The organism is Limisphaerales bacterium (assembly GCA_014382585.1).
Classification (GTDB): Bacteria; Verrucomicrobiota; Verrucomicrobiia; order Limisphaerales; family UBA1100; genus JACNJL01.
On the sequence record JACNJL010000022.1, the window covers coordinates 20,177 to 77,847 of the forward strand.

Below are 57,671 nucleotides of genomic sequence, written 5' to 3' on the forward strand. Positions count from 1 at the left end.
GGGGGGGGGGGGGGGGGGGGGGTGGGGGGGGGGGTGGGGGGGGGGGGGGGTGGGGCGCCAAGGGTGGCCCATAATGCCCCCGCCGGTATTACTGACCCCTTTGTTGAGAAGGCGGTTCGTCAGAAACTCAACGAACCCACAGGCGAACTCACCAACGCGGATTTGGCAAAAGTCACCCGCCTTGACTTGAGCCGCACCCAAATCACCGACGCGGACCTCAAGGACGTGGCTAAGTTAAAGAAGCTCACCCGCCTTCACTTGAACGGCACCCAAATCACCGAAGCGGGTCTCAAGGATTTGGCCAAGGGGTCTCAAGGATTTGGCCAAGATGCAGAAGCTCACCTACTTTGACTTGCGCTCCACCAAAATCACCGACGAGGGCGTGGCTTGGTTAAGGAAGGCGTTGCCCGAGTGTAAAAGATTCTTCCACAGCTACAAGAAGGACTAACCCACTCCCTTATCCCTTCTGCCTCTTCTCCAGCCTACCCCAAAACAGGATGGCTTAAATCGAAAGCGGAGCAATGGTTTTACGTGAGAAAGCGTGAGATTTAATTAGGCAAATAGGTCTCCCTCAACAGCATTTACACCAGAGCCGGTGAGACGTAGGCTGGCGGGCATGAAGCAGATTTCCTTGGTGATTGCGTTGGTGGCGTTGGTTGGGTGTAACACACCTTGCCCCAAAGAGGTTCGCATCCCCGCCGACGTGGCAAAGATCGCTGCCATGGATCTTGGCCTTGAGGAAGGTCAGTTGACGTTGGAGCGGGCGAAGGTTGTTCAATCATTAAACTTGAGCGTGGCGGGCTTGACGACTGTTTGTTTTCTGGATCGGTTTCCATCTTTGAAGGAATTGCGACTGGATTCAAATTCCATAATCGATATTAGCCCACTGGCCAACTTGACGAATCTGGAGTCGCTGGAATTACAACTCAATAATGTGAAAAGCTTGGCCCCTTTATCAGATTTGAAAAAACTTAAATATCTTAGCCTGAGAAAAAACAAAATCCGAAGCCTAAAGCCACTCCATCAGTTACATTTTCTAGAGAGGCTGTATGTTTTCGGAAACCCCTTAGGAAAAGGTGAGATTTCGGCCCTCCGTAAAGCTCTTCCTAGCTGTAAAATCATAACAGAAGAGGAATGACATTTTCTCTGACAAAGCCATTAGGCAACCTCTATTTCGTTTTGTTAACAACTGGTGAATAGCCGGTGCACACGAAAGAATAACTCCGGCTTGGACGCCGGCGTTTCTGTGATAAATTTTTCTGCGTTGAGCGGATCTTCGGAGACGCTCGGTCGGTCAGCCGATCGCGGGAGCGGGATTCTTCGGAATCACCTCTGAAGGAAACGGCTTTGGGAGCGATCCCGGAGAGCAGTCCTTAAGAGGTCTGTTAAAGGCAGTTCCCACCCAGGCCGGTCGCCCTTCGGGGTGGCAGGTTGGCCTGTCTCCTTCGGGATGGCAGGCTGGGGGTCGGATTTGGCTGTTACTCTGAAAAGAGTAATTGCCCTGCCAAGGGCAACGACCTCGAGAGAACTCCCGCAAGGGAGCCCCCTTGAAAAGGATTGGTAACCGCCCGCGGCGAACTTCGGTTTACTGCGGGCGGTTTTTTTTGTGCAGATCATTTTGTGCAAATCTGTGCAAATCATTTTGGGTGGCAGCGCGATGGCGCGCAGCAACTTACGATCAATGGTTTCAAAAATTGATGCGTGAGCCGTAGCCCTTCATCAAGGGGGCGGGTCGAAGTTAGGGTATTTTCTCGTTTGAATTTTTACGCGAGCGCGCCTAGGCTCGGCGCGTGATGAAATCCATAAAACGCATTTCCCTTACTCTCACCGTGTTAGTCTTTTTCGGCTGCGTTAGTGCAGACGAAAAAGCGACCATCACCACCATCGAATCGCTGGGCGGCCGAGTGCTGTACATCGCCAAAGATGCCAAAGAATACAGCGTGACGATCACGAAAGATTCCTTCGGTAAATCGAAAGGCTTCACCGCGGCAAATGCCAAGTTGCTGGGGCAATTGGGCAATGCGGTGGAGATATCACTGCAACATCCCGATGCCAATGATGCGTGGGTCACCTCTTTGAAAGGGTTGAAGGGACTGAAGAAGCTTCACTTGGAAAAAACAAAAATCACCGATCAGGCATTGGGCACCGTCGGCGGGCTTGTTGGCCTGGAATATCTGAACCTTTACAACACCGGCGTGACCGATGCCGGGCTGGACAAGCTCAAAAACCTGAAGCGCCTCCGAAGCCTTTACCTGTGGGAGACCAAAGTGACCGAAGCCAAGGCCAAGGCGTTTCAAGCGGCAATGGCGAAGGCAGGCAACAAAGATCTCTCCATCAACCTTGGCGTGGGCAAAGATTTACGCAGCGTGAACACACTCGCTCGTTTAGCCAAAGTACGCGCCGCATCCGAGACCTCCGCGCGCGAGGCTGCCGCCAAAGCCGCCAAGGCGGAATCCGAACGCATCGCCGCGATCAAGACGCCATTGTTTGATAAAGACATTCTGCCCATCATCCAAAAAAGCTGCACTGAGTGCCACGGCAAAGAAAAACAAAAAGGCAAACTTCGGCTCGATAGTTATGCCGAGCTGATGAAGGGAGCCGATGGCGAGCCGGTTTTCGTGGCCGGCAAACCGGGCGAAAGTGAAATTCACGCGCGCATTTTATTGCCCGATAGTGATGATGACCGCATGCCACCGAAAGGTAACCGGATTTCAAAACCGGTGGCCGATCTCATCAAGCGATGGATCGAGCAGGGCGCAAAGCAAAAATAACCGAACACTGGCGGAAGCCAGGAAAAGTTTCATCCCGTACAGCATCCTGCGGTACGGGATTTTTTCTGGGTATAATTTTCATTCCAAATGCGCCATTTCCGCGCATCAATTTTATTTCACTAAACAGGCAGTCTGTTTTTCAATGGAAAAAGGCAATGCGAAGGGCCAAGAAAATTGGCACGGGGTTTGCTGTGTATAGATTAACAACAGGTTAGAACAGCCTCTAAAAAATAAACACAAGTTGCTGTAACACTAGAAGGATTGATTCGCCTGGAGAGCTGGGGCAGCTAAGCTGCCCCTTTTCTCTTTTTCACACTCGGTTCTCTGGTATCTGGATAAATAATCCGAAACCCAGATTCTTTTATTGCGTCTTATTTCATTGGGCGATTCCAAGAAATCATTGGACAACCTCCTTGAAATTCCGTTTAATGAGTCAGCGTTTGAGCAAATTGTATTGAAAGGCTAACGATGAGTACACCTCCCCCACCCCCACCTGGTGATGCCCCGCCACCTCCTGCAGGCAACGTTCCTCCAGCTGAACCCGCGCCACCAGCGGCGATGGCACCGGCCATGACACCCCACGCCCAATTTGGTGCACCTGTTGCTGCCAAGAGTGGTGGTGCCAAGAAAATCATTTTCATTCTCATCGGCGTGCTTGCCCTCGGCGGCATTGGCTTTGCCGGTTACAAGTATGGCCCCGGACTATGGGCCAAATACATGGGCGGCGGCGATCTCAGTACGCCTGATGGCGCCATCAAATATGTCCTAAACGGCTTGGCCGATAACAGACCCGAGGTGGTTTGGGAAATACTGCCAGCCAAGCATCAAAAAATGATTCATGAGGCGGTTAAAAAATCAGGAGCAAACGTCGACGCCGAAGTCCAAACGAAAACCGTTGCTGTATTGAAAAAAGCCACCGGAGTTTTGAAGAATAAAAAAGCGCTCATCCTTGAGACCGTGCGGACGATGAGCGGTGGGCAGGGTGGGGGGCTCCCACCCGAGATCATCGATAATTGGGATGATTTTGTATCCGTGCTAGAGATTGTTGTTAACAGCAAAGCCATGACGTCGGAATGGATCAAGGATCCGGACATCGGTGCGGTGCTCAAAGAAGATGGCGGCAAGTTAATGAGTTCGCCGTCGTTTGAGAAACTGGTCAACTGGGCTTTGAAGGAAGGAGCAGATCCAGATGCGCCGAAGGATTTGGCAGAATTTCGGAAATGGCTAAAGGGGATCGAAGTTGAGTTATTGGAATCGACTGAAACCACAGCCACTGTGAAGATAAGTTCCACCGACTTCGAGATGCCAGATGATGATACTCTTGAAATGGTCAAGGTGGAGGAGCGCTGGCTGCCTAAGGAGATGGCCGAAGGGTTAGATCAGTTGGAACAGATTATTCCCATGCTTCAGCAAACTATGCCCATGGGCCAAATCGGGGCTTCTCAAATGACAGGCCAACAGAAACGGCAATTGATGAGCTTACTCGGTTCTTTGGAAAATGCTTTGGACACAATCAACAATGCATCCAGTTCACAGGAAATGCTTGTCGCCGTTGGGCAGGTGATGGGCGGAGCGCTGGGGCAACAACTGGCCGGTTTCGGCCAGGCTTTTGGCAGCGGTGGCGGTGGCGTCACCCGACCGGGCGGAGGATTTCCCGGCTCGAATCCTGGTATTCAACCCGGAATACAGCCGGGCACCAATCCCGGCACCAATCCCGGCACAACCATTCCCGGTTTGGCCCCGACGGGGCCGCCCAAGCCCCCCGGCTACAAAACCGATTGGTCCGTGGGGGGAGGCCGATTCAAGATTGATGAGATTTACCCCGGCAAATCCGAGGCAATCATCACCCAGGTCTTCGGGCCACCCGCTCAAAAGCAGGGAGATTTCTGGACCTATCGCGGCCTGAAAGTCCGCAACATGAAAGTCGGCGGCACCTACTCCACCGTCGTATTCCAAATGCAAAACGGAAAAGTCCTCCGCGTTGTTGTTCAACCATGAAACACATATTCCCTCTCATCGCCCTATCATTTACCTTCGCCCTTGGTTGTGGCAAACCCACAGGCACACCCGCCGGCCCAAGCCCGAACGTCAAAGTGGACGCCAAAGTGGACGCCAACCGATCCACCGGTGAAAAGGTGGCGGACTCATTGGAGGATATCTCCCACGCCATCCGGAACGTTCAATCGCTCACTGAAAACGTTAAAAATATAAAAGGACTGCAACTCGTTCCCGAGCGCTTGGCGTGGGAATATAAAATAATCGATCCCGCTGATGCGGAAATCAGTCTTGAAACCCGCCTCAACAATCTTGGGAAAGCAGGCTGGGAACTCTCCGCTTCCACGCCCAAAGGAAACTTCATCCTCAAGCGCCGACAACAGAAAACCAAATAAGCCGGATTGCAAATCGCGGTTGGATGATATACCGTCCCGCCTCTGCGGGCGATTGGCGCAGTGGCTAGCGCAGCGGCTTTACACGCCGTTGGTCGGGGGTTCGAATCCCTCATCGCCTACCAACCCTCATTGCGCTCTCATTATCTATTTACTTGGCTGGGGCCTTGGGTAGTAACCGGGCGTCAATTTTAAATGAAATTCCTTATTGGGGAGGGCGCCCGTGCAAGTCTGTCTCTGGCCACACCGGTCAGCACAAACGAGAAGACTAGAGCCAGGGCCATGGATTGAAGGGCCAATCGTTTCAACCGTTTATTATTTTCCGTTCACCCCGTTACCGCCGATCACAGAAGCGGGCTGGAATGGTCGGCTGATGCTGGTTTGCGGTTTGCCGATAGTGGAGCCGCCGATTGATTTGAGGTGCGCATTGATCGCTGTTTCAAAATTCCCGGCGTCCACCTGATTCACGCTGCCATCGGCCAACGACATTTGGCCTTGGTCTTTGTTGAGCTGGGCCATGATATACGGTGAGAGCCGCGTCACCTCGGCCGCCGGCGTGGTTTCGCCAAGTTCATCCGCGCCCACAAATCGGGTGGAATTGCCCGGCGGATTCATAACCGTAACGCAGACAGCCTGATAATTATTCATAAACCAGCGGCTTCCAAAAGGTTTGAGGCAGGGATGTTCGGTATTGCGGGAGAGGCCCACGATGGTATTGGGCAGTAGCTGGTCGCCCCCGTGACACACAGAATAACTGAGGCCTTTGATATCCATTTGCCGCAGCGAACTAAAATTTGAGGCCATGTTTTCGTTGACGGATTCTGCCTGTGGATCGCACGGCGATAGCAGGGTTTTTGGTGTGCTCAGCGCGTTGCGAATGATGGGGATACAAAACAGTGTCGACACATCGCGCACCCGACGGTTGGCCGGAGCCTGATTAGGGAATGGCTGGGCACCCGTGAGTCCGGCGGAGACTTCCGTTTGTTCTTCCAAGGTTAACAGCCACGGAAGTCGGCTGTTATAATCATTGGCAAACCCGGTGAGGGCCATCGTGACTTGCCGGAGATTGCTGATGCAACGCAAGCGGTTCGCCTTGTTTTTTGCCCGCGCCAATACCGGCAAAAGGATCGATGCCAGTATGCCGATGATGGCGATCACCACCAGAAGCTCGATCAATGTAAACCCGCGACGGGCGTGGTTTGAGGTGCCAGCTTGCATGACTGTGCAAAACCTAACTAAATCAGTGATTCTTGCCAATGGAAAATCAACAGCCACGTTTGCGGTGGTTTTGCTTCTCCGAATTTTAAAAAGGAAAGCCCCGGCCGAAGCCAGGGCTTGCCCATCCCCATCCAATCATACGTTAGCGCCATTGCCACCAAGGGCGCTTGGGGGTTCGGCGGAAGGGTTTGCGTTTTTTGACGATCAATCGCCCTTCAATATTGCCTTCCGCGCCGCGCCAGCCGTCTACGGCGATGTGGTACGTTAGACCGCGCCGTACGTTAAACCGCACGCGGCTGGTGAGTCGCCCGCCGCTGTCATCATCGCGCGCCACGCGTCGCAAGCCATCGAGCGTGTTCCCGCGGTAAACCGCCATCACCGTGTCGAAGTCGCTGCCGCGGAGGGTGATATCACCCCGACCCGAGCGCGGAGCGGTCCAGGTGAACCAAACCGATTTCTGCGCCTTCAGCCAATAATGGCGAGGCTCGCCATCTTCCGCTGTGGCCGCCACATTCGTGAAGCCGGACAAGCTCGCCCGGCGTCCGCTCAAGTCGGCTGATTCCTCGAAGTCATCATTCGCCGGCGGGTGAACGACCGCCACCGTGAGGCTTGCGCTGGCCGGATCTTTATCCGGCGCACTGCCTTCGGCGGTGATGACCAATTCGGTGATCGCCGAGTCGTCCGGCACGTCCAACGTCGCCGAGTAGACGCCGTCGTTCGCGTTGACATCCGGAGCCACGCCATCATCGGCGAAGCTCAACGAATCGCCGCCGGCATCACCGGTCACCGTGGCACCGGTCACCGGCGTCACATCCGTTACGCTTGCGAACACCGCCGCCGTTCGTCCGCCGCGTAATGGGTCTTCCGAAACAGCGAGCGTCAGCTCCAGTGAACCATCGTCGCTGCCATCCACTGCATTGCCCGCGTTGGCGAGTCCGCCGCTGACGGTGCGACCGCGGAGTGAATCCAAAAACACGCTGGTGTTTAGCAACCGCGCCTTGGCCTGCGCTGCGCTCAACGAGCGGTCGTGAGCCAGCAGCAGTGCCATTACGCCTGCCACGTGCGGCGTGGCCATGCTGGTGCCGCTGTAGTAGGCGTAACTGTCGTCGGAGTCAGCCACCGTGGAAAAAATATCCACGCCCGGCGCGCCGAGGTCGACAGTGGTTTTGCCGAAATTAGACCAACTGGCGAGGTTGCCCGATCGGTCAATCGCGGCCACCGCGATGATGTTATCGAGATCATACGCACTGGGATAGTTGGGCGAGTTGTCGGTATCCAATCCGCTGTTGCCCGCCGCCGCGATGAACAGGACGCCGGCATCCTGCGCGCGTTGGATGGCGTCGTACAGGCTTTGGCTGAAGCCGCCGCCGCCCCAGCTGTTGCTGAGCACTTTGGCGCCTTTGCTCACCGCGAAGTCAATGCACGTCACTGCGCCGCTGGTGTAGCCGCTGCCTTGAGCGCTGAGGAATTTGCATCCCATCAGGCGCACGTCCCAAGCCACGCCCACGTGCGCGTAGCCATCATTGGCCGACGCGCCGATCGTGCCCGCGCAATGCGTGCCGTGCCCGTGATCATCCATCGGATCACCGTCGTTATTGATGACGTCAATGCCGTGCACATTATCGATGTAACCATCGCCGTCGTCATCAATGCCGTTACCGGCAATCTCGTCAGGATTTACCCACATTTGGTTTCGCAACTCCTGGTGCGTGTGGCGAATGCCTGTGTCGATGACCGCCACTAACACATCCGTGGAACCGGTTGTCACTTCCCACGCTTTCGCCGTGCCGATGTCGATGCCCGCGCGCCCGCCGTTTTGGCCCGTGTTGCGCAGGCCCCACAGCCAGCCGTTGGCGTAGCCTTCATCGGTGGGCTCGCCCGCGCGCGTGAGTACATAATCCGGCTCAGCTGATTGGAATGCATCCGTGCCTTGCAGCAACTTCAGCCCCGTCATCAACTGCATCTCGCCATCCAACGCCGCGCGCTCGCCCTCCGCCGCCGGCAAGTCGATTGCCACCCAGCCAAGCGCATTGGGTGGATTTACAATTTGCGCGCCGATGCCATCCAACGCCGATCGTAAATCCGCATTGGACGTCCCCAGTTTCACCCGTGCCATCACCCGCGAAGGATGCGCCGGTTGCCCGCGAAACATCACCGTGCCTTTCGGTAACTCCGCCGCTAACGGCTTGGCTTTCCGAACCGCGTGCGCGCGCCAATGTTTTTGACTCACCTCGCCTGTGGAAGATGAGGCATGGTTTAATACAAACGCACCCTGAATCGGTTCCGAATCGAGATTCGCCTGTCGAACGCTTGCCTGTTCACGCACCAAACGAGCGGCTGATAGCGCACGTTCTCGCATCCCCGCCAACCGCTCCGCCGCCCCAATGCGCTGCTGCGGCGAGGTTGCTCGAGAAGAAGCCGAGTTGTTTTGAGTTTTGGAAATTCCCCACCAAAGCAGAAGAGCGGTGAGGCTGAAAACCGCCGCCCACGCGGCCGGTTGGGTCGATTTATTATTCATAGATGTTACCTTTCTATTTCAGAAGGCCCATCCAGCCGGGAAGCTAATTCAACCTCCCACACCAAACCCAATCACGCAATGGACGACGCAACGATGGTTGTTACCCTTATACGTACTATTTGTGTGAGGAGGGAGAATTTAGGAGATGAAGGCAGAAGAAAATGTAGCCCGGGCCGGTGGCCCTCACTCCCATTCGATCGTTCCGGGCGGTTTGCTGGTGATGTCGTAGCAGACCCGGTTGACGCCGTCTACTTCGTTGATGATTCGGTTAGAGATTGTTTCGAGCAGGGCGGGGGGGAGTTTGACCCAGTCGGCGGTCATCCCGTCTTGGCTGTCTACAACGCGGACGGCGATGGTGAATTCGTAGGTGCGTTCGTCGCCCATCACGCCGACACTTTTTACGGGGAGCAGCACGGCGAAACTTTGCCACACTTTGTAGTACCAACCGGCGTCGCGGATGGAGGACATCACAATGCGATCGGCGTTGCGGAGGATTTCGAGGCGTTCTTCGGTGACTTCGCCGAGCAAGCGCACGGCGAGGCCGGGACCGGGGAAGGGTTGGCGCCAGACGACGTCTTTGGGCAGGCCAAGCTCAAGGCCGAGCAGGCGCACTTCGTCTTTAAACAAATTCCGCAGCGGCTCGACGAGTTTGAATTTCATGTTCTTGGGCAGGCCGCCGACGTTGTGGTGGCTCTTGATGAGCGAGGCGGGGTTGCCGTCGATGGGCACGGATTCAATGACGTCGGGATAGAGTGTGCCTTGCGCGAGGAATTTGGCTTTGCCGACTTTGCGGGTGGCTTTTTGGAACACGTCGATGAAAGTGTTGCCGATGATTATGCGTTTGCGTTCGGGTTCGGTGATGCCCTTGAGTTTGCGTAGAAACAATTTGGCGGTGTCCTCATACAGAAAGTTGCATTTGAAATTATCGCGAAAAAGTTTTTGCACCGCCTCGGCTTCGTTGGCGCGCAGTACGCCGTTGTTTACAAAAATGCAGGTGAGCTGTTTGCCAATGGCTTTGTGCAGCAGCGCAGCGGCCACGCTGGAATCCACGCCGCCGGAGAGGCCGAGGATGACGTGTTCATTGCCGACCTGCGCGCGGATGTCTTCCACGGCCTGATCGATGTAGCTGCGCATAGTCCACTTGCGTCCGCAGCCGCAAATTTTGTGCACGAAATTGCTGATGACCGTTTTGCCTTTGGGCGTGTGGACCACTTCGGGATGAAATTGCAGGCCAAAGAAGCGTCGCCTGCGATTTTCGATCGCCGCGTGCGGGGAATTCTCGGTGACGGCAACGGTCTTGAAGCCGGTCGGCAGTTTAGTGAGTTTGTCGCCGTGAGAATTCCATACCTGCAATTTCTTTGGCAGTTTGCCAAACAACTCGCACCGGTTGTCTTTCACCGTAAGATTGCCTTTACCGTACTCGCGTTTGGTGCCGCGCTCGACTTTGCCGCCTAGATATTTGGCCATCAGCTGCAGCCCGAAACAAATGCCCAACATGGGCACGCCGAGGTCGAAGATTTTTTTGTCCGGTAACGGCGCTTTGCGGCTGTAAACACTCTGAGGTCCGCCAGAAAGAATGATGCCCTTGGGGTTCAGCGCGGCGATCTCTGCTGCGGGCGTGTGATAGGGCAGGATTGTGGAAAGCACCTTGGCCTCACGAATGCGCCGCGCAATCACCTGCGTGTATTGCGACCCAAAATCAAGAATGACAATTTGCTCCCGCATCGGAAAAGCGGACACACTGCCGTTTCTGTTGATGAAGGCGAGTCAAAAATGTCCCCACTTTTGGCGAGTTGATGGGAAATACCATCAACTTCGCAAAGGCCGTTGACACCTTCTCGTGCGGGCCCTACGTTGAGCGGCTCTTTTACGGATTTACAAAACATGCTGGAGATTATTGAAACACTTTTGGTGCTGCAGGATCGCGACCGCACCATTGTGGGTGGGCGCGAGGAGATTGCGGGCTTGGAAATTGAGCGCACTTCGGTGAACGCCCGCTCCGCTGATGCTGAGGCCGCACAGGCCGCCGCGGAGCAACAGGCCAAGGAACTTGAGGTCAAGAAAAACGCCCTCGAGGTGGAAGCCGCCGGCGAGCAGCAAAAAATTATCACCTATTCCAAACAACAATTGGAAACGAAAGACAACACGCAATATCGCGCATTAGTGAAGCAGATTGAGAATTGCAAAAAGAACATCTCCAATTTCGAGACTGACGAACTGATGGTGCTGGAGGAGTTGGACACGAATGCCTATACACGAAAACAAACGCAAGCTGATCTCGATGCGGCCAATCAAGATAAGGCGAACGCGTTGTCGGAAATCGAAGAGCGCGAAGCTAATCTGCAAAAGCAAATCAGCGACACCGAAACCTTGCGGGCCGAGACCGCCGCGAAGATTGATGAGGATACGCTTGCCCGCTATGATCGGCTATTGCAAAAAGGTCGCGCCAACATCGTCGTCGGCGTGGAGCACAGCGCTTGCGGGGGGTGCCATATGAAACTTCCCACCGCCGACGTGGCTAACCTCAAGAGCAGTCAGGAAGTGAATTACTGTCCCAACTGCAGCTGTATTATTTATTACACGCGTGACATGAATCTGGCTGTCGAGAAAGATTAGTTCAGCCAAAGGTCGCTCATTTTTCTTCCCCAACCTGCCCAACCCGTTTATCCTTTTGCCACCTTGGAAGGGCGGAGGATCGCTTTCGTTTTTGACGGGAGAGGAAAGTCCGAACACCGCAGGACACGATGCCGCGTAACTCCGGTTCCGCTGGAGATACACTCGGGCAGTCCACTCGTGAGGGTGGGTTGACGGAAAGTGCCACAGAAAATATACCGCCACGGCTTCGGCCGGGGTAAGGGTGAAAAGGCGGGGTAAGAGCCCGCCGCGCCGAGCGCAAGCGAGGCGGCACGGCAAACCCCATCGGGTGCAAGGCCAAATAGAGGGCACGGGGCGGTCCGCCCCCGAACCGGAAACGGTTCAAGCCCCGGGTAAGGCTGCAACAGATAAATGATCCTCTCCGCCACATGCACTGCATGCGGCGCAGACAAAATTCGGCTTACAGCCCTTCCAAGGTTTTTTGAGGCGGGCACTTTTGGATGTTTGCCGTCAAACTTCGCAGGAATAGTGCTTATGAAACACATCGAAATATCAATCTTTCTCATGGGTGCGATGGCCATTACAGGGCTCGCGAAGCTTGGTCAACCGCCCGACGAAACCGGTCCAAAACCAGATCCGGAAAAAAATCTGGCTCAAATTAAATGTGATATTCGAAGTTGGGACGGCGTTTGGCAGACTAATTGGGGAGTGATGAACCTGAAGTTTGATGATGAATCGTTTAGCGGCATTTACGGCCCATCAAAACACGCGGTGCGTGGACGGTTTGATCCCAAATCGCCCTGCGTGTTACGCGGAGTTTGGCAGCATACCGGAACCCAATCAGCCGGGGGTCGGTTTACATTTCGAATCATCGCTCCGGGAGTCTTTAAAGGCAACTGGAGCTCGGGCGATACTGATCCGGATGTTGCCGGCAGCCCGTGGACAGGCACGCGACCGGGTGCCCATATGGTTGCTTTGCCAAAAAATATTTCGCTCGCTCAATTGAAACTGGAACAATTCAAACATCGCGCCAAGTTGAATTCTGAATATCGGAAAGCATGTCACGAGATGTTGAATGTACAGATCGCCCAAGTCATTGCGTTACGCAAACAATATTCGCAACGGCGAGACAACCAAAAAGAGGCGGAGGCAACACGAATGCTTGGGGAGTTGCAGCGGCTCTTAAATTCATTGCCCCCCATTGATAAGAGGATGCCGCCCGAGGAAGTTCCAGACGAGGGGTCCGCGCCGGATGGCCCCGGCCTTGAAACTCCAAGTGAGGAGCCAGTCCCTGATGTTTCCGAGCCGGGGCTTGTCAACGATTCCAAACTAGAAGCGGTTGTCCGCAAGACATTGGGCAAGCCGAAGGGAGCCATCACCTCGCGTGATCTTGCTTCATTAAAAAAACTGGAGGCATCATTTCTAGGCATTTCCGACATCAGCGGCTTGGAGCACGCGACCAACTTGACCAGCCTTAACTTGTCGCACAATCCCATCAGCGACATCACTCCGCTTGCGGGATTAACCCAACTGAAACGGTTGTTGCTGTACAAAGTCCGCATTACCGATCTGAAACCGCTGGCGGATTTGACTAAAGTGGAATTCGTCACCTTTTGGGAAACCAACGTGAGCGACCTCAGGCCATTGAAGAATTGGAAGAAACTGGAATCCATCGAACTGCGCCTCACCAAGGTGACTGACTACACGCCGCTACACGGCCTGTCTAATTTGAAATCAATCGCAACCAATCGCAGGCTCATCAACAACGAACAACTGGGCCGCCTCAAAAGAGCTCTCCCGAACTGCAAATTCGAAATTGAATCGCGGAATCTTCAACGCGAATAGCGCCGAAATCGCGACATTTTTTCTTACAAAAGATCCCGCATCTGTTATCCTCCGCGCGGAGGCAAGCAATGCTGAGGCGTGATTTTTTGAAAATGAGCTTGGGCGGGTTAGCCCTGCACGAGTTGCTCGCCCTGCGCGCCCGTGCCGGCGATGGCCCGGGCGGATTTGGCAAAGCCAAAAGCTGCATCGTGCTGTTCTGTTGGGGGGGCATCAGTCATCTGGATACCTTCGATCTCAAGCCCAACGCGCCCTCGAACATCCGTGGCACGTTTAAAGAAATCCCCACCGCCGTGCCCGGCATTCGCATAAGCGAACATCTACCCGGCTTCGCGCGCACCATGAACCATTGGGCCATCGTCCGCAGCGCGCATCACAATGCGCCCAGTCATCGCTCGGGCGCGTACTGGAATCTCACCGGTCATCAGCCGCAAAATCTCACTGGCAACTGGCCCGCATCGCGCGCGGATTGGCCCTCCATCGGCTCAATGATTTGGCAGGCAAACAAAGATAAAGGCGTTCCGCACAAAGCGTTGCCCGGCGCAGTGGCACTGCCGTATACGATTTATGATGGTGGCGTTTCAAATGGTCAGGATGCCGGTTTCCTTGGCATGGGGATGGATCCCGCCGTATTTCGGCCATCGGTCAAGGGCTTGAAAATTTACCAAGGCAAATCGCCGTCCTCCGGTCGGATTGAGCTCGGCTTGCCCGAGGGCGTGAGTCGGCGGCGACTCGGCCAACGACGGAAATTGATTCAAGGTTTTGGTCAAACGAAAGGCGCGGCGATCAAACTGGAAGCCGAGGCGTTGGCGCGTTCCCGCGAGATGGCGCTCGATATGTTGCTCAACCCCACCGTGCACGCGGCGTTTGATTTGGAAAAAGAACCGCGCGCGCTTCGCGAAAAATACGGGATGCACATCTGCGGCCAAAGCGTACTCACTGCGCGGCGATTGACCGAGGCCGGCGTGCCCGTGGCCACTGTTTATTGCGCCGCCGGCGATTTGAATGGCTCGGCCGGTTCCCATTTCGACACGCACTCGGATAATTTCAATAGACTAAAAAACAACATGCTGCCGCCATTCGACCAAGCCGCTTCGGCGTTGGTGGAAGATTTGCAGCAACGCGGTCGCCTTGATGAAACGCTCATCGTGATGCTGACTGATTTTGGCCGCACACCGCAAATCAACAAAGGAGCGGGCCGCGATCATTTTCCCGGCGCGTACTCCGTGGTCTTCGCCGGTGGTGGCATCCGTGGGGGGCAGGTTTACGGCAAGTCCAACTCCATCGGCTTTGAACCGGCCGAACAGGCGTGCGGCCCACCCGATTTACACGCGACTATTTTTCACGCAATGGGCATCGAGCCGGAACACATGATTTACGATGCCGCCAATCGCCCCTTGCCCCTTTGCGATGGCAAACCGCTTCCGCTGTTTTAGTCCACAACTCGCGCTTGCCAAATCGCCTCGCCGTGGCAAACTTGCGCGATGAAAACATTACTTGCCTTCGGCATTTTGTTTAACCTTATCACCGGAACCATCGGCCAAACCGCTCCCGGCTTTCCCAGTGTGCCCGGTGTCATCCCGGGCGGAATCCCTGTTCCGGCCGCGCCCAAGCCGCCCATTAAATTGATTCACAAACCCAAGGCAATGGTCGCCTATCGTTTGGAGTTTCAGGTGGCGGATCAGATTTTTTTTGTGAATTCCATTGGCGGAAACTTCGCGCTTAATACGTCGCACATCACTCCCAATGGCGAACGTGCCTTTACCATCCAAGGCGAATTTCTGCCCGGCGCGGGCGTGGCAGCGGGGATGTTCGAGTTCAAGGGAACGCTGTTGGAAAGCAATCTTGATAACGGTGCTGAAGGCAACTACACCTGCCAAGGCAGCACCCTCTTCAAAAAAGGCCAAGCCCAACAACTCGCCACGCTCGGCCATCACGTGCTGTCATTGACGGTGAAAGAAGTGCGGGAGAAAAAGTAATCAACGCTGCCCCAGCACTGTCGGTGGGCTGGCGTTTCCGCCACGGTCGATGGCGGTGAGGGCAATGTATTCGGGAAGACCCGTGCCGGCGCGAACCACTCCGGCCAGTTGGCTGGCGGGCAGCACTTGCGAATGCCACCGGCCTTTCACGCGAATTTGAAAGAGCCAGCGGCGAATGGGTTCGCCCGGCGCGGCGCGCCACGTGAGGATTATTTGTTGGCGGGCGGCATCCCACTTCGATCCTATTGAAGGCGCTTCGGGCGGGCGATTGTCCAGCCACGGCGAGGCGGGAGGCAGGGCGGGTTGGCTGTAAATGCCGCGTTGCAACATTGAGCCGAGATCCCCGTCATTGTTCGCCAATGCGCTGAGGTTCCAGTGGATGTTGCCGGTCACACCGGCGTGGCGGCGGGTGAGATTGATTTGTGAGAGGAACTCTTTTGCCTTCCAGGTTTTTACTTTCGCGGTGTTGATGCCCGGCCAAAGGTGGCGGCGCTTTGGGTTTTGTTCGTGCCACCATTGCATCAGCACGGGAAAGGCTTGCTCGGTATCGGCGATTTGCCAGTAGAGTTGCGGTGCGCAGTAATCGAGCCAACCCTCGCGCAGCCACAATCGCGCATCGGCGTACAACTCATCGTAAGCGTCGAGGCCCTTGATTTGTTTGGGATGGCCCGGTCGCCAAATGCCGAAGGGGCTAATGCCGAATTTCACCCACGGTTTCACGCGATGAACCTCGGTGTTGATTTCGCGAATGAACTGATTGATGTGCATTCGTCGCCAATCATTGCGTTTCATATCGCCCCGAAATTTTTTCCAACTCGCGTCATCGGGGAATTCGGTGCGCTTTGCATCGGGGTACGGATAAAAATAATCGTCAATGTGAATCCCATCCACATCATAGCGCCGCACCACATCGAGAATCACCCGCATCGAATGCGCCCGCGCGCCGGCCTCTGCAGGATCCAACCATTGGAAGCCGTTGTACGCTTTCACCAATGCCGGTTGTGTGCGGCTGATGTGGTTTGCCGCGACTGTGCTTTTGGCGCCCTTGTAGCGCGCGCGATACGGATTAAACCACGCGTGCAATTCCATCCCTTGCCGATGCGTCTCGCTAATGGCAAACGCCAGCGGATCCCACGCGGGCTTCGGCGCTTGGCCCATTTTGCCGGTTAGATATTCGCTCCACGGTTCGAGCTGTGAAACGTAAAGCGCATCGCACGCGGGGCGCACTTGGAAGATGACGCAGTTAAGCCTCAAAGCTGCCGCGCGTCCAATAAGCGTGCGCAGTTCCCGTTGCTGTTGGGTGGTCGTCAACCCCGGTTGCGAAGGCCAATCGATATTGTTCACCGTGGCAATCCATGCGCCGCGAAATTCGCGCTGAAGCGGGGTGACCTTTACGCCCGTGACGGGGTGAAATGAAATGTTCGCCGCCGAAACGGTTAACACGGTGAAAAGTAAAATGCCTCCAAAACGCAACACGGGGAAAGGGTAGAGGTGGGAGGATCGATTATCAATGATCAAAGATTGCTCGATTCTTAAGTTTTGGTCATCAGTCGGCCTCATTTTGGGCATTGAAAAATGATCATTTTCCCTTCACTCTCCGGCTTCCTTTGGACTGGTGGACAAACAAAACTTATTTCTGCTGCGCTGTGACGTTGTACGGCATTGCAATGCTGTACTCTGTTTTCCTGTGGCGAAAGGGGTTTCGTCGGGATGACTGGGTGGTTTACGGCGTCCTTGCTGCGGGGCTTGTGTTGCACACGATTGCGATGGTGAAACGCGGTTTTTCATTTGAGCGCTGCCCGATCAACAATCTCTATGAGGCGACGGCGTTTATTATGTGGACAATTATCGCGGGCTATCTGGTGGCCGGCTTGTGGCAACGGTTTCGGTTTATCGGCGCGTTTGCTTCGCCGTTGTTGTTTGTGCTCGGCGTGTTTGCGTTGTTTCCGGATATGGATCCCAAACTGCCGGCAGGCGAGTATGAATTTTCCGGCGCGCTGAGTAGTCTGCACAAGGCGCTGCTGCTCTTGGCCTTTGGCGGCTTCGGCCTTAGCGCGGTGGGCGCAGCAATGTATTTAACTCAAGAACACGATTTGAAACTGCATCGCTTCCGCGCGATTCTCTCCAAGCTGCCGCCTCTGCAACGTCTCGAATCCGCGATGGCCAAGCTGCTTTGGGTGGCCTTTGGGCTGCTCACGGCGGGGCTCATAGCGAGCAGCGCGTATTTGCATCAAGCCAAACAAATTTGGTTCAGCACCGATCCCGAAATGATTTGGACTCTGGGCGTTTGGGTTTTTTATCTTGGCCTACTCATCGTGCAAGCGCGTCACACGCAAGGCGGCAAACGCTTCGCGTGGGGCGCGCTCGGCAGTTTTCTGGTTGTGATGCTTACTTTTTGGGGCGTGTACCTGTTGTCGCCACTCCATCAACCCCCCGCCTCGTAATGTCGATCGTTTGCCTTGGCCTAAATCATCGCACCGCGTCGGTTGACGTGCGGGAACAGTTTGCGTTGACGGAGGGAAAGCTGCCGGAAATGTTGACAACGGTGCGCGCGGAAACCAGCGCGGAAGAAGCAGTGATTCTTTCCACGTGCAATCGTGTGGAAATTTATGCGGCTACTGATGATCCGTCCGGCCATTTGCTCAATGAATTGCGCGCGTTTCTCATCGGTGATCGCGAACTTGACAACGATGTGTTTTATGAATTCACCGATGCGGAGGCGGTGGAGCATCTTTTCAAAGTTGCCAGTGGATTGGATTCAATGGTGCTGGGCGAAACGGAAATCCTTGGCCAACTCAAGGCGTCGTATCAACTCGCGCTCGAGCAAAAAGCCACCGGCGGTCGCTTAAATAAATCCTTCCAAAAAGCCTTCAATGCCGCCAAGCAAATCCGCACGGAAACCAACATCCAACGCGGTAGTGTCTCCGTGGCCAACGTGGCAGTGGAATTGGCAGGCAAGATTTTTGATCGGCTCGATGACCGCACTGTGATGGTGATTGGCGCGGGTGATACGAGTGAAAAAACCGCGCGCGCATTATTGAGCCGCGGTGCCCAGAGCGTGATCGTTTCCAATCGCTCCCCCGAACGCGCCGAGGCGTTGGCCACTGAGTTGGGCGGAAAAGCCGTTGGGTTTGAAAACTGGGAAAACGAATTCGCCGCGATTGATATTATCATCAGCAGCACCAGCGCGCCGCATTATGTGCTCGATCGCAAAAAGATCGAGCCCCTGCAACGCCTCCGCCAGCATCGGCCGCTGTTGTTGGTGGACATCGCGGTGCCGCGCGACATCGAGCCGGAAGTGAATTTTTTGGAGGACGTTTATCTGTATAACATCGACGACCTCCAAGCCATTGCCGACGATTATCTCCGCCTGCGTGAAGAGGAAATCGCCAAGTGCGATGGGATCGTGAAGGCCAAAGCCAAAGAATTATTGGACACGCTCAAAGTTCTGCCGGCATCTTGCCAACAGAATCCAGCGCGCTCTTCTGCCAGCAAGTTGTCGGCAGCACAAAGTTAATGCCTGAAGAACCCATCATCATCGCCACGCGCGGCAGCGCGCTGGCTCTTGCTCAAGCGCGATTAATTTTTGATCAATGCCGTTTGGCCTTCCCGCGCTTGCCGTTTGAAATCAAAATCATTAAAACCACCGGCGACAAAAAACAATCCGCTTCGCTCGCGCAAGCGGGTAAGTCGCTGCCAAAGGGATTGTTTACCAAAGAACTCGAAGTCGCGCTTGTGAAACAAAAAGCCGATCTCGCCGTGCACAGCCTCAAAGATTTGCCCACGGAATTGCCGGGCGGACTCACTCTCGGCGCTGTCAGCAAACGGGAGGACGTCCGTGATGTGTTGATTTACAAAAACAACGCGGGGTTCGACGGTCCCATACCGGAATTGGCCGAAGGCGCAGTCGTGGCCACCAGCAGCCCGCGCCGCAAAGCGCAACTGCTAGCTGCACGGCCGGATTTGTGCGTGAAAGCAATTCGGGGCAATCTTCCCACGCGATTGGAAAAGCTGGCCGACACCGAAGCAATGGCCGGAACCGTGCTTGCCGCAGCGGGTTTGAACCGGCTGGATTTTTCCATCACCGCCGGGAGCGCGCTCGAGGGGGATGCCGTTCCCGATGGGATTCGCGCCGTAGCGCTGGACACCCAGCTAATGCTGCCCTGCGTGGGGCAGGGTGCGATTGGAATTGAAATTCGCGCGGACGATGGCCGCATTGAAAAAATTTGTGAGCGGCTCAATCATTTCTATTCACACACCGCCGTGGCCGCCGAGCGCGCTTTCCTGCGCGGGATGGGCGGTGGCTGCAGCTCGCCCGTGGGTGCGGCGGCGACAGTTGATGGCACGCAATTGAGATTGCGCGCGGTTTCGTTTTTGAATGACACCGTGCAGCGCGCCGAACAAACCGGCGATGTGCACGAGCCCGAGGCGTTGGGCGTGGCGGTGGCCGCAGAACTACGCGGATGAGCGAGCTGGGCAAATTGCTCGAGTATCCGTGGCTGCCCATCGGCACTTTTTTTAATGCGCTGTGCATTTTCATCGGCGGCGTGGTGGGCCTGCGTTTGAGCCGTCAACTGACCGATGCCACGCAACGGCGCATTCGGAAATTTCTCGCGGTACTTACCGTACTTGCCGGTGGCTATATGATTTGCAACGGCCTCTACGGAGGTTGGCAATCGGCGGGGAGTGTTTGGAAATTTCTGTTGCTTGGGCTGATCACGTTGCTGGCAATTTCGTTTGGAAATTTATTTGGCACGTGGCTGAAGTTGCAGGAGCAAATGGATAAAATTGGCCAAGCGGCCAAGGATCGATTCGCCAAAATGGGCAACGAAGAATCGGCGAGCTTCAGTGATGGCTTTGTGACGTGCACAATTTTGTTTACCGTGGGGCCGATGTCCCTGCTGGGCGCGGTGGAAGATGGGCTCGGGAAAGTGCCGGCGATTCTGATTGTGAAATCGTTAATGGACGGCATCGCCACGCTTTGCTTCGCGCCGCGCTTTGGGGCGGGCGTGTTGCTTTCGATTGTGCCGTTGCTCGCGTATCAAGGCGCAGTCACACTGTTGGCTTCGAATATGGGATTCATCACCGACGAACCAGCGCTGCTCGCCAGCTTTAATCTCGTGGGCGGACTTTTGGTGCTCACGATTATGTTAGTGATTTTGGAAGTGCAAAAGGTGCCGTTGGCGAATTATCTGCCGGCGTTGGTCATTGGGCCGCTGCTGACTTGGTGGTGGGTGGTTTAAGGTGCGCCCGGAGAGCGCGCCCTACCTCGACTCCAAATCATCTCGCAACATTCGCCGACCGAAGGCGTTGTACGGATGTATTTTGTTGCCGTGCGCCAAAGGCAATCCTTCGGAAGCCCAGGCAAAAATAGCGCCTTCGAGGTTGAATACCTTAGTGTGGCCGAGTGCCCGCAGCCGTTGCGCCATTTTTGCGCTGCGATAACCGACGGCGCAGTAAACCACGATGGGTTGCCCGTTTGCGGGCAGGAGTTTTTGCAGTTCAGCTTCGGCCGTTTCCGGTGGCACCCGTTGGGCGTTTGGAAGGTGGCTCACGGCGAATTCATCTGCGCGGCGGATGTCCCACAGCAGGGGCGTGGTGCGATTGGCATCAGCGATCCACGCCGTTAACTTGGCAGGTGTGATGTGCGGGATGTCATCAAAATGCCAGCGGATGAATTTACGAGCGGCGGCAATTCCGTTGTTCGGCAGCCAGAGCCAAAAGGCGAGGCCGGTGGCCAGCGTGACCCCGATGATGATCCATCTAATGCGGCGCCAATTTCGTTTCGGTTTTAGGGCGTCACTTGCCACGGGCTTCTTTCACGACCGTCTTTGCTCCTTCGGTCACAAGGTCTTCAACATTTTCTTTCCAGCGATCAGCGGGAAGGCCATAGACAGCCATGGAAGATTGCCCTTCGTAGCCGCCTTCGGTGAGCACGCGCAAACTGGGGATATAAGCCATCACGTCATTGGCATAACTGGTGACCCACGTGCGGGCGCCAAATTGTTTTTTGAATTTGATGGAATAATCGACGACGACTTCGCCCCCCATCGTGAGCCACAGCAAATCGCCGACGCGCCAGCATTGGATGGGGTAGGGATATGTTTTGGGGAGGTTGCCGGTGGATTGTAGTTTGAGCATGCGTCCTGCCCAGCGTCCGCGGTAATGGGTTGGGTTCTTGGCGGCGGCGGCGAGTGCGGCAGGTGCGGGCAAGGCGCCGTACTCGAGCGGAATGGTTTGAATTCGAGTGGTGAGCTTTGGTTTTAGCGTTTCCATGTTTTGCAGGAGCACCTCCTCGACGGCGGCGGCGAGCATGTTGCCGTAGCGCTCGGCCTGATAAACTTCGCGGCGGGGCAGGGGATTGATATCCGCACCGCAGCCGGCGCTGAAGAGGGCGAGCGCATTGGGATGGCTTTTCTCAAGCGCGATTTGGGTGAAGCCGGAGTAGTCACCCGAAAATTTATAAAAACTCAGCACCGTGCTGTGGCAGGCGTAGCCGAAGACGACGGCCTTGAGTTCGAGTCCTTTGTAAACGGCGAGCACGGGCACGTCGTGATCGATCGGGCCTTTTAATGCATTGGCGGCAATGAGTTTGGGCACCATGCTGTACGGTTTGTTTTCGCGGCGGTTGACGCCAAAGCGGGTGATGCCGATGCCGTGCTTGAGTGTGACGGGTTCCAGATTTTTCAGCGCCTCGCCGGTGATGCGTACGATTTCGTTTTCCACCCGCGCGGAAAATTCCTCGATGCGCTTGATGCGTTCGGTGTTGAGTGGATAAATATCGTAAAGCCCCCCGCGCAACACCGGCCCGGTGTGCGTGTGCGAGGCGTTGAGCATAATTTGCGCCGGCGCGAGTTTGTGTTCTTTGGCAAGGCGCGCCTTGAGGTTGGCGTAAATGCTGCCGGTCATGCCGAGCGTGTCCGTGCCGATGATGATCGCGCGCTGGCCGGATGCATCCTCCAGCGCGAGCGCCTTCACCCAAAGCGGATGCAGTGCGCCTTCGCTCTCCTTCGAGCGCCCGCCATAGCCGGCCATCCAGATGGGTGTCTTCGGCGTGATGTCCGCCTTGGCGGTGCCGGCTTTCCAAGTTTCCGATGGAAGGGCAGCGGAGAGGGGGAGGGAAAGGGCAAGGAAGAGCAGGAGCCGGAGTGTGGTCATCCGAGGAGGGTAAATTTCAATGTACAATTATCAAGTCTCAAGAATCGTCCAAGTTTTAAGGATTAGAAATTGCCGCGCATAAAGGCATCAATGGCTTGCTTAAATAACCATCGCACCGCCGGACCAGTTTTCGAGAATCCACATAAGAACGATGAACGCCAAATAAATAACACCGACCGCGGTGCCCACGATGACAAGCAATGTGGCGACGATGGCCGCGATGGAGCCGCCGCCCAAAAGCACGGCCAGCATTCCGCCACTTCTGCGGGTGGCGGGTGCGGATGCTGGGGCGATCGTTGGAGCGGCAGCGAGGGTGGGCGGCAAGTCGTTATGGGCGGGGCTTGGCGCGGGTTGCGTGGTCGCGGGTGTGCGTGCTGTTCTGACTAATCCGATGATGCAATCGATGATGCCCCATACACCGGCGATGATGCCCAATGTGATGCCTGCCACCACGCCGGCGACAAATGCGCCCCAGTGCCAAAATAAAATCCCCGCTACGATGCCGCCCACGCCCAAACCCAGCGAGGCGATACCGATGTAAATGGAGGTGCTCAAGCGTTTGTGTATCGGCGCGGCGGCTTGCATCGGTTGCATTAGGACTGGCGGTTTGTTTTCCATTAGAAAACGTTATCAAATTTTGGCAGGAATCCATAATCGAAAAATATGGGGTGGCATTGATTCAGTCGATGATCACTGCAATGTTCATTGAGTCTTGAATCTGGCGCATACTTGCGGGCATAGTCTGCCCACCGGATTTTTATAAAATGGAAAACGTACGCATTGGCATTATTGGGTTAGGAAACATCGGGCAGATTCACGTCAACAATCTGCTGGAGGGCAGGGTGCCGCGCGGGGTGTTGACGGCAGTGGGGGATGCATTTCCCGCTAAATTGCCGGAGTATGCCGCGAAAGGGCTTAAGACGTTTGAGAGTGGCGAGGCGTTGATTGCCTCGGGCGAGATCGATGCCTTGATGGTTGCCACGCCGCATTTTCAGCACACCACGTTGGGCATCGCCGCGCTGGAGGCGGGCCTGCACGTGATGGTGGAAAAACCCATCTCGGCTCACAAAGCCGATGCCGAGCGGCTCATCGCCGCGGCGGATAAGCGGCCGGAGTTGAAATTTTCCGGGATGTTCCAAATGCGCGTGGAGCCGCGTTACCAAAAAATCCGCGAGCTGGTGCAGGGCGGCGAGCTCGGCGATTTGATTCGGGTGATTTGGATTATGACCGATTGGTTCCGCGCCGAGGCCTATTATCAAAGCAGCGATTGGCGCGCCACCTGGAAGGGCGAAGGCGGTGGCGTGTTGCTCAATCAATGCCTTCATCAACTTGACGCGTTGCAGTGGATTACCGGGATGCCCTCCAAAGTGCGCAGCCACGTGGGCATCGGCCGCCATCACGATATCGAGGTGGAAGACGACGTGACGTGCTACCTCGAATACGCCAATGGCGCGAGTGGCACCTTCATCACCTCCACCGGCGAAACGCCCGGCAGTAACCGATTTGAAATCGCCGGTACCAAGGGCCGCGTGTTGTTGGAGAACGACAAACTGATCGTCACCCGTAACGCCGTGCCGTCGGATGAATGGAGCAAGACTTCGAAAGTCGGATTCCAACAGCCCGAATCCACCGTGGAAGAAATCGCCATTCCGCCCGCCGAGGAACCGCACGCGATGCTTATCAGCAATCTCGTCAACGCCATCCTCGATGGCGAAGAACTCATCGCGCCGGGTGCAAGCGGCATCGGCTCGGTGGAGCTCGCCAACGTGATGGTCTACTCCGGCCTGATCAATGAGACCATCGACTTGCCAATGGACAGCGCCGCGTGGGAAACCAAACTCAACGATCTCATCGCCAGCTCCACCCACAAAAAGAAAACAGTTGAAGTTAGTAAAGAAGATTTCACGGCGTCATTTCGGCGTTAAATGTCAGAAATTTTAGAAAAGGATTTTTATGGAATTAATGGGAATCGCCGATGAAGGCGCAGTGACAATTGAGGGCCAGATTGAGGTGACTCAGGCACTGGGGTGGCGGTGGATCGAATCGCGCTTTGTGGAGGTGGAGGGATTTGAGAAGGGGTCGATTCACGAGATCCCGGATGCGGCGTTTGATGTGGTTGTCCAAAAACTCGAGGAATCGGGCGTTGGAATTTATGCGTTCGGATCGACGATTTGCAACTGGCAGAAGACCGTGGCGACGCCCTTCGAGGTGACGCTCGCCGAGGTGGATCGTGCCATCCCGCGCATGAAACGGCTCGGCACAAAATACGTGCGGATTATGTCATTCAAGCCCGACGATGATGCGGAAACCACCCCGCCGGAAGTGTTCGAGCGCGTGGGCGAAGTTACAAAACGTTTTCTCGGCGAAGGCCTGCAGCCGGTGCACGAGAATTGCATGAACCACGGTGGTATGAGCTGGCAACACGCGGAGGAATTGCTCGAAAAAGTGCCGGGCCTAAAATGGGTGTTCGACACCGCCAACCCCATTTTTAACGCCGACCGCCGTGGCGATCAACCGTGGGGGATGCAGTGCCCATGGGAATTCTGGGAGCATATGCGCGAGCACACGGCGCATATTCACATCAAGGATGCCGTAAAAACTGACGACGGCGAAACGTATCATTTCCCCGGCGAAGGCGATGGCCGCGTGCGGGATATTTTGAAGGATGCTTTCGCCAACGGCTACGACGGCGGCATCTCCATCGAGCCGCATATGACGGTGGTCTTCCACGACACCGACAGCGCTGCGCCTGAAAAAGCGATGGCCGACAACTACATCGAGTACGGCCGGCGCTTGGAAAAGCTCATCGAAGAAGTGCGGTGAGTCAACAGCATCTACAACAACGCCGCCGAGTCCCCATCCAAATACATCACACACTGAGATTGCGTGCGTAAATGTGAGGCGGGGCAAGCCGTGCTGATTGGCCCTTGGAGGGCATCCTTCACCGCTTGCGCTTTGCGGGTTTCGGGGCAGAGACACACCATTTTTTTCGCCTGACACAACGCCGGCACCGTAAGTGTCAGCGCGTATTGTGGCACGGAATCGAACGTTGGGAAATGCCCTTCGCCGTGTTGTTGTTTTCGGCAGCCGTCATCGAGCTGCACAATTTTCACAACCTCCGGATCATTGAGATCGGCCACCGGCGGGTCATTAAAAGCGATGTGGCCGTTCTCGCCCACGCCGAGGCAGCAGAGATCAACGGGCTGCGCGGCGAGCAAATCCGCGTAGCGGCGGCATTCCTTGAGCGGCTCGGGCGCGTCGCCGCAAATGTAATGAAACGCGGCGGGCTGCACCTTCTCTTCCACGCGCTCGCGCATATAACGGCGGAAGCTCGCGCTGTGATCGCCATTGAGCCCGAGATATTCGTCCATATGAAACAGCGTCACCTTGCTCCAATCCACCTCGCCGATAGCCACGAGTTTTTCCAGAAACTGAATCTGCGAATTGCCCGTCGCCAAGATGGCCGCGGCACTGCCTTGCGCATCAATCACGCCACAAAGATACTCGTTCACCTCCGCTGCGGCGGCTTTGGCCATTGAGTTTTCGCTGGCAAAAACACGCACATTGAGGGAGTCAACTTCAAATGATCGGATGGGTTCAGTGCTCATAAATGGTTGAACGGCAAAGCCTAACGCGCAGCAAAATTGGGTCAATACCAAAGGCCCGCTTTTGACTTTTGCGTGCGCATCTGATTCACTGCGCCGCCGATGAACACGCTGCGCCATACCGATGCCGGCTACGCCCGCAAGCTTGACCGCCTTTGTGCGGCGTCGAGTTTGTTTGATCCTAAAATCGAGGCCAGTGCGCGTGCCATCGTGGATCACGTGGCGGCCAAGGGCGATGCGGCGTTGATTGCGTTTGCCAAAAAATTCGATGGCGCTACGCTCACCGCCAAAACCTTGCGCGTGAGCGATGCGGAATTAGCGACTGCATCCCAATCCGTCACCGGCAAATTACGCGCTGCCATTAGTTTGGCCCACCGCAACATCTCGCAATTCCACAAACGTGGCCTACGAAAAAATTGGAGCGGACGCAACGCGCAGGGCGCGCGCGTGGGAGAAAAGTACGATCCTTTCGGGCGCGTAGGCATTTACATTCCAGGCGGCACTGCGCCTTTGATGTCCACCGCGTTGATGACCGTGACGCTCGCGAAAGTGGCCGGTTGCAAAGAGATCGTCGTGTGCACGCCGTGCGGCAAAGATGGCACGGTGAATCCGGGGCTGTTGCACGCGGCACAATTGGCGGGAGCCACGGAGATTTATCGCATCGGCGGCGCCCACGCCATCGCGGCGATGGCGCACGGGACGAAGACCCTCGCACCAGTGCAGAAAATTTTTGGCCCCGGCAATGCGTACGTGGTTGCCGCCAAGCGCTTGCTGGTGGGCCGCGTCTCCATCGATCTATTACCCGGGCCGAGTGAAGTATTGGTGTTGGCCGATGGCACGGCGAATCCGGCCTTTGCGGCGGCGGATATTTTGGCGCAAGCGGAACACGGCTCGGGGCACGAACGGTGTTGGCTTCTCAGCACTTCGGCGAAAGTCATTGGCGCAGTCAAAAAAGAAATCGCAAAGCAACTGCCGCAACGATCGCGCCGGGATTACATTCGCAAGGCGCTTGCGAAAAACGGTTGGCTCATTCAAGTGCAATCGCGGGCGGAAGCCATTGCGCTTGCCAATCGATTGGCGCCGGAACATTGCGAGGTGATGCTCAAAGATGCGGCGGCCGTTGCAAAACAAATCACCACTGCGGGCGCGTTATTTCTCGGTAATTTTTCGCCCACAGTCACGGGCGATTACGTGGCGGGCCCAAGCCACACGCTGCCCACGGGTGGGGCGGGGGCTTCATTTCCCGGGCTCACGGTGGATATGTTCCAACGCCGCACGAGTGTGGTGCAATTTACCCCGGCAGCCTTGCAAAAATCCATCGCGGCTATTGAACAATTCGCCGCCGTGGAAGGGTTGGATGCCCACGGGCGCTCGGCGTCGATTCGGTTGGATTGAAGAGTTTTTTTGACACGGATTACACGGATTCATTGTTGAGAAAAATCCCTGTTCATCCGTGAAATCCGTGTCTCTTTTTTATCGTCGTTTGTACCGATTGGCTTCGCGGCGGTTGTGCGTCTTCACAAAATGATTTCGGTCATTCATTACTCGCTGGATATCTTTAATGAATTGTTCGCAGCTTTGAGCCATTCCACCGAGGGAGATGACCGTGTCGCGTTCGGCAAGATCGTTGGTGATGGCGAGAGCTTCGCCGTAGGGTTTGAGGCGGTGGGCGGTGCGTTCGATGAGGTCGTCGGCGGTTTTGCCTTTGGTGGAGTAGATTATTTCCAAGCCTTGGGGGGCGGTTGGCTTGGGGGTGCCGGCGGGGGCGCCGCTGCCGTCAAAGAAAAGGGTGACGGGCGTGTGCGTGCTGTCGGCGTATTGGGTGAGCTCGGCGATGAGCGCATCGCGGGCGCGCGCAGTGTGGCGCGGCTCGCCGGGGGCAAGGTCGCGCCAAGCGTGCAGGAGACTGTAGCCGTCCACCAAAATGCGCACAATGGCCATGGCTGATTATACTGAAGGGGTGAGGGGGTGACAAGCGGTGGTGGAACGGTTAAACTTTGGGCATGCCGCTTTATGAATATGAGTTGTGTGAGGGGGATTGCAAGGTGTGTGGGGGACGATTTGAATTGCAGCGCCCGATGAAAACACCGGCGCTCAAGGAGTGCCCCGTGTGTCATAAGGCGGTGCGGAAGGTGTTTGGCGCGGTGTATATGCCCAAGCATATGAAGAAGATCAATGTGCGTGAGGCCACGAACAACGGCTTCACGGTGCTGAAAAAAACCAGCAAGGGCGAGTATGAGGTGCACAAACCGGACAAGGGAATCTGATGCCGACGCGTTTGCAGGTTTTGTTTTCCGGCCGGGTGCAGGGGATTGGTTTTCGCTACACGGTGAAGCAAACGGCGCTGGGATTTGAGGTGACCGGCTGGGTAAAAAATCTGGATGACGGTCGGGTGGAGCTCTTGGTGGAAGGGGACCGAGGTGAATTAGAGGCTTTTCAAAAGGCGATTCCCGAGGCAGGATTGCGCCGCTTCATCCGCGAAACGCAATCGGAATGGAGCGAAGGCACGGGCGAATTTCGTGGATTCGAAATCGCCCGCTGATGTTTCCGTATGAAATACGCGATCATATCAGACATCCACGGGAACCTCGAAGCGCTGAACACAGTGCTGGAGGACGCGGAGAAGCGTGGCTGCGAAAGTTTTGTGTGCGGCGGCGATGTCGTCGGATACAACGCCAATCCCAAGGAATGTATGGATATCGTGCGCGGGCTGAAGATGCCCTGCGTGATGGGTAACCACGATGAATACATCGGCCAGGATTGCGATCTTTCCGCCTTCAACCCCGTCGCCGCCGAAGCTGTGCTGTGGACGCGCAATCAACTCAGCGCAGAAGACCGCCAGTGGCTGTGCGAATTGCGTTACGTGCGGTTGGTCGATCACTTTTCCATCGTGCATGGCACCATGGATAGTCCGCGTTACTGGGGTTACGTACAGGACGCCGGGGATGCAGCGGCGAGTTTCACTTATCAAAGCACCGTGCTTTGTTTCCACGGGCACACGCACGTACCGCTGGTGTTCATTGATGACGGCATTGAAGTGGATGGCGGCACCTTTGAGCATCTCAAACTCGAAGTGGGCAAACGCTATTTTATCAACGTAGGCAGCGTCGGTCAGCCGCGCGATGGTGATCCGCGCGCGTCGTACTGCGTGTACGATGCCAAAAATGAAACGGTGGAACTCATTCGCATCAACTACGACATCGAGACCACCCAGAAAAAAATTCTCGCCGCCGGCTTGCCCGAGCGATTGGCCGAGCGTCTCAATTACGGGAAATAACACCCGTCGCCCATTTGAGACCGGCGTGAAACTGCTCATCCTTAAACCCAGCTCCCTCGGTGACATCATTCACGCGTTGCCCGTGCTTCGCCTCATCAAGCGTCAACGTCCCAACTGGCAGGTGCATTGGTGGATCGCCCAAAGTTTCGCACCACTTTTGCAAAGCGACCCCGACCTTGCCGCGGTGCATCCCTTTCAGCGTCGCGGCTGGGGCACACCCGCCGGATTAGCGCGCGGCGCGCAACAGCTCGGCCAACTTCACCGCGAGCGGTTTGATGTGGTATTGGACTTGCAAGGGCTTGCCCGCAGTGCAGCGTTCGGCTGGATCTCCCGGGCGGGATTCACCATTGGCTTGCATCAACATCGTGAAGGTGCCGCCGCTGCGTACGATATTTCTGTGGAACGCCCGAGCCCCCATGCGCACGCGGTCGATTGGTGCCGTGCCGTGCTTCCGCATTTGGGTTTGGAAAACCACGATGACTTCGAGTGGATGCCGCCCCGTGACGAACCACTTCCTGAGGGCTGCGACCCCGGCCGGCGTTGGCTCGCACTTTGTCCCGGCGCCCGATGGGACAATAAACGATGGCCCACCAAATCTTTTGAAACCCTCACGCGAAATTTATTGATGGAGCAGGGCGACCTTCGCGTGGTCGTGCTGGGCGGCGAAGAGGACTCAGAAATTGGCGCGCGCCTCGGCGCGATTGGCGCGCGGTGCGTCGATAAAACCGGCCAAACCACTTTACCCGAAATGGTGGAATGGATTCGCAGCAGCGAAGCAATGGTGACCAACGACACCGGTCCGATGCACGTGGCCGCTGCGTTGGGTAAGCCGGTGGTTGCCCTCTTTGGCCCCACCGATCCACGCCGCACCGGCCCCTATCATGCTCGCGGCACCGTGCTTCAAGCCACGGGCATGAACTGTGTGCCCTGCCTTTCGCGCAACTGCACGGCCATTCGCGAACGCGATTGTTTGCGCGGAATTGGAGCGCTGGAAGTGTCTGCTGTAGTTCAGAAACTTTTGGCTCACGGTGAATAACTTGGGCCGGAGGCAACCTGATTGGCCTTGAAAAACAGGCGCGATGGCCACACAGTTCCAACATGTGGAGGGGGTACCTATTTCTATTGGTGGGATGTTTTCTGTCCCAGAACGCGCACGCGCAATTATTGCAGGTGATGATGACCACCGATCGCAATAATTTCCTGCCCAATCAGGCCGTCGTCGTCAAGCTGGCGATCCGCAATGTGTCAGGTCAAAAAGTGATGTTGGCGGACGGGGTAGATTGGATCAAATTTTCAGCTCATGATGGCCGGGGCATCCCTGTGCTTCGCAATGGCAATCCGCCGCAGGGAAAATCCGTTTTGGTGGATAACGGAAAGAGCCACCTTTGGACGTTTCAAATGGCACCGATTTTTGATTTCAGCAAGCCGGGCGTATTCACCATCCATGCCCGCATCAAAATACGGCAGTTTAACAATCATATTTTGGATGTGCGGCCGATGAAATTTCAAGTGGTGGCCGGGGTGAAAATCGCCGAAATGCGGCGGGGCGTGGCACCGCGACAAGTAGGCCAGCCGCCCGATCTGCGCACCTACACTCTGCGAAGTACCCGCGTGCACGGGCGCACCCATATTTTTCTGCGCGTGGAAGGCACGCGAGGCAATGAAATGCGCATTTACAATGTGCTCGATCTCGGCCGGAAAGTGCCATTTGGAAAACCGCAAATGGAGATGGACCCCAAGGGCATCACGCACGTGTTCTTCCAGTTCTATGCCAAGAATTTCCGCTATTTTCAGGTGGATCCCGAAGGGCAATTACTGGTACGCCAAACTTACTTTTTCCAACAATATCCGCCGGCGTTGGTTCGGGATGATGATGGCCGAGTGGGGATCACTGGCGCACGACGTGAAATGATGGAAGATGATTTCCCCAAGATGCCCGATCGAAAGCGAAGCTCCATCGGCCGAAAACCTCCGCCGGAATTGTTATTGAAAAAGTGATTTCGAATCCGGAATGCTGCCCTGAAATTGTTTGACCAGAGCCGTGGCGCGGGCGATGTCCAGCCGGTTTTCGGTTCCCACGGGGCTGCGTAAACTCACTCGTACTGCGCCAATGATCACTCCGTTCTTATCCCGCAGAGGGAGGGTCACGGTGGCCACATCATTTTTACGGCCGTGGAAATTTTTGTTTAGATCCATCGCCTTGGCACAATCGGCGTGGGCGGGTTGGCCCACTTCAGCGGCGTTGAGGCTGCCGAGAATTTGCGGCGCTTGTTTAGGTGCGGGGCGTGCGACCAGTTGGAGAGACAACACGCGCTCATCCCCGCGGACCGCGCGGCGCAGTACATCGCCGTGGCGTTTGGCCAGCATCTCGGCTGGGTTGAGCAATTTGAGATGGGCGAACTCCGCCTTCGTATCCGAGCGCAGCCAAAGCGCAAATTGACCTTTACGGAAATCCGGCGTTTTTTTGGGGTCGTACGTAATGAACTGATTCCGTCCATTAAGCGACCAGGTGAGCGCGTTGCCTTTAGCTGAAAATTTGAGGTCATGCCAGCCACCCGGCGCGGGCAGGATCGCGTTGTCGCGCAGACCCTGAACCGCTTTGCCCTTTTCAAATACGGTCCAATACAGACGCGTGTCGTTTGGTTTCACCGCGAGCAAATAATAATTTTTGGCGTCCTGCGCGCGGAAGGCAATTCCGGCCACGGGCATGACCTTGCCGCCGATGATGCGAAAGCGCACTGAGCCACTGAAATCGTTCGGTGCCAGCGCATCGAGCATCACCAGTGTGTAATGATTCGAATCCTTGTCGCCGCCGGTGACTTCGATGAACCGTCCTTTTACATTGCCCACGCCATTGGCCGCTGGAATTTTGCCTTCGCGCACGATTGCCTTGCCGGCATTGCCTACGCCGGCGGCTTTGGCAGTGAACCCTTTGGGGGCTTTGCCGAGTTGTTGTTTGGCCATATCCAGCGCCGGATTCGCCGCGAACAACGCGGGAGCCAGCGCGGCCAGAATCAGTGTGGCGGTTTTCATGGGGAGAATTAGTAAATCATATCGGCCACCGTGCCGCCTGCGGGGATGAAGGGCAGCACGTGTTCGGTGTGTGGGGTGATGATGTCCAGCACGTAGGGTTCTTTGGAGGCCAGCATCCGGCGCAGGGCGGGGCGGAGATCTTTCTCGTACAGCACGCGCTCGCATTTTACGCCGAAGCCGGCGCAGATCGTGGGGTAATCGGGGTAGATCGTCTTGGGATCATCGGGGTTGCCGAGGTACGTGTGGCCGCGGTTGCTTTTGTAAAAACGATCTTCCCATTGCACCACCATCCCGAGGTGTTGATTGTTCAGGATGATTGCTTTGGCGGCGATCTTTTCGATTTTGGCGGTGGCGAGTTCCTGCACGTTCATTAGGAACGACCCATCGCCGTCGATGTCGATGACTTCCTTTTTCGGGAACGCCACCTTCGCGCCCATCGCGGCGGGGTAGCCGAAGCCCATTGAGCCGAGGCCGGCGCTGGTAAGGAGCTGGCGCGGGCGGGTGTAAACATAATGTTGGCCGCTCCACATTTGGTGTTGGCCCACGCCGGTGGTGATGATGGCGTCGCCTTTGGTGAGCTCGTAAAGCTCGGCGATGGCGTGCTGCGGAAGGATGATTTGATCCTCCTTGCCTTTGAGGCGGTCCTTGATGTGGTCGGAGGACATTTCCTCGCCGGTGATTTTGTAGCGCAGCGGGGCGCGTTGTTTCCATTCAGCGATCTGTTGATGCCACCGTTTGTAGCGCGCTTTGAGCGGGCGGCTCTTGACCATCTTCACCAACTTGCCCAGTGCGTATTTCACATCGCTGTGGATAGGGAGCTGGACTTTGCGGTTTTTGTTGTGCTCGGAGCGGTCGAGATCCACGTGAACGATGGTGCCGTGCTCGCAAAATTTTTCCACTTTACCGGTCACGCGATCGTCGAAGCGTACGCCAAAGGCGAGCAGTAAATCCGCGCCCTCGGCGATTTTACGGGTGTTGCCTTTGGCGTCCTTGCGCAGCTCGCCGCTGACAGCCCAGTTCGCGTAAGCCGCGCCGTGCATTCCAAGCCAGCGTAGCGAGAGCTTGTGGGTTTCGGGAAACGCACCCACGCCCATAATTGTTGTGGTGACCGGGATTTTTGTGGCCTCGACAAAGGCGCGAAGTTCCTTTGTGGCATTGCCAGTGATGACACCACCGCCGCAATAGAGCACCGGTCGCTCGGCTTTTTCGATGAGGCCGATGATTTCGTTTAGTTCAATATCATCCGCTTTCGGGCAGGCTTCGTAGCCGGGGATGTCAATGGATTCCGGCCAAACCGGTTGCGCGGTTTGTTGCTGGATATTTTTTGGGAAATCAATGACCACCGGGCCCGGCCGGCCGGTCGTCGCAATGTGAAACGCCTCCTTCACCACGCGCGGGATTTCGCGGATGTCAGTGATGAGATAGCTGTGCTTCACGACGCCGAGCGTCATGCCGTAAAAATCAGTTTCCTGAAACGCGCCTTTGCCGATCATTGCCTGCGGCACTTGGCCGGTGAGGGCGATCAGCGGCACGCTATCCATCCATGCATCGGCGAGGCCGGTCACCAAATTGGTTGCGCCCGGGCCGCTGGTGGCCATGCACACGCCGGCCTTGCCGGTGGCGCGGCCGTAACCGCCTGCGGCAAATGAGCCGCCCTGTTCGTGCCGCGGCAGGTACGTGCGAATCTGGCTGGACTTCGTCAGCGCCTGATGCAGCTCCATACTCGCGCCGCCGGGGTATGCAAAAATACTGTCCACTCCCTCGCGCTCCAGCGCGGCCACGAGGATTTCGCACCCCTTCATCGGCTGGCCCAGCTCGCGGCGTGCGGGTTTGGTTTTGGCGGCTTTCGGTTTGGTTTTGGTTGTCTTCGTTTTGCTCATTAACAATGTGTGTTGGCGGCTGGCTTCGGCGCAAGAAAAAGACCCGCGACCGTCTCCAGCCGGGGGTCCTTGTCGAAATTCATCCTAATCCCGACACGACTCCACGGGTTCGGAAAGTACAAGTACCTCCCAAAGGACGCCAAGCTGTACGGATAGGTTCAACATATTCGGGAGTGTTTTAGCAGGAAGTGCCGATGCGGTCAATCTTCCACTGTCGATCAGACCGGCTCCTGCTGCGTGAGGCAGTGGAATGCGCCGAGGCCCCAGACGAGGTCGGTGGCGTCGATCGGGATCACGGTGCGTGTGGGGAAACATTCCTGCAAAATGGCTTGGGCGCGGGCATCGTTGGCGTGGCGGAAGGTGGGGAGGAGCACGGCTTGGTTGCCGATGTAAAAATTGGCGTAGCTGGCGGGGAGGCGTTGGTTCTGGAAAATGACCGCCGGCGGCATCGGCAGCTCGATGACGCGCAAATTGGTTTGGCGCAGGCGTTCGAGGTTTGCTTGCAATGGGGCGTGGTTTTCGTCTTCGGGATTTTCTTCCACGGCGGTGACGACGGTGTGCGCATCCACAAAGCGGGTGAGGTCGTCGATGTGGCCGTCGGTGTCATCGCCGGCAATGCCTTCGCCCAGCCAAATGATTTCTGTCACGCCAAGATGATCGCGCAGGCGTTGCTCGATTTGCTCGCGGGTGAGGTTCGGGTTGCGGTTGGGATTTAGCAGGCAACTCTCGGTGGTGAGCAGAGTCCCCGCGCCGTTGACCTCGATGGAGCCGCCTTCGAGGACCATCTCCGGCGTGAAAATTTCCAACCCCCGCACAGCCGCAATGTGCGCGGGGATTTGGTGATCCAAATCATACGGCGGATATTTTTGGCCCCACGCATTGTAATCCCAATTGATGACGGCGGCGCGCGAGGTTTCGTTTTTCACAAACACCGGCCCGTGATCGCGGCACCACGGTTCGTAGGCGGGATGATGAAAAAATTCGACGTTAGCGTTCAGCGCGTCGTGGGTGTTCAGAATCGCCCGCGCCTCCGCCTCCATCGCGGCATCCCACACATTGATGAAAACATTTTCTCCCTCGGCTCCATCCGACAAGGCGCGGACCATCGCGGCGAATATCGGCGGGATGCGGTCGTAAATATCCGGAAAACTAATGCCCTCGCGGCGGGGCCATGTGAGCCACGTGCCGGTGTGCGGTTCCCACTCGGCCGGCATGCGAAAGCCGAGCTGGGCCGGTGTGTTCAGGGAAGATCCTCCTTCAGTGCGCTCGTCAGCAGTGCATACCATTGCTTGCGGCTGAGCTGCAATTCGGTGGCCGTGACCAATTCTCGGATTCGCTCGGGCTGCGTGCTGCCGACAATCGGCACGATGCCCGCCGGATGCCGCAGCAACCACGCGAGTGCCACTGCGCCGCGGCTCACGCCAAAATCGCGCGCCATTAAATCCAACCGCCGCCGTACTTTGGCGGGTTTGTAATTTTCCTGAGTCGGCAGCACGGATTTTTTCCCGTTGCCAAGATGGCCTCCCGCGAGCGGGCTCCACGCAAGTGGTGTAATGCCGCGTTCAAGGCATTGATCGAGCGTGCCATTTTCAAATGGGTCGAGGTGCATCAGGCTCGCCTCGATTTGATTCACCACCAGCGAATCCTTGAGCGCGCTTTGCAAACAACTCACTTGGGAGGGGTTAAAATTACTCACGCCAAAGTACTTCACCTTGCCGGATTTTTTTAACTTCGCAAATGCTTTGGCCAGTTCGGCGGGGTCCATCAGCCAATCCGGACGGTGGAGTTGATAAATATCAATGCAATCGATTCCCATCCGTTGCAGGGAATTGTCGCATGACCGCACGATGTATTCGGCGGAGAGATCGTAACGAAACGGCTCGTTGCTTTCGGGCACACGCACGCCGCATTTGGTGGCGATGACGGCGGATTTTTTCAGCGCTTTTGATTGCTTCAGCGCGAGCCCCATCAATTCTTCTGAAACGCCATCACAATAAATATCCGCCAAATCGAACAGCGTGTAGCCCGCTTCCTGTGCGGCGAGCAGCGATTTCACGCCCGCCTCGCGCGCCTTGGCTGTTACCTTGCGTGCGTCGCAATCACCGGCGATGCGCCAGCAGCCGTAAGCTAATGGAGAAATCTTGAGGGTAGTTTTACCAATACGGATAGGTTTCATTGGGTTGGGTGAGGCGAAGGTACGGCAAAGGAAAATTGTCGCAAGAAAAAATCACACGTGAATAGGCCGCGCTTGAATTGGCCTTCGCTTTGGGCACACTGCGCGACGTGAATGGCGGGGAAAACAAATGGCGCGATGGGGCGCTGGCGGCAGGCGCGGGCTTGGCGTGGGCGTGCGCGTTTCCGCCGCTCACCTATCTTCCTGCGGCTTGGCTCGCACCCGCGTTGCTGTTGGCCGCCACGCGGGCCGCGCCGGGGCGGGCCTTTCGCTTGGGGTTTGTGGCAGGCATCGCACATTTTTTTACCACGCTCGCGTGGGTGCTTTATATCCCGGTTGCGCCGGGAAACATGGCGGGTTGGCTGGCGTTGAGCACGTATTGCTCGGTGTATCCGGCGGCGTGGGCGGCGTTGTGTTGGTATTTGTTTCCGGGCGATTTGGAAAAACCGATTACCGAAGCGGTAGCGGATTTGTCGTTTTGCAAACGATTGCGCTGGGGTGTTTCTTGCGCGTTGGGGTGGGTGGCGCTCGAGTGTTTGCGCGGTTGGGTGATCACGGGGTTCCCGTGGAATTATTTGGGCGCGTCGCAGTTGGAATTCACGCGGCTCGCGATGCTCGCGCAATTCACCGGCGTGCTCGGCGTGTCGCTAGTGGTGGCGTGGGGGTCGGTGGGTGGATTGCTTTTAATATGGCGTTGGCGGAATGAAAAAAAGTTTGAGCCAATGATGCTCAAAGAATTGGCGGGGCCAGTCGTATTGCTGCTGGTGGCGGTGGGTTTGGGTAGCTTTGCTTTGGCGCAGCCATTGGGAGAGAAGCGTGATGAACTGAAAATCGCGCTCATCCAACCGAGCATTCCACAGACGGTTTTGTGGAATGTGTACGATAAACCCTCGCAGCACAAACGCTTCGCGCAGTTGATGGATCTTTCGGACATCGCGGTGGAGAAAAATCCGGACTTGCTCGTGTGGCCGGAAGCCTCGGTGCCGCCCTTGCGTTTACTGGATCCGGAAGTGGTGAACCCGCGTTTGCAAACGCTCGATGCGGCGTTGCGTGAGAAAAAAATCTGGCGCGTCTGGGGCGCGGATCGTTTTGAAAACAACACGCCGCTCAATAGCTCGGTGCTGATCGATCCCGATGGAAACGAGATTGCTTATTACAGTAAACAACACCTTGTGATGTTTGGCGAGTACGTGCCGTTTGGGGAGCAATTGCCTTTTTTAAAAAAGCTCGCGCCGGTGGGAAATTTTGCGCGCGGCAAAGGGCCGGAGGTTTTCGATATGGGCCGCGCAAAGATGTCGGTTATTATTTGTTTCGAGGACGTCGTGCCGCACCTCGCGCGCCGTGCAGTCACGCCGGAGGTGGATTTTTTGCTGAACCTCACCAACGACGGATGGTTCGGCCAAAGCCATCAGCAATGGCAGCACGCACGCTCCGCTGCGTGGCGCGCCATCGAGACGCGGCGTCCGCTCGTGCGTTGCACGAATAACGGGATCACCTGTTGGGTGGACGAGTACGGACGGTTCCATGGCGTGAAGCCGCCAGTGCATTCGCCGCGCGTGAATGTCGTGACCATTCCACTTCGCAAAGGCCCGCGCGTACCGACGGTTTACCAGCGTACCGGCGACTACCTGCCATGGGGAGCGGTGCTCGCCTGTGCGGTGTTGGTTCTTCTTCGCCGTAAAAATGGCTCGGCAATGGGCGCTAATCCAGTTAATTGAACCGCACAATGTTCGACACCGTACAAGCCCGACTCACCGAAACCGAAGCCCGATTGGCCAAGCTGCGGAGGTTTCTTTGACCTCCCCCAATGCGAGGCGCAATTAAAAGCGCTTGAGGAAAAAATGGCGGTCGATAGTTTTTGGGATAACCGCGAGGCGGCCCAGAAAGTGGTGGAAGAATGCTCCAGCCTGCGCAAACGCATCGAGCCACTGCGGTCTGCTGAGAAACAACTTGGTGACCTGCAACTGATGGTGGAGCTCGGCGCGGAAGAAAACGAAGCCACCCAAGCCACGCTCGCCGCCGAGATGGCGACCGATACCGAAAAATTTATCATCGGCCTTGATGCGCTTGAGTTGGCCGCGTTGCTCAGTGACCCCGCCGATCGTTGCAACTGCATTCTCACCATTAATGCCGGCGCGGGCGGCACGGAGAGTTGTGATTGGGCGGATATGCTTTTGCGAATGTACAAACGCTGGGCCGAGCGCCGCGATTGGAAAGTAGAAATCACGGATGTGACCGCCGGCGAAGTGGCGGGCATCAAGAGCGTCACGATGATTATTTCCGGCGAGAATGCTTTCGGCTATTGCAAGGCCGAGCGCGGCGTGCATCGGCTCGTGCGCATTTCGCCTTTTGATTCCAACAAACGCCGGCACACCAGTTTTGCCAGTGTGGATGTGATCGCTGAGATTGAAGCCGAAGGCGATATTGAAATCGACCCGTCAGACTTGCGGATTGATACCTTTCGCAGTGGCGGCAAGGGCGGCCAAAACGTCAACAAAGTGGAAAGCGCCGTGCGCATCACGCACTTGCCGACCGGTGTGGTGGCCGCCAGCCAAAACCAGCGCAGCCAACACCAAAATAAACACACGGCAATGAAGCTGCTGAGCGCGAAACTTTACGCCAAACGCGAGGACGAAATGAAATCGGAAATGGATCGGTTTTACAGCGACAAAGGCGCGATCGGTTGGGGAAACCAAATTCGTAGTTACGTGTTTCAGCCGTACCAAATGGTGAAAGATTTGCGCACCGGCATCCAAACCGGCAATGTGCAGGCGGTCATGGATGGCGAGCTGGATGAATTTGTGAGCGGCTGGTTGCAAGCCGGTTGTCCGACTCAACGCATGGCGGGAGCCGATGAAGAATGAGCATCCTCGATGAAATCGTAGCGCACAAACGCACTGAACTCGCGGCCTTGCCCGAAGCGGAGGTGACTCTGGAATCGTTGCGCGTGCAAGTGGCCAGGCGTGGTGGCGTGCGGGATTTTGCCGGCGCACTGGTGCGGCCGCGCGTGGGTGATGTGGGGCTCATTGCCGAAGTGAAAAAGGCGTCGCCCTCGGCGGGCATCATCCGCGAGGACTTTGATCCCGTGACCATTGCGCGCGAATACGAAGCGGCGGGCGCGAGTTGCCTTTCGGTGTTAACGGATGAAAAGTTTTTCCAGGGCTCGCCGGAATTTTTGAAACAAATCCGCTCGGCGGTGAACCTGCCGTTGTTGCGAAAAGATTTTGTCATCGACGAACGCCAAATCGCCGAAGCGATCGAATGGGGCGCGGATGCGGTGCTATTGATCGCGGCGATCCTCGATGACGCGCAGCTTGGACACTTTCACGCACTCGCCACGGCGGCGGGTTTGTCGGCGTTGGTGGAGGTGCACGACGACGATGAACTCGCCCGCGCGATGGCACTTAAGGCGCTGCTCATTGGCGTGAACAATCGTAACCTCAAAACATTTGAAGTGAACCTCAACACAACCGAAGCGCTCGCTGCGCGGATGGATTTGCGGCAAACGCTGCTCGTGGCCGAAAGTGGTATTCGATCGCGCGCGGATGTGGAGCGGCTCACCGCGTGCGGGGCGCGGGCGGTGCTGGTGGGGGAATCGCTGATGCGCGAGGATGACATCGGCGCGAAGATGCGCGAATTGGGAGGGCAACAATGAGTCAACCGTTGCGCGTTTTGATTATTGAAGATTCCGCGTTGGACGCGAAGGTGCTCGTGGGGTTGTTGCAAAATGGCGGTTATGAAATCGACAGCGAACGCGTGGAGACGGGCCCGGATTTTTCAGACGCTATCCAACGCCGACCGTGGGACATTATTTTGGCCGACTACAATTTGCCGGAATTCAACGGGCCCGAGGCATTGCTGCTGTTGCAACAGAGCGAACGCGACATTCCGTTCATCGTCATTTCCGGCGGCATTGGCGAAGACTTGGCGGTGCAGATTATGAAATCCGGCGCGCATGATTACCTAATGAAAGGCAATCTCGCGCGGCTGGTGCCGGCGGTGGAACGCGAGGTGCGCGAGGCTCGCGACCGCACCCGTCATCGCCAGGCTGAGACAGCCCTGCACGCGGCCAATGAACAGATGCGCATAGCACGCGAGATTCAGCAGCGGCTGTTTCCCGAGGAAGCGCCTCAACTGGATGGACTGGAACTGGCCGGGTTGACCGAAAGCGCGGAGCAAACGGGCGGCGACTATTACGATTTTGTGCCCATGGCCAACGGCGATTATGGGTTGGTGGTGGGCGATGTGACCGGGCACGGCATCGGGCCGGCGTTGTTAATGGCCGAGACACGGGCGTACCTGCGCATCTTGGCGGCGGATATGGATGACGTCGGCGAGATCCTCACACGCGCCAATCGCGTGCTCACTGAGGACACCGGTTCGGAACGATTTGTCACACTGCTCTTCGTGCGGCTCAGTCCCAAAACAGGCACGGTGCGCTACGCGAGTGCGGGGCATCCACCGGCGTTGTGGCTGGACGGCAGCGGGCATTTGAAACGCGAGCTCAAACGCACCGGCATCCCGCTCGGCATTCGGCCGGATACCGAGTACACCGTGAGTGAGGATTTCCCTCTGGAACCCGGTGATCTGCTGGCGTTGATGACCGATGGCGTTGAGGAATCCACCTCTGAAGATGGCGAGATGTTTGGCAAAGAACGAATCGTGCAGACGCTGGGCACTCATCAGGTGGAAAGTGCCGCGGAGATCGTGGCGGGCCTGCATGAGGCCGGCCGATCGCATGAGGCGGCCGACCACCAGCCGGACGACTTCACCACCATTGTGTTGAAAGTGGCCCACTGAAAAGGGTTGTCATTCTCTCACCGACCGCTAGGATGCGGCTCCTTTCCGGACGGACCGTAGCGCAGCCTGGTTAGCGCGCCACACTGGGGGTGTGGAGGTCGGGAGTTCGAATCTCCCCGGTCCGACCATTTTTCTAGCTAGTTTTTTGATTTTTTTCGTTTTCAACCGTTACCGTTGCGTTCTTTCGGCTATATCCTTGCCAACTCGTAATCGCTGATTACGAAAAAACATGTCCCATAAGCGAACAGAACCACCCCTGAAATCAGCAAGCTTCTGAAATTAGAAAAATTGCAACCTTAGCCCAGAACAGAGGACACAGGAAACCAACTAAATACACAAAATGAACCAAGTATTGATTACCGCTGCCTTTATGTTCCTTTTTCACTTTCCATCTACGTTGATGGCAGAGTTTAAGGTCGAGTCAGACAAAGAAAATGTGGTCTCTAGCCGACTTGAGGGTCGATGGCAATTCAATGAGGCCATTAGCTCCAGACTTAGAACCAGACTTCCCCTCAATCGGGATAGAGCCATGGAATTTCATGCAGATGACAAGGTTGTCGCAAAGATACCTGACAAGTATGGGAAGTTTCTGAAGAGAAAAACGATTTACATGGCGGGGATCATGAAGTCAGGAAAAAATGATTACCCATTTATTCTCACCGAACACAAAGGTAATCCGCACATAGTCATTTTTCGTGAACGGGATGGCGATCCATTGGGTGACGCCGAATCCTTTAACGTGATGCTTGCTGTCGCGGAGAATACTTCAAACGATCTGCTTTTTATAGGCGGTGATTTTAACAACCAGCCATTCTATGCTCTTGAGCGTGCAGAGACGCCCGAAGGTGATTCCCAACCAGGGCATGGAGCCGTCGAATGACGGCACGGTTGATGTTAGAATCATGCTATGTATCATCATACCTTGTTTGGCAACACTCGCATTAGTTGATTATGGTTCACCCTTTTTCTTTTTTAGGTTTCAACCGTAACCAATCCACTCACCGCGGTATATAACCTGTGGCCAACCCGTATTATAACCGAAATACATGCCCGAAAAACGACCAGAGCCATCCTTCGAATTTGTTCAACTTCTGACGACTCATCAGAGCCGTATGTTTGCCTACATACTTTCACTTCTAGGTAATCGCACTCAGGCGGAGGATGTTATGCAAGAGACTAATGCGGTTCTTTGGCGTAAGGCGCATGAATTCAAACTAGGCACCAACTTTGGTGCATGGATGCTAAGGGTCGCTTATTTTCAGGTAATGGCACACCGTCGCAAGATCACACGGGATCGCCTTGTTTTCGACGATGACTTTCTCGCAGATATTGCTGATGACGCGCAGCAGCAGTCTGAGAGGTATGAAGAAAAACAACGACTACTGGTCGACTGTATCGGGAAACTGAACGAACGTTACCAGAAACTCATCCGCCGTCGATACACCGAAGGTGCTACTCTGAAAACTATGGCTTCTCAAAGCGATCAGTCAGAGAGTTCCATTAAACAGGCGCTTTTCAGAGCTCGCAACGCTTTGATTGAGTGCGTAAAGCGTCATCGTCCAGAGGAAGCTCTATGACGGAAGTAGAGAAAAAAGAACTGGAGTTTCTCCTCATGGAACTTACTGAGGGCCAGCTATTGCCTGAGCAAAGCCACCGGTTGGTGGAGATGATTCAACAGTATCCTGAGGCAAAAAAACAGTATCTCGAATATTGTCAGGTTCACGCAATGCTTGCATGGGAACACGGTGTCTTGGGCGTAGGCCAGTCGCCGCACTCCTCAAGTATACCCGAAATTCAGCCCAAATCCCCCAGTACATCCAAGCGATTGGTCATAGCCGCATTAGTAGCGCTGGTGGGATTAGCCTTGTGGCTGCAATGGAGGGCACCATCAAAAATGCAACCGGGGGAAACGGTTGCTTCCCTGACCCGTAGCGTGGCTGCCAATTTGAAAATATTCGGCACATCGTCTGACTTCAGCAATGGCAGCACCATTCAAACCGGCAGTTACGATCTCGAAGAGGGCCTTGTCCAAATTACGTTTGAATCGGGTGTCGATCTCGTCATCGAAGCACCGGCTTCTTTCGAAATTCACAGCTCCGAGTTCATGGTCTTAAACGAAGGACGCCTAGCGGTTACTGTTCCTCCGGAAGGTGTTGGCTTCACTGTGGAAACTCCAGACGCTGAAGTGGTTGATTTCGGGACAGAGTTCGCCATCGAAGTGGTGGGCGAACGTAGTAGTGAAGTTCACGTGTTCAAGGGGGAAGTTGAAGTGCGCCCGAAAGAGCAGGATGCTTCGATCTATCCGGTACGTCTGGTCGCGAATCAAGCTACCCGTATCGATCACGCGACGTTTGTTCCTCTTGGAATCTCTATAGACGATCATAGATTTCTCAGAAATCTCGAAGAGCCTGACCCAACTTACAGCGGTAAGGTTCGTGAACTCTTGCCGCTCTCTTACTATCGCATGGCTGTCATCGACGATGGGCAAACTTTGAAGGATACGGCTAAAGGTCATCAAAATACTGCTTCAATAGTGAAAGGTGAAGGGCGGCGACAACCATTCGCTCCGGGCCGCATCGGTTCATCCCTTCGTTTGGATGGGCCCAAAAGGGGAGGGTATGCACAAGTCTTTTCCGGCTTCGAACTCCCGACAACAGAATTCACCATCATGGCGTGGATCCGTGCCATGACCCTGCCAAGGAACGCTATTCTCGTCTCAGACATGAATCTTATGGGCGACGAAACATTTCGCTTTGGGCTAGTTGGCGATCATGGGAATTTGGGTCTCACTCTCGCCAATGGAAAGCGATCTCTGCGGATTGAGGATTCCTCTCCCTTGCCCCTCGAAGATTGGACCCATGTCGCCATCGTAAAGGAGAGTGTAGGTTTGCGGCTGTACCGAAATGGAGTGCTCGTCTCCTCGGAACCTTTAAATGGGTTTAAAGTAAAAGCGCACAAGCCTTTCAGTATCGGGGGAACCGATAAGAAGGCCGACGGAATAAAAAGGCATCAAAGACAGGGCTTCTGGCATGGTCGAATCGACGAACTTGCCTTCTTTGGGTACGCCCTAACGGACGAGCAAATCGAAAATCTTTTTCACCTTACCCCATCCAATTAAATCCTAATAATTATGAGACTTTTGAAAGCACTACATGCAATAACCCTCAGTTTGATCGGAATGCCCTTCTTTGTATTGGCAGACGAAAAACCAAATATCGTTATTATTCTCACAGATGACCAAGGCTATGCTGATGTTAGTTATAATCCCCATTCTCCACCGGAAGTCAGTACGCCTAACATTGATGCCCTCGCTCATTCTTCCGTCATCTGTACCCAGGGTTACACCAGTGGGCACGTATGTTCCCCGACGCGTGCCGGACTCATGACTGGTCGTTATCAGCAAAGATTTGGAATATACACAGCTGGGGAAGGGGGCTCAGGTGTTCCACTTAATGAGGTGTTTATTCCACAGCGACTCAAGCCAGCTGGATATGTTTCTGGGGCATTAGGTAAGTGGCATCTAGGGCTCACTAAAGAATATCACGCCATGAATCGTGGGTTCGATGAGTTCTATGGGTTTATGGGACGTGGAGCCCATCCATACTTTGACCACTCAGACATGACTCATCCAATTTATCGCGGTTTTAAACCCATAAAAGAAGAGGGTTATCTCACTACTCGAATCACTGAGGAAGCTGTCGACTTTATCAGCCGCCATAAAAAAGAGCATTTCTTTCTCTATGTTGCATATAACGCTGTGCACTCTCCGCCTGAGGCCCCTAAAGAGGACATCAAGAACCTTACGGGTGACGAGAAGCGCGATACTCTCATGGCCATGATCAAACACCTCGATATGGGGGTTGGGGAGATTGTGGAATCATTAAAAAAACACGACATCTATGATAATACGCTTTTGATATTTCTTACGGACAATGGTGGCTCCAATGCCATGAGCGCTAACAATGCCCCACTTCGGGGCTTTAAGCAGATGGACTACGAAGGAGGGGTTCATGTCCCGTTCATCGTTTCTTGGCCGGCTCAATTGAAAGGCGTAAAAAAGTGCGACGTTCCCATGTGGTCGATTGATTTGTTTGCGACTGCACTAGACGCTGCCGGGCTTCCTTTACCGAGAGATAAACCTCTGGACGGAAAAAGCATCCTGCCTGCTCTCAAGGGCAAAACAGACAAACTTCACGACGCATTCTATTGGAGTTCCGGTGGAGCTAAAGGGAAATGGGCTATACGTTCAGGAGATTGGAAGCTGGTCGCTGATAAGAAACGCATTGAACTTTTCAATCTTGATAAAGATCTCAGTGAAACGACAGACCTTGCGGCAAAACACCCTAAATTGGTTTCTGAACTCACGGATAAATATAACGAATGGCTCGACAAAATGGCAGATCCGGTGAGCAAGCAGGAGAAATTTTGGAATCCTGATGCCGGTAGGTCAGGAATAAATATGTCAAAAGAAGAAAAGAAAGCGGCGCGCGAAAAAGAAAAAGCCAATCGCATCAAGGAACGAGAAGCAAAAAATAATCGATCAACTGAATAATCTGAATGATTCGTCAAAATTCTTTTAGGAACAAATTACCATGAAAACCATTATTTCACTTTCGATTTTTTGTTTGTTGGGGAACCTATCTCCTGCAGCCCAATCTCAGCGCCCGAATATAATCATGTTTCTGATCGACGATCAGAACCCATCGAGTATCGCCGCATTTGGAGGCGATACCTACACTCCCAATCTCGACCGTATGGCTCAGGAAGGAATGAAGTTCACTCGTGCCTATGTCAGCAGTTCGGTTTGCACTCCTTCTCGATACAGTTTCCTAACCGGCCGATATGCTGGTAACTCACACAGTAAGCTTTACGTTGATGCGGTCGGTGGCAAAGAAAATCAGGGGCTTCCCAACTTCAATGTCGCCCTAGAGCGCGACAACATGAACGTCGGGAATGTTCTTCGTGAAGCCGGTTATGCTACCGGTTTTGTTGGGAAATTTCACCTCACCTCCAACTTGGATTTTCCGGAGTTCTATAAAGGGAAAGACAAATGGATCAATATTCCTAAAAACGCGCGTCCTGGGCCAGAGACATCGGCTCAATTCAAGCGCAACGAACGTTGGATGCGCCGTTACCTAAAGGAACTTGGCTTTTCTTGGGCGAAGAACGTCTATCCGGAAAATACACCCTCGCCCTATTCTACGCATAACCCGGAGTGGACAACGGTGGCCGCTCTTGAATTCATTGAAGAGAACAAGGATGGGCCCTTTTACCTCCATCTTTGCAGTACCCTGTTGCACGGGCCGGATAAATCCTGGCGAAAATCCATGGATCATCCGCTTATCACCGGAGAGGGGGAAGTTGAAAGCCTTCCAGAGATAATGACACCGCGTATTGAGTTACTCAAAATTATCAAGGAAAAGGGATTCGACCCCGAAAGTCATGTGGCCGGTGAAGCGTGGATCGATGATTCACTCGGAGCGATTCTTCGTAAACTGAAGGAGCTTGGAATCGATGACAACACGCTGGTGATCTTTGCGCCGGATCACGGTCGTGACGGCAAAGCATCCGTTTTTTCACAGGGTAGTTGTCAGGTGCCCATGATCATGCGTTGGCCGAAAGGAATTGCCGCAGGGCAGGTGTGTGAAGAACTCGTTCAGAATATCGACCTCGTGCCTACTTTCTTCGAACTGGGTGAAGCGGTAAAACCGGAGTCTTACCGAATCGATGGGCAAAGTCTCACCCCTCTTTTCAAAAACGGAACAGACAAAGATTGGCGGAATCACCTTTATCTCGAAATGGGAGCTGCTCGGGCAACTGTCACGAAAGATTGGTCCTACATTGCCGTTCGCTACACGAAAGAGCAAATCGGAGCGATCAAGAGAGCCGCGCCGCAAAACTTACCCAAAGCCATGTCCTACATTGGACGTCTGGGCATCGGAGTAAGGGGGGCCGACCGCCCGGGTTTCTTTGACGAAGATCAGCTCTACCATCTGAAGACAGATCCGAAAGAGATGAGGAATCTTGCGGGTCATATAGGGCATTCCAGTCGCGTGAAAGAGATGCGCCAAAAGATGCAGCAGGATCTCCAAGCCATAGGTCGCCCTTTCGGTGAGTTCATTCCCGGAGGGAACGCCGCTAAGCCGGGGCAGGTCAGTAAACAAATAAAAATCGTTAAACAGCTCGAGATCAAAGGCAAAACAGTAACGGTACCGGAAGCGTTGAAACAGGATATAGACGTTACCGATGAACCACCCCATGTCGATAAGGCTAAAAGAAAAGCGGAACGTGAAACACGTAGAAACGCCCGTGAAGAAGCCAAGAAGAAGGTGAGAGAAAAGGACAAAGATGGCGAAACGGAGTAGAGAGCTAAAAATCTAACTCATAAAATGAGCCTCGTCATATGTTATGCATGATATTTGAATCTTTAGTGCTGATATAAGGTCCCTTTAGCTTCTCTGAATTAAAATCTTGCGGTAGGGTTTTCTCAGGTAATTTTCCGGTGTTGAATGGCAAATTGAGTCTTAATGAAGATACATATTGATAGGAATGGTGAAAGATTTGGGCCTTACAGCATAGAAGAAACAAATGCTTATTTGGCAAACGGCACACTACTTCCTTCAGATCTGGCTTGGAAAGATGGCATGACGAATTGGTTGCCGGTTCAACAGATTTCCGGCGTGGTGGTTGCCACAGGTTCTGTGGCAACATCTGTTCTTCCTTCGCAATCCGTGTCGATTGGAAACAAAAAAAATATTCTCCAAGGAATTGCTGCCGTGGTGGGACTGTTGGCTATTGGGATTGGAATTTGGGTTTTCTTTTTCCGAGCCACAGAAGAGAAGAAGCAGTTTGCAAACAATGATGGAGGTAATATTCCGGTCGCAAAGTCAGTTGAAGAAACAACGAAGGAAACGGCTGGCACGGCCTCAAGAATTGACACAATTATCCAGCTTGATCTTACAAAACACGGGCTTAAACCGAATCCGCCGGCCAGTGATGTTGAGTTCGTCCGCCGCCTGTATCTGGATGTGATTGGCCGAATTCCGACCGGTGATGAACTTAAACGCTTCCACGCAGACACTCGTGAAGACCGTAGGGCTAGGTTGATTGATGAATTGCTTAAGTCTCCCGGTCATGAATCCCACATGTTCAACTGGCTAGCGGACATGCTTCGTGTGAAAGATGATTATTACCGGATTGGTAAGACTTGGACGTTTCATACATGGCTGAAATCACAACTCCGTGAGAACAGGCCGTGGGATGAACTTGTCCATGACATGCTAACTGCAGAAGGTCGGTTGGGAGAAAATGGGGCCACCGCATACCTCTTGCGCGACGCAAGTATGCCGTTGGATAGCCTTTCCAACACGCTGACTATTTTTCTTGGTGCAAATATTGGCTGTGCTCAGTGTCATGACCATCCCCTTGCTGAATGGACTCAACGTGACTTTTATGAAATGGCGGCATTTTTCGGCTCGACGACCTTTGAGCGTGTGGATACACGCAAGCCGGCAATAACTCTCCGTGATGAACGTTTCTCAAAAGCGAATCTTGTCACTTTACTTCAACCGAATATGGAGCGAGTCGTATTCGATAACACCATTTCGACTGTATTCCCTGAGGACTACTCGTATGACGACGCCAAACCCGGCGACTTGGTTAGCCCACGATTTATCAATTGGGGGCCTGAAAAGGAAATGCCTCTGGCGGGACATCGGCCGAAACGGCTCCGAAATCATTTCGCGGACTGGATGACGTCATCTGAGAATCCGCGCTTTGCCGCGGCTATTGCCAATCGATTATGGAAGAAGTTTTTTGGAATTGCGGTCAAAGAGCCGGTTACAGATCTCGATGTTCTCGAAAACGCCACTAATCCGGAACTACTTCGGTTCATCGCACAGTTGATGAAGGATGTTGATTTTGACCTGCGAAAATTTCAGCGAGTAATTCTAAATACTAGCGCATATCAGCAGCAGGTCAGCGTGACGCCGCTTGAGGGTGAGGCTTTCCGATTCCCTGGTCCTTTATTACGTCGAATGACAGCTGAGCAGGCGTGGGATTCTATTGTTCTCCTGTTGCGAGGCCCGGAGATTGATCAGTTGAAGACAGATAATGCGCCTTTGATGAAGCGACTAGTTTTTCCCTTTGAATTCACACACGACAAGAAGGATATTTTGAGCGATCGCGAGAAGATCTTCAACTTTGCAGAGACACTATTGCCGAAAGGTGAGGCTTCGAATGGTGATGGCGGGCGCGGCTTATTCATGGGGTCTAGTAAGGGGCGGCGCGTAAAACTGCGCGGTGAGAATTCGTGGTTGCGGGCTTCAGAACTACCACAACCAATGCCCCCAACACATTTTCTAAGAGTCGCAGGTCAGTCAGCTCGTGATGTTGCTGATGACGGATCGACCGAGGGCGGTATTACCGAATCGTTGGCGATGATGAACGGCGAAGTCACGAAAAGTATTATGACCAGCTCGTTGGTTATCAACGCCGCGAGTAGCAAGAACAGCCAGCCTGAGCAGATCGCTCTCCTCTATCGTGCATGCCTGTCACGGTCTCCGCGTGAGAAGGACACGAAACAGTGTGTTATTGCACTCGAACAAGGACTTGAACTGAGTGACATAGTCTGGGCTCTGTTGAATTCCCGCGAGTTTATGTTTATTCAATAGACTGTAACCCTATTTAATTTACCGCATTTCATTTATAAGGACGCCCCAACATGAAGCAACTTTTAAACTCTTTAGATGCACCGACTCGTCGACAGTTCGTCGAACGCTGTGCCGCGACTTCACTCGGCTTGAGGATCCTTCCAACGGCACACCTAATGGCTGAAGAGTCAGCAGGAGCAAAGCCTGCCGCCTTTGGTAAAGCGAAGAGCGTAATTTGGCTAATGCTCAATGGCGGTCTAAGTCACATTGACTCGCTGGACCCAAAACAAGGTAAATCTAAAGGTCCGGCAAAGGCGATTAACACGTCCGGGAACTTTCAGGTCACCGAATATTTCCCGAAATTCGCGGCGGTCGCAAATCGTGTAAGCGTGATTCGCTCTATGGAAGCAAAGATCGGCATCCATTCACCAGCACAATACTACATGCGAACCGCTTATGAACCTCGCGGAACGATTATACACCCAAATTTAGGAGCCTGGGGCTCTCACTACCTAGGGCGTAGTAGTAAAAATTTGCCGTCAAGTGTGTGCGTCAATCGCCGTTCCGATCAAGGTAATGGCTTCTTCCCTTCGAGCTTTGCCCCACTTGCTATCGGAGATCCGACCAAAGGGATCAGTGACGTTGAATCGATCGGTGGTAAGTCAGTGGCCACAAAGCGACAGGCATTGTTAAACAAAATCGATGCCGACTTTCGGAGAAAATTCAATGATAAGGGGGTTAATTCTTATAAAGGTTTCTACGATGATGCCCTAGCCTTAATGAAGAGTAAGGAATTGAAAGCTTTTGACTTGGCGGATGAGTCAGAAAAACAACGGGAGACCTATGGTAATAATTCATTCGGTCAGGGATGCTTGCTCGCTCGTCGCCTAGTTGGATCCGGTGTCCGTTTTGTTGAGGTGAAGCACGATGGCTGGGATCATCACAAAGCACTTGCCGATGAGATGAGTGAAGTGGCGCCGGTATTTGACCAGGCATTCGCAACACTGATTACTGACCTTGAGCAGCGAGGGATGCTGGATTCCACGCTGGTCGTTGTTGCGACAGAATTTGGTCGTAAACCGGCATTCGATGGTGATGGACGAAGTCATCACCCTGTTTGCTTTTCAACGGTTCTCGCTGGAGGAGGCACAAAGGCTGGGTTTGTCTATGGCAAGAGTGACGATATGGGATACTACGTTGACGAAAATGCCGTTTCTGTTGGAGCATTTCACGCCAGCATCGCATTCGCAGCTGGTATGGAAATTGGGAAACCCGCCACGTCGCCTTCTGGGCGACCCATGACTGTCGGTGACGGCGAAAAGCCTATCCTGGAGTTATTCGCGTGATGACTAAAGTGTCAGTTTTAATTTTCCTATAAAACACTGAAGAGTTTTTCGGGCCAAAGGTGGATCGATAAAAATCCAATAATAGCGCTGAAAAAACAGGGTTATAATTCGTAGTCTCCCGCACTGGGGGTGTGGAGGTCGGGAGTTCGAATCTCCCCGGTCCGACCATTTTCTAGCTCTGTATTCGTGGGCGGTTAAATTATTTCGTCAAATTTGGCGCCGACTCCATTCCGATTGAGCGTCACATGTGTGGGAGACCGTACGTGTTTTGTTCCAAAAGGTATTTGGTTTGGATTGTCCGAATGTGGCTGTTACAAATTTCGAACGCGACCAATCCCTAACGATCTCAACGCAAATTTGAAATTCACGTTTCTTCTTCCCATCGTACTCATTTCAGGCCTCGCGGTTGGCGCATGGACGCATCAGACTGATAAACTTGCCTCAACTCCCCAAACAGTGCCTGGGCTGTTGGCTGCGTTGAATCTCACCGATGACCAGAAGGCAGGTTTCCAAGCACAGGAACGAAAGAAGCAGAGACCTTCAGGTAATAATCAGCCTAAGCCCGAGGTGAACCTGCCGATCATTAAAGTTCCGGTCACGCCCGTCGTGGGCCCGCCTCCCGCCAGTCGTTTCAATCTAAAGAACTGGAAACTGACGTTGCCCTACAACAAGGCTGGCAACTACGGTGGTCACGCCGCCGAGATTGGGGCAAAACAACTGGTCGCCGGATTCAAGGATCCGCATTTCTACACCGACGCCAACGGCACAATGATTTTCTGGTGTCCTGTAATCGGTTCAACGACTGGCAACACCAAGTTCCCTCGCAGTGAACTGCGCGAAATGCTTGAGCCCGGAAACGTCGGTCGTAATTGGGACAGTACCGGGACGCACCAACTCGAAGGACGCTGTCGCCTGCTCCAAGTCCCTAGTTACCCCAAAGTCGTAATCGGACAGATCCATAGCTATACCGGCAAATCGAAACCTCTGGTAAAGCTCCAATACTACAAAGGCCGCATGGAAGCTCTCGTCAAGCTCAGCCCCTTCGCCGGCAAGGACAAATTGATCAAGTTTGCCGATGTGGGCCTAAACAACGACATTGCCTGGCAGATCCAGCTCAAGGATGCCGTGCTCTCCGTAACCGTGAACGGCGTGACCCAAACCGAAAACATGCTCACGCACGATCCCCGATGGGCCGAGCAGACTTTCTACTTCAAGGCCGGGGCCTACCCGCAAGACGACACGGGTGATGTTACCGAAGGCGCTCGCGTGGCTTTCAGCCAACTGAATGCGAGCCATAACCAGAAACCCTAGAGTCAGAGAAATGCCATCGATGATTCGCGCGCGCCATCTAGCTTATCTTTTCCTTTTGGCCCTTGTCTCTCCCGCCATCAGCGATGAGGCGCCCCGGCCTCACATCGTCCTCATCATGTCGGACGATCAGGGCTGGGGGCAGGTGGGTTACATGAACCATCCGCATCTGAAGGGGAATACTCCGAATCTGGATGCGATGGCGAAGTCCGGCATTCGGTTCAATCGATTCTATGCGGCCGCCTCAGTGTGCTCGCCGACGCGCGCCTCGGTTTTGACGGGGCGTTCGCCGCATCGCACCGGGGTTCCCGGTCTGCACAAGCGCCTTTGCTTGCAGGAAAAGACCCTGCCTGCTGCTCTAAAAAAAGCGGGCTACGCCACCGCCCACTTTGGTAAATGGCATTTGGGAGGGGTTCAGGGTTCGGCCATGCCGGTTCTTCCGGATGACCCGAACGGCCCCAAGCATTATGGCTTTGATGAATGGTTATCGGCGACCAACTACATCGAAATGAATCCGTTGATGACGCACAATGGTGAGATCGTTTATCTCGAAGGCGAATCTTCCGTGTTGATGGTGGAAGCAGGGCTGACGTTTATTGAGGCCAATAAGGAAAAGCCGACCTTCACGGTGCTTTGGTATGGCTCGCCGCACTTTCCTTATACCGCGCTGGAGCAGGATTTGCAGGGGTTGCCGAAGGACATGGATGGAAGGCAGCGAAGTCTGTTGGGTGAGATTGTTGCCCTGGATCGGAGCATCGGCATGCTTCGCAACCGGTTGCGCGAGTTGGATTTGGCCAAGAACACGTTGATCTGGTTTTGCAGTGACAATGGAGGGCGCGACCATGAACCCCATGCGATGGCGGGTCTGCGTGGGGCCAAAGGCAATTTGTATGAAGGCGGTATTCGCGTGCCGGGATTGATCGAATGGCCGGGCACGATTCAGCCGCAGGTGACGGATTTCCCGGCATCCACGATGGACATCATGCCGACTCTGATGGACCTCCTTGACCTGCCGAAGGACTCGATGCTGGAAGTCGTCGACGGCGAAAGCATCGTTCCGTTGTTTACCGGCACCACACCGAAACGCGCTCGCCCGATACCCATTAAAAACAAAGGAATGGCATTGCTGGAGGGGCGTTACAAGATCGTGAGGAATGGAAATGGCAAAGGGATTCCATGGGAGCTTTTTGATCTGAAAACCGATCTGGGGGAAACCACCAACTTGGCGGCTGAACAACCCGAGCGTTTTGAACAGATGAAAGCAGAGGCGCTCGCCGTTGAGGCTTCCATCGACAACAGTGCGCTGGGGCGGGACTATCCGGAGGGGAAGGTGCTGCAGCCTCAACGTTCGGAGAGGTGGGAACAAATGGAAGCGTACCAAGCGCTTTATGAGAAGTTCGCTGAGCTAAAGCCCGGATGGAAGGCGCCTGTCCAGAAATCAAAAAAGGAGAAACGGTAATGAAATCACTGACAAAACTATTCTATGCCATCCTCGTCTTCGGCCCATTGCTCAGTGCGCCGAGCAGCCAGGCCGGCGAGCGGATGAATCTGCTGGTGCTCATGGCCGATGATCTAAATACGTGGATACTGGAAAAGCCGGAACGGTACTCGGGAAAAGTGATCGCTCCGAATCTTCAGGCGTTCGGTGACAGCGGAGTGGTGTTTCGAAATGCCTACAGCGCGTCGCCGTTTTGTGTGCCTTCACGCACGTCGCTTTGGTCGGGGGTGAGGCGGGTGAGGGAGTTTTGTGAACCGGTGTCGTTTGTTGTGGGTGAATAAACAGGGGTGCGATCCGGTCATCGGTGAACGTCTAACGGGGAATGAAGACCGGTAAATTCAAACGAGGGTGATACCACAAGCTCCTCGTCCACGGTTACGCCGTCTGCATCGACCACAAGACCAAGGAGATCAAGTTCCGCGACCCGTACCCGTTCATGGCAAAGACACTGGTGGCCGCTTATTTGGCTGAGGAGGGTTTTCTCAGGGAGGGGTGATTATTTGATGCGCCGACGGACCCACAAAACGGCATAAAATTGGCTGTGGTTAGTAAATGGTTCCCACCCTTGAGGTATCAACCACACGCCGCGGCCTGTGTTCCTTTACCGCCCTTTTTGGCTGAGGCCCGCAACCCAGAAACAAATTCATCTGAGCCGAGGGCGGCTACTCTCTGTGGCGGGTTTCTCCTGTTAATCTGCCCTTTGAATCGTATGTGTAAACGATTTTTCCCCAGCGCTTGTTTTTCTTAACATAACCAACATCGCGCGCGGTCAATCCGGTGGTCAGGGTGTGAGCATATTCAACTCTTTCAATTACAAGCGGCTTGCCGTTCTCGTCGGAAAGATTTTTGTGGTATTTGCATTCAAAAATTTTCATTTCACGCCGGAACCAATCAGGTCGGTCTTCCATCGGTCTGCCGTCGCGAATGACTGTCTCACTTGTGAGGCGGGCATTCTCATCAAATCTAGAAATCAAAATCATTCCACGTGTGTCTAAAAATCCACGCGTGTGAAATGGCTTACGTGTCTCCCTGACTACTCCATTTGAATCTTTCCCCTCTGACTTTTCTTCATTCCAAATCAATTCAGGCGTTGTTGAACACCCAGAAATTACTGCTGCACATATGGTTGAGGTGAACAGTGCGCCAATGATGAGGGATTTAACGTCGATGTTTTTCATAAAAAACCCATTCTCGCCCCGCGAACATTTGTCAATATTAATTCAGCGCGGGAGATAGAAGAACGACGGCTCGCCCTGTGGACAAGCGGGGATGAAACCGATGCAACTTCCACCTGATTCTTTCCTTTAACGGGATCATAATGGTGTCTAATGGAAATCATTGTGCGCGAAGAAGAAGATGGAAAACACAGACTCTACACCCGAACCCCGGCAGGAACGAACCGAGCAGGCAACCGACTCAAAAAAGGCGGAGAGTATCCGATTGAGTCCTACGTCTACGATACCCACGAAGCTGCAACAACCTTTGCCCGACTTAACGCCCTATTTTGTGGCTACTTGTGGTGCGTCCTGTAAACAAAACCCCAGTAAAGTGGCCACAAGTAACCACAAGAGACTGCGCCCTGCAAACTGGGGGTGTGGAGGTCGAGGGTTCGGCCATTTACCCCCTTGTTAATTTTCGGCTCAAACGCATTTAACGCTTGGGGCGATTCCAGCCGGAATTGCAACAGTGATCACGATGTGCGTGTTTGCCTCATTGTTGAATATTCTAATGCTAGGTTCGTCAGCTTTTTACAATGATGATTTTACGTATTACGATTTCGTTGGCTGTATTTTTTTCTCCCGCGGTTTGGGCTCAGGAGAAGCCCGTTTGGCAGCAGAAACTTTCCCGCCATTTGCAGGCGGATTTCCCCTACACCAAGGCGGCCATCCGGACGCAGTTTCCTAAAAATAACGTGGCTAACAAAGGGATGGCCATAATTGTTGGGCGTGAGGCGTTCATGTGTTTTGATACAGATTTGCTGCGTTGGGCAGCGGGTTGGACCGGGGACTACATCACTGAGGATGGGGTGAGCTTCAAGGGCAATCACGGAGCTAGTCCGCGCATCGCTGGTGCACAGAAGTTCGGGAACCCGTCCATCGCTGGCTGGGCTGATGCCAAAGGTTCTTTTGCCGATTCGCGCCCGGAACCGTTTGGCCCATTGCCCCGTAAACACATCCAATGGCGCGGCAACTATGTGGCAGATGATCAGGTGGTGCTGAGCTACACGGTGCACGGTGTGGACATTCTTGAGCAACCTGGAAGTATTGAAAAAGACGGGCAGACAGTCTTTGTGCGCAGTATTCAACATGAGGATATTGCTGCCGATCTGGTGACGTTGGTTTGCGAGGTGGAAAACGCAAAAGGTGGAGTGGACGGTGGCGTGGCGGTTTTGGTGGCTGGCGATCAGGTCACACAAGTGGCGCTAATGAATGCGCCCAAGGGGAGCAAGCTTGAGGTGCAGGATAATAAACGCGTGGTGGCTAAGCTAGCCAAGGGTACGAAAGCCGGCACATTCCAGATACGCATCTGGAGTGGAAGCAAAGCGGATCAAGGCCAGTTTCCCGCATTGGCCAAGGAGGCATCCAAGGCTGATTTTCGCAAGGTGGGTAAGAATCGCTGGCCTGATCCGGTGGTGACTCAGGGCAAGATGAATGCCAGCAGCACACCTGATGGCGCGTACGTAACTGATGTGCTTACTTCGCCGGAGAAGAACCCATGGAATCGCCGCGTGCGTTTTGGTGGGCTGGATTTTTTTAGTGATGGTCATCGGGCGGCACTTTCAACGTGGGATGGCGATGTGTGGATTGTGTCGGGCTTGAAGAATGAAAACCTCAAGGATTTGAAGTGGACACGCTTTGCCAGTGGTGGATTTGAGACATTGGGTCTGAAGATCGTGGACGATGTTATTTACACCTCCGGACGCGATCAAATCACTCGCTATCATGATCTGAACAAAGATGGCGAAGCCGACTACTACGAAAGTTTCAACAACGAGATCACCAGCTCGCAGGGGTTTCATGAATTTGTGTTTGACTTGCACACGGATAAAGAAGGCAACTTTTATACCATCAAGGCTGGGCCGGTTCGCGGTGGTGGCCGTGGCTTCGGTGGCGGAGGAGGGAATGGCAACATTTCGCGCCATGCAGGAAGCCTGATGAAGATCGATAAGTATGGAAAAAAACTCACCGTGGTGGCCACAGGGTTCCGTGCTCCCAACGGCATGGGTGTGGGGCCCAATGGACAGTTGACCAGTGGTGACAACGAAGGTTCATGGGTGCCACGGTGTCCGATTAATTGGATTCGTAACGATGGGTTTTACGGGGTGGAAACACTCGCACACAAAACACCGGTGCCCAAACACGACAAGCCGCTTTGTTGGCTGGACAAAGGTTGGGATAACTCCGGTGGGGGTCAGGTTTGGGTGACCAGTGATAAGTGGGGTCCATTCCAAGGTGAATTGCTGCACACCAGCTACGGGCAATCCTCGATCTACTTGGTGCTTAAGCAAAAGGTGGCCGGCCAGATGCAGGGGGGAGTAGTGAAATTGCCCTTGCGCTTTACCTCCTCTGCAATGCGCCCCCGATTTAATCCGAGTGATGGCCACTTATATGTTGCCGGTCTGAAAGGTTGGC

At 54.6% G+C, this 57,671-nt stretch carries 51 protein-coding genes, 2 tRNA genes and 1 other RNA gene (1 of these 54 cut by a window edge); 40 read left to right on the plus strand and 14 right to left on the minus strand.

The genetic code is table 11. The features are described from left to right. The first annotated feature begins 63 nt into the window (after positions 1 to 63). The 6 genes from H8E27_02315 to H8E27_02340 all read left to right on the plus strand — a co-directional run bounded on the left by H8E27_02315 (position 64) and on the right by H8E27_02340 (position 5,283). Positions 64 to 351, plus strand: coding sequence for a hypothetical protein (locus tag H8E27_02315; GenBank protein MBC8324449.1), 288 nt, complete (start codon positions 64 to 66; stop codon positions 349 to 351). 265 nt (positions 352 to 616) lie between these two features. Continuing rightward, entirely contained in the window at positions 617 to 1,138 is a 522-nt protein-coding gene (locus tag H8E27_02320; protein MBC8324450.1) for a hypothetical protein, read from the plus strand. 655 nt (positions 1,139 to 1,793) lie between these two features. Then, positions 1,794 to 2,771 (plus strand): hypothetical protein, encoded by a 978-nt coding sequence (locus H8E27_02325; GenBank protein ID MBC8324451.1) that lies wholly within the window; start codon positions 1,794 to 1,796, stop codon positions 2,769 to 2,771. A 717-nt stretch (positions 2,772 to 3,488) separates the two neighbouring features. Then, a complete protein-coding gene (locus tag H8E27_02330) occupies positions 3,489 to 4,769 on the plus strand; it encodes a hypothetical protein (GenBank protein ID MBC8324452.1) in 1,281 nt (426 codons plus the stop codon). Beyond that, positions 4,766 to 5,161 carry a hypothetical protein gene (locus H8E27_02335; protein MBC8324453.1) on the plus strand — a complete coding sequence of 132 codons (396 nt, stop codon included), beginning with the start codon at positions 4,766 to 4,768 and terminating at the stop codon, positions 5,159 to 5,161. Before H8E27_02330 ends, H8E27_02335 begins: the two co-directional genes overlap by 4 nt. Positions 5,162 to 5,207: 46 nt before the next feature. Next, positions 5,208 to 5,283 (plus strand) — tRNA-Val (locus tag H8E27_02340). A gap of 190 nt (positions 5,284 to 5,473) precedes the next feature. Here H8E27_02340 and H8E27_02345 read toward each other — a convergent pair. From H8E27_02345 to guaA, 3 genes are all read right to left on the minus strand, one after another. Next, entirely contained in the window at positions 5,474 to 6,376 is a 903-nt protein-coding gene (locus H8E27_02345) for a prepilin-type N-terminal cleavage/methylation domain-containing protein (GenBank protein ID MBC8324454.1), read from the minus strand. A gap of 142 nt (positions 6,377 to 6,518) precedes the next feature. Continuing rightward, on the minus strand, positions 6,519 to 8,894 hold the full coding sequence (locus H8E27_02350) for a S8 family serine peptidase (protein MBC8324455.1): 2,376 nt from the start codon (positions 8,892 to 8,894) through the stop codon (positions 6,519 to 6,521). A 183-nt stretch (positions 8,895 to 9,077) separates the two neighbouring features. Next, positions 9,078 to 10,619 carry a glutamine-hydrolyzing GMP synthase gene (guaA, locus tag H8E27_02355; protein MBC8324456.1) on the minus strand — a complete coding sequence of 514 codons (1,542 nt, stop codon included), beginning with the start codon at positions 10,617 to 10,619 and terminating at the stop codon, positions 9,078 to 9,080. 159 nt (positions 10,620 to 10,778) lie between these two features. Between guaA and H8E27_02360 the strand changes: the two genes are divergently transcribed. From H8E27_02360 to H8E27_02380, 5 genes are all read left to right on the plus strand, one after another. Beyond that, the gene (locus H8E27_02360; protein ID MBC8324457.1) at positions 10,779 to 11,510 is read left to right on the plus strand and encodes a hypothetical protein; all 732 of its coding nucleotides are present in this window, start codon (positions 10,779 to 10,781) and stop codon (positions 11,508 to 11,510) included. A 63-nt stretch (positions 11,511 to 11,573) separates the two neighbouring features. After that, positions 11,574 to 11,968, plus strand: an RNA gene (gene rnpB / locus H8E27_02365) — RNase P RNA component class A. Positions 11,969 to 12,023: 55 nt separating this feature from the next. Then, complete coding sequence (locus H8E27_02370) at positions 12,024 to 13,334, plus strand: leucine-rich repeat domain-containing protein (protein ID MBC8324458.1); 1,311 nt, start codon at positions 12,024 to 12,026, stop codon at positions 13,332 to 13,334. Between the two features lie 68 nt (positions 13,335 to 13,402). Further along, positions 13,403 to 14,767: a DUF1501 domain-containing protein gene (locus H8E27_02375; GenBank protein ID MBC8324459.1), complete on the plus strand. Its 1,365-nt coding sequence runs from the start codon at positions 13,403 to 13,405 to the stop codon at positions 14,765 to 14,767. Between the two features lie 48 nt (positions 14,768 to 14,815). Beyond that, positions 14,816 to 15,310 (plus strand): hypothetical protein, encoded by a 495-nt coding sequence (locus tag H8E27_02380; protein ID MBC8324460.1) that lies wholly within the window; start codon positions 14,816 to 14,818, stop codon positions 15,308 to 15,310. Here H8E27_02380 and H8E27_02385 read toward each other — a convergent pair whose 3' ends face one another. Further along, positions 15,311 to 16,753, minus strand: coding sequence for a family 10 glycosylhydrolase (locus tag H8E27_02385; protein ID MBC8324461.1), 1,443 nt, complete (start codon positions 16,751 to 16,753; stop codon positions 15,311 to 15,313). Between the two features lie 224 nt (positions 16,754 to 16,977). Here H8E27_02385 and ccsA point away from each other — a divergent pair, with 224 nt between their 5' ends. The 4 genes from ccsA to H8E27_02405 are packed head-to-tail and all read left to right on the plus strand — an operon-like array spanning position 16,978 to position 20,553. Then, positions 16,978 to 17,754: a cytochrome c biogenesis protein CcsA gene (gene ccsA, locus H8E27_02390; GenBank protein ID MBC8324462.1), complete on the plus strand. Its 777-nt coding sequence runs from the start codon at positions 16,978 to 16,980 to the stop codon at positions 17,752 to 17,754. Beyond that, complete coding sequence (locus H8E27_02395; protein ID MBC8324463.1) at positions 17,754 to 18,827, plus strand: glutamyl-tRNA reductase; 1,074 nt, start codon at positions 17,754 to 17,756, stop codon at positions 18,825 to 18,827. Before ccsA ends, H8E27_02395 begins: the two co-directional genes overlap by 1 nt. Continuing rightward, entirely contained in the window at positions 18,827 to 19,777 is a 951-nt protein-coding gene (gene hemC / locus H8E27_02400; protein MBC8324464.1) for a hydroxymethylbilane synthase, read from the plus strand. Before H8E27_02395 ends, hemC begins: the two co-directional genes overlap by 1 nt. Beyond that, positions 19,774 to 20,553 carry a DUF554 domain-containing protein gene (locus tag H8E27_02405; GenBank protein MBC8324465.1) on the plus strand — a complete coding sequence of 260 codons (780 nt, stop codon included), beginning with the start codon at positions 19,774 to 19,776 and terminating at the stop codon, positions 20,551 to 20,553. Before hemC ends, H8E27_02405 begins: the two co-directional genes overlap by 4 nt. A gap of 21 nt (positions 20,554 to 20,574) precedes the next feature. Here H8E27_02405 and H8E27_02410 read toward each other — a convergent pair whose 3' ends face one another. The 3 genes from H8E27_02410 to H8E27_02420 form a co-directional block, all read right to left on the minus strand. Further along, a complete protein-coding gene (locus H8E27_02410) occupies positions 20,575 to 21,120 on the minus strand; it encodes a rhodanese-like domain-containing protein (GenBank protein MBC8324466.1) in 546 nt (181 codons plus the stop codon). Further along, positions 21,110 to 22,468, minus strand: a complete 1,359-nt coding sequence (locus tag H8E27_02415; protein MBC8324467.1) for a neutral/alkaline non-lysosomal ceramidase N-terminal domain-containing protein — start codon at positions 22,466 to 22,468, stop codon at positions 21,110 to 21,112. Before H8E27_02415 ends, H8E27_02410 begins: the two co-directional genes overlap by 11 nt. A 99-nt stretch (positions 22,469 to 22,567) precedes the next feature. Further along, positions 22,568 to 23,086 carry a hypothetical protein gene (locus tag H8E27_02420; protein MBC8324468.1) on the minus strand — a complete coding sequence of 173 codons (519 nt, stop codon included), beginning with the start codon at positions 23,084 to 23,086 and terminating at the stop codon, positions 22,568 to 22,570. A 146-nt stretch (positions 23,087 to 23,232) separates the two neighbouring features. Here H8E27_02420 and H8E27_02425 point away from each other — a divergent pair, with 146 nt between their 5' ends. Both H8E27_02425 and H8E27_02430 read left to right on the plus strand, forming a co-directional pair. Continuing rightward, the gene (locus H8E27_02425; protein MBC8324469.1) at positions 23,233 to 24,393 is read left to right on the plus strand and encodes a Gfo/Idh/MocA family oxidoreductase; all 1,161 of its coding nucleotides are present in this window, start codon (positions 23,233 to 23,235) and stop codon (positions 24,391 to 24,393) included. A 28-nt stretch (positions 24,394 to 24,421) separates the two neighbouring features. Next, positions 24,422 to 25,291 (plus strand): TIM barrel protein, encoded by an 870-nt coding sequence (locus H8E27_02430; GenBank protein MBC8324470.1) that lies wholly within the window; start codon positions 24,422 to 24,424, stop codon positions 25,289 to 25,291. 11 nt (positions 25,292 to 25,302) lie between these two features. Here the strand turns inward: H8E27_02430 and H8E27_02435 are convergent, their stop codons facing one another. Then, a complete protein-coding gene (locus tag H8E27_02435) occupies positions 25,303 to 26,076 on the minus strand; it encodes a glucosamine-6-phosphate deaminase (protein MBC8324471.1) in 774 nt (257 codons plus the stop codon). Positions 26,077 to 26,175: 99 nt separating this feature from the next. On the opposite strand from H8E27_02435, the gene hisD reads away from it, so the two are divergent. After that, a complete protein-coding gene (gene hisD / locus H8E27_02440) occupies positions 26,176 to 27,468 on the plus strand; it encodes a histidinol dehydrogenase (protein MBC8324472.1) in 1,293 nt (430 codons plus the stop codon). Between the two features lie 78 nt (positions 27,469 to 27,546). Here hisD and H8E27_02445 read toward each other — a convergent pair whose 3' ends face one another. Continuing rightward, the gene (locus H8E27_02445) at positions 27,547 to 28,014 is read right to left on the minus strand and encodes an NYN domain-containing protein (GenBank protein MBC8324473.1); all 468 of its coding nucleotides are present in this window, start codon (positions 28,012 to 28,014) and stop codon (positions 27,547 to 27,549) included. Between the two features lie 62 nt (positions 28,015 to 28,076). Here H8E27_02445 and H8E27_02450 point away from each other — a divergent pair, with 62 nt between their 5' ends. The 5 genes from H8E27_02450 to H8E27_02470 all read left to right on the plus strand — a co-directional run bounded on the left by H8E27_02450 (position 28,077) and on the right by H8E27_02470 (position 31,348). Next, positions 28,077 to 28,340, plus strand: coding sequence for a zinc ribbon domain-containing protein (locus H8E27_02450; GenBank protein MBC8324474.1), 264 nt, complete (start codon positions 28,077 to 28,079; stop codon positions 28,338 to 28,340). Beyond that, positions 28,340 to 28,615: an acylphosphatase gene (locus H8E27_02455; GenBank protein MBC8324475.1), complete on the plus strand. Its 276-nt coding sequence runs from the start codon at positions 28,340 to 28,342 to the stop codon at positions 28,613 to 28,615. The genes H8E27_02450 and H8E27_02455 overlap by 1 nt, the downstream gene beginning before the upstream one ends. A gap of 9 nt (positions 28,616 to 28,624) precedes the next feature. Next, on the plus strand, positions 28,625 to 29,350 hold the full coding sequence (locus H8E27_02460) for a metallophosphoesterase family protein (protein ID MBC8324476.1): 726 nt from the start codon (positions 28,625 to 28,627) through the stop codon (positions 29,348 to 29,350). Between the two features lie 25 nt (positions 29,351 to 29,375). After that, entirely contained in the window at positions 29,376 to 30,386 is a 1,011-nt protein-coding gene (locus tag H8E27_02465) for a glycosyltransferase family 9 protein (GenBank protein MBC8324477.1), read from the plus strand. A gap of 137 nt (positions 30,387 to 30,523) precedes the next feature. Beyond that, positions 30,524 to 31,348 carry a hypothetical protein gene (locus tag H8E27_02470; GenBank protein ID MBC8324478.1) on the plus strand — a complete coding sequence of 275 codons (825 nt, stop codon included), beginning with the start codon at positions 30,524 to 30,526 and terminating at the stop codon, positions 31,346 to 31,348. Here the strand turns inward: H8E27_02470 and H8E27_02475 are convergent. From H8E27_02475 to H8E27_02490, 4 genes are all read right to left on the minus strand, one after another. Next, positions 31,334 to 32,383 carry a hypothetical protein gene (locus H8E27_02475; protein MBC8324479.1) on the minus strand — a complete coding sequence of 350 codons (1,050 nt, stop codon included), beginning with the start codon at positions 32,381 to 32,383 and terminating at the stop codon, positions 31,334 to 31,336. The genes H8E27_02470 and H8E27_02475 overlap by 15 nt on opposite strands. A gap of 8 nt (positions 32,384 to 32,391) precedes the next feature. After that, on the minus strand, positions 32,392 to 34,185 hold the full coding sequence (gene ilvB / locus H8E27_02480) for a biosynthetic-type acetolactate synthase large subunit (protein ID MBC8324480.1): 1,794 nt from the start codon (positions 34,183 to 34,185) through the stop codon (positions 32,392 to 32,394). A 296-nt stretch (positions 34,186 to 34,481) separates the two neighbouring features. Beyond that, positions 34,482 to 35,477: an agmatine deiminase family protein gene (locus tag H8E27_02485; GenBank protein MBC8324481.1), complete on the minus strand. Its 996-nt coding sequence runs from the start codon at positions 35,475 to 35,477 to the stop codon at positions 34,482 to 34,484. A gap of 26 nt (positions 35,478 to 35,503) precedes the next feature. Next, a complete protein-coding gene (locus tag H8E27_02490) occupies positions 35,504 to 36,439 on the minus strand; it encodes an aldo/keto reductase (protein ID MBC8324482.1) in 936 nt (311 codons plus the stop codon). Positions 36,440 to 36,528: 89 nt separating this feature from the next. On the opposite strand from H8E27_02490, the gene lnt reads away from it, so the two are divergent. The 15 genes from lnt (at position 36,529) to H8E27_02565 (ending at position 54,320) form a co-directional block, all read left to right on the plus strand. Continuing rightward, complete coding sequence (gene lnt, locus H8E27_02495) at positions 36,529 to 38,154, plus strand: apolipoprotein N-acyltransferase (protein MBC8324483.1); 1,626 nt, start codon at positions 36,529 to 36,531, stop codon at positions 38,152 to 38,154. 8 nt (positions 38,155 to 38,162) lie between these two features. Beyond that, positions 38,163 to 39,300 (plus strand): peptide chain release factor 2 gene (prfB, locus tag H8E27_02500; protein MBC8324484.1). Its coding sequence is split into 2 segments (ribosomal slippage): positions 38,163 to 38,210 and positions 38,212 to 39,300, totalling 1,137 coding nucleotides; the frame shifts between segments, so codons are not numbered across the junction. Continuing rightward, complete coding sequence (gene trpC, locus H8E27_02505) at positions 39,297 to 40,091, plus strand: indole-3-glycerol phosphate synthase TrpC (GenBank protein MBC8324485.1); 795 nt, start codon at positions 39,297 to 39,299, stop codon at positions 40,089 to 40,091. Before prfB ends, trpC begins: the two co-directional genes overlap by 4 nt. 8 nt (positions 40,092 to 40,099) lie before the next feature. Next, entirely contained in the window at positions 40,100 to 41,236 is a 1,137-nt protein-coding gene (locus tag H8E27_02510; protein ID MBC8324486.1) for a fused response regulator/phosphatase, read from the plus strand. 50 nt (positions 41,237 to 41,286) lie between these two features. Continuing rightward, positions 41,287 to 41,364 (plus strand) — tRNA-Pro (locus H8E27_02515). 212 nt (positions 41,365 to 41,576) lie between these two features. Beyond that, positions 41,577 to 42,116 carry a hypothetical protein gene (locus tag H8E27_02520; GenBank protein MBC8324487.1) on the plus strand — a complete coding sequence of 180 codons (540 nt, stop codon included), beginning with the start codon at positions 41,577 to 41,579 and terminating at the stop codon, positions 42,114 to 42,116. Positions 42,117 to 42,282: 166 nt separating this feature from the next. Continuing rightward, a complete protein-coding gene (locus H8E27_02525; GenBank protein ID MBC8324488.1) occupies positions 42,283 to 42,813 on the plus strand; it encodes a sigma-70 family RNA polymerase sigma factor in 531 nt (176 codons plus the stop codon). After that, positions 42,810 to 44,354: a FecR domain-containing protein gene (locus H8E27_02530; protein MBC8324489.1), complete on the plus strand. Its 1,545-nt coding sequence runs from the start codon at positions 42,810 to 42,812 to the stop codon at positions 44,352 to 44,354. Before H8E27_02525 ends, H8E27_02530 begins: the two co-directional genes overlap by 4 nt. A 12-nt stretch (positions 44,355 to 44,366) precedes the next feature. After that, complete coding sequence (locus H8E27_02535; protein ID MBC8324490.1) at positions 44,367 to 45,788, plus strand: sulfatase-like hydrolase/transferase; 1,422 nt, start codon at positions 44,367 to 44,369, stop codon at positions 45,786 to 45,788. Between the two features lie 40 nt (positions 45,789 to 45,828). Then, positions 45,829 to 47,601 (plus strand): sulfatase-like hydrolase/transferase, encoded by a 1,773-nt coding sequence (locus tag H8E27_02540; protein ID MBC8324491.1) that lies wholly within the window; start codon positions 45,829 to 45,831, stop codon positions 47,599 to 47,601. Positions 47,602 to 47,763: 162 nt separating this feature from the next. Continuing rightward, positions 47,764 to 49,908 (plus strand): DUF1549 domain-containing protein, encoded by a 2,145-nt coding sequence (locus tag H8E27_02545; GenBank protein ID MBC8324492.1) that lies wholly within the window; start codon positions 47,764 to 47,766, stop codon positions 49,906 to 49,908. Positions 49,909 to 50,063: 155 nt separating this feature from the next. Continuing rightward, positions 50,064 to 51,233 carry a DUF1501 domain-containing protein gene (locus H8E27_02550; protein MBC8324493.1) on the plus strand — a complete coding sequence of 390 codons (1,170 nt, stop codon included), beginning with the start codon at positions 50,064 to 50,066 and terminating at the stop codon, positions 51,231 to 51,233. Positions 51,234 to 51,590: 357 nt separating this feature from the next. Beyond that, positions 51,591 to 52,544 carry a polysaccharide lyase family 7 protein gene (locus tag H8E27_02555; protein MBC8324494.1) on the plus strand — a complete coding sequence of 318 codons (954 nt, stop codon included), beginning with the start codon at positions 51,591 to 51,593 and terminating at the stop codon, positions 52,542 to 52,544. 19 nt (positions 52,545 to 52,563) lie between these two features. After that, the gene (locus H8E27_02560; GenBank protein ID MBC8324495.1) at positions 52,564 to 54,000 is read left to right on the plus strand and encodes a sulfatase-like hydrolase/transferase; all 1,437 of its coding nucleotides are present in this window, start codon (positions 52,564 to 52,566) and stop codon (positions 53,998 to 54,000) included. Beyond that, positions 54,000 to 54,320, plus strand: coding sequence for a sulfatase-like hydrolase/transferase (locus H8E27_02565; GenBank protein ID MBC8324496.1), 321 nt, complete (start codon positions 54,000 to 54,002; stop codon positions 54,318 to 54,320). Before H8E27_02560 ends, H8E27_02565 begins: the two co-directional genes overlap by 1 nt. Before the next feature lie 381 nt (positions 54,321 to 54,701). Here the strand turns inward: H8E27_02565 and H8E27_02570 are convergent, their stop codons facing one another. Beyond that, positions 54,702 to 55,217, minus strand: a complete 516-nt coding sequence (locus H8E27_02570) for a hypothetical protein (GenBank protein MBC8324497.1) — start codon at positions 55,215 to 55,217, stop codon at positions 54,702 to 54,704. 150 nt (positions 55,218 to 55,367) lie between these two features. Here H8E27_02570 and H8E27_02575 point away from each other — a divergent pair, with 150 nt between their 5' ends. After that, the gene (locus H8E27_02575) at positions 55,368 to 55,571 is read left to right on the plus strand and encodes a hypothetical protein (protein MBC8324498.1); all 204 of its coding nucleotides are present in this window, start codon (positions 55,368 to 55,370) and stop codon (positions 55,569 to 55,571) included. 221 nt (positions 55,572 to 55,792) lie between these two features. Further along, positions 55,793 to 57,671, plus strand: partial view of a hypothetical protein gene (locus tag H8E27_02580; GenBank protein MBC8324499.1) — the 5' portion only. Its footprint extends 410 nt past the window's final position; the window shows 1,879 of its 2,289 coding nt (coding positions 1-1,879); it begins with the start codon at positions 55,793 to 55,795; its stop codon lies beyond the right edge, outside the window.

Bases quoted from the DNA above. Each gene is read 5' to 3' on its own strand.
- H8E27_02320 (MBC8324450.1), top strand. From the start codon at position 617: ATGAAGCAGATTTCCTTGGTGATTGCGTTGGTGGCGTTGGTTGGGTGT.
- H8E27_02325 (MBC8324451.1), top strand. From the start codon at position 1,794: ATGAAATCCATAAAACGCATTTCCCTTACTCTCACCGTGTTAGTCTTT.
- H8E27_02330 (MBC8324452.1), top strand. From the start codon at position 3,489: ATGGGCGGCGGCGATCTCAGTACGCCTGATGGCGCCATCAAATATGTC.
- H8E27_02335 (MBC8324453.1), top strand. From the start codon at position 4,766: ATGAAACACATATTCCCTCTCATCGCCCTATCATTTACCTTCGCCCTT.
- H8E27_02345 (MBC8324454.1), bottom strand. From the start codon at position 6,376: ATGCAAGCTGGCACCTCAAACCACGCCCGTCGCGGGTTTACATTGATC.
- H8E27_02350 (MBC8324455.1), bottom strand. From the start codon at position 8,894: ATGAATAATAAATCGACCCAACCGGCCGCGTGGGCGGCGGTTTTCAGC.
- guaA (MBC8324456.1), bottom strand. From the start codon at position 10,619: ATGCGGGAGCAAATTGTCATTCTTGATTTTGGGTCGCAATACACGCAG.
- H8E27_02360 (MBC8324457.1), top strand. From the start codon at position 10,779: ATGCTGGAGATTATTGAAACACTTTTGGTGCTGCAGGATCGCGACCGC.
- H8E27_02370 (MBC8324458.1), top strand. From the start codon at position 12,024: ATGAAACACATCGAAATATCAATCTTTCTCATGGGTGCGATGGCCATT.
- H8E27_02375 (MBC8324459.1), top strand. From the start codon at position 13,403: ATGCTGAGGCGTGATTTTTTGAAAATGAGCTTGGGCGGGTTAGCCCTG.
- H8E27_02380 (MBC8324460.1), top strand. From the start codon at position 14,816: ATGAAAACATTACTTGCCTTCGGCATTTTGTTTAACCTTATCACCGGA.
- ccsA (MBC8324462.1), top strand. From the start codon at position 16,978: ATGCTGTACTCTGTTTTCCTGTGGCGAAAGGGGTTTCGTCGGGATGAC.
- H8E27_02395 (MBC8324463.1), top strand. From the start codon at position 17,754: ATGTCGATCGTTTGCCTTGGCCTAAATCATCGCACCGCGTCGGTTGAC.
- hemC (MBC8324464.1), top strand. From the start codon at position 18,827: ATGCCTGAAGAACCCATCATCATCGCCACGCGCGGCAGCGCGCTGGCT.
- H8E27_02405 (MBC8324465.1), top strand. From the start codon at position 19,774: ATGAGCGAGCTGGGCAAATTGCTCGAGTATCCGTGGCTGCCCATCGGC.
- H8E27_02415 (MBC8324467.1), bottom strand. From the start codon at position 22,468: ATGACCACACTCCGGCTCCTGCTCTTCCTTGCCCTTTCCCTCCCCCTC.
- H8E27_02420 (MBC8324468.1), bottom strand. From the start codon at position 23,086: ATGGAAAACAAACCGCCAGTCCTAATGCAACCGATGCAAGCCGCCGCG.
- H8E27_02425 (MBC8324469.1), top strand. From the start codon at position 23,233: ATGGAAAACGTACGCATTGGCATTATTGGGTTAGGAAACATCGGGCAG.
- H8E27_02430 (MBC8324470.1), top strand. From the start codon at position 24,422: ATGGAATTAATGGGAATCGCCGATGAAGGCGCAGTGACAATTGAGGGC.
- H8E27_02435 (MBC8324471.1), bottom strand. From the start codon at position 26,076: ATGAGCACTGAACCCATCCGATCATTTGAAGTTGACTCCCTCAATGTG.
- hisD (MBC8324472.1), top strand. From the start codon at position 26,176: ATGAACACGCTGCGCCATACCGATGCCGGCTACGCCCGCAAGCTTGAC.
- H8E27_02445 (MBC8324473.1), bottom strand. From the start codon at position 28,014: ATGGCCATTGTGCGCATTTTGGTGGACGGCTACAGTCTCCTGCACGCT.
- H8E27_02450 (MBC8324474.1), top strand. From the start codon at position 28,077: ATGCCGCTTTATGAATATGAGTTGTGTGAGGGGGATTGCAAGGTGTGT.
- H8E27_02455 (MBC8324475.1), top strand. From the start codon at position 28,340: ATGCCGACGCGTTTGCAGGTTTTGTTTTCCGGCCGGGTGCAGGGGATT.
- H8E27_02460 (MBC8324476.1), top strand. From the start codon at position 28,625: ATGAAATACGCGATCATATCAGACATCCACGGGAACCTCGAAGCGCTG.
- H8E27_02470 (MBC8324478.1), top strand. From the start codon at position 30,524: ATGATGACCACCGATCGCAATAATTTCCTGCCCAATCAGGCCGTCGTC.
- H8E27_02475 (MBC8324479.1), bottom strand. From the start codon at position 32,383: ATGAAAACCGCCACACTGATTCTGGCCGCGCTGGCTCCCGCGTTGTTC.
- ilvB (MBC8324480.1), bottom strand. From the start codon at position 34,185: ATGAAGGGGTGCGAAATCCTCGTGGCCGCGCTGGAGCGCGAGGGAGTG.
- H8E27_02485 (MBC8324481.1), bottom strand. From the start codon at position 35,477: ATGCCGGCCGAGTGGGAACCGCACACCGGCACGTGGCTCACATGGCCC.
- H8E27_02490 (MBC8324482.1), bottom strand. From the start codon at position 36,439: ATGAAACCTATCCGTATTGGTAAAACTACCCTCAAGATTTCTCCATTA.
- trpC (MBC8324485.1), top strand. From the start codon at position 39,297: ATGAGCATCCTCGATGAAATCGTAGCGCACAAACGCACTGAACTCGCG.
- H8E27_02520 (MBC8324487.1), top strand. From the start codon at position 41,577: ATGAACCAAGTATTGATTACCGCTGCCTTTATGTTCCTTTTTCACTTT.
- H8E27_02525 (MBC8324488.1), top strand. From the start codon at position 42,283: ATGCCCGAAAAACGACCAGAGCCATCCTTCGAATTTGTTCAACTTCTG.
- H8E27_02530 (MBC8324489.1), top strand. From the start codon at position 42,810: ATGACGGAAGTAGAGAAAAAAGAACTGGAGTTTCTCCTCATGGAACTT.
- H8E27_02535 (MBC8324490.1), top strand. From the start codon at position 44,367: ATGAGACTTTTGAAAGCACTACATGCAATAACCCTCAGTTTGATCGGA.
- H8E27_02540 (MBC8324491.1), top strand. From the start codon at position 45,829: ATGAAAACCATTATTTCACTTTCGATTTTTTGTTTGTTGGGGAACCTA.
- H8E27_02545 (MBC8324492.1), top strand. From the start codon at position 47,764: ATGAAGATACATATTGATAGGAATGGTGAAAGATTTGGGCCTTACAGC.
- H8E27_02550 (MBC8324493.1), top strand. From the start codon at position 50,064: ATGGCTGAAGAGTCAGCAGGAGCAAAGCCTGCCGCCTTTGGTAAAGCG.
- H8E27_02560 (MBC8324495.1), top strand. From the start codon at position 52,564: ATGATTCGCGCGCGCCATCTAGCTTATCTTTTCCTTTTGGCCCTTGTC.
- H8E27_02565 (MBC8324496.1), top strand. From the start codon at position 54,000: ATGAAATCACTGACAAAACTATTCTATGCCATCCTCGTCTTCGGCCCA.
- H8E27_02570 (MBC8324497.1), bottom strand. From the start codon at position 55,217: ATGAAAAACATCGACGTTAAATCCCTCATCATTGGCGCACTGTTCACC.
- H8E27_02575 (MBC8324498.1), top strand. From the start codon at position 55,368: ATGGAAATCATTGTGCGCGAAGAAGAAGATGGAAAACACAGACTCTAC.